We start from the raw sequence: 57,415 nt of genomic DNA, 5'->3' as shown, positions 1-57,415 counted from the left end.
TTTTATTAGAATTTTCAGGGTTTTACATACTGTTCAATCTTCTGTTTTCAAAGTGCTGTGCATCTGCCGGAAGGTTCGCTTCCTTGATGCTGACGCAGAAGGAGGGATTTGAACCCTCGCGCCGCTACTAACGGCCTACTCCCTTTCCAGGGGAGCCCCTTCAGCCGCTTGGGTACTTCTGCAATTAGCTGATTCTTCTATAGTTATTAGCGGCTAAAAACCTGCCAACGGAGAGGGTGGGATTCGAACCCACGCGCCCTTGCGGACAAACGGTTTTCAAGACCGCCTCGTTATGACCACTTCGATACCTCTCCAAATGTGCTTTTATATTTTAATAGAAGTCCATGCTTTTGTCAAGCACTTTTTTCTATTTTCCAAATCTCTTGGAGACCCATACTGCTTGTTTCGCTGCACTTATCAGCTGCAACTTGGATAGTTTATCATTGTTTGTTTGTTCTGTCAACACATTTTTACATTTTTTTCAAATTATATTTTTAAGTCTCAGAAATACTCCAAAAGCCGTTGTTTTGCTTCTTCAGCTGTCTTAAAATCTACTTCTGTGCCTGTTATATAACTGACTGCATCTTCCCATACTTTTACTGGATAATCTTCTGCCGGTATTTCGGCAATAGCAAAGCAACAGCATCTTATAGAAATACAGTTTCTTAAATCTGACAGGTACATGCAGCCCGAATTCGCCGCTATCCGGTCCAAAAGCCCAAGCCTGGCGTTTTTGTCCTTCTCTATCCTGTTATCTTCAGTTTTCATCTACCGTACCTTCTTTCATCTTTCCTGCCCATGCGTTCCGGGCAGAGCCCACCCCGCTTTATCGGGTGTAAAGGTATACCCGCAGGGTGTTTCTTCTCATGCAGCCGCCGGCAATATTCGGAAGCTGCCCACCCGCATGGCGGACTTTTCTGTATAATCATACATTAAATACTTTATATAACTAATAATATTGTAATGAATGCAACATGTCAAGTGATGGATTGCATTATTTACTACATATATTTCATATAATGCAATACTATGGAAACAGGAGGAGTTACCTATGTATATAGATTTCAATTTTTCCAAACGCCTTTCGGAGCTCAGAGCTCAAAAGGGCGTGTCTGCACGTGACATGAGTCTGTCTCTCGGGCAGAATCCCACATATATCCATAAAATAGAAAATGGACTGGCTCTTCCGTCCATGATGGGTTTTTTCTATATATGCGAATATCTGGACATTGAGCCAGCCGAATTTTTCTCTCGCGGCATCAGCAGCCCTGCAAAAGTCAAAGAACTAATGGAGGATGCACAGCATTTAAACCGGGAGCAGCTTGACCACCTTCATCTGATCGTTAAGGATCTTTTAAAATCAGGAGGGAAAAAATAAAAAGGAAGCTGCACCTACAGCATTCCTTTTATTTTTCCCGGTGTTTTCTTTTTATCAGCACTCCGGCAATTTCCATGTCTTCCGGTGTTGTAATCTTTATGTTGGTATAATCGCCCCGAATCAATTTTACCTTTTCCTGAGTCATGGTTTCTACCACCATGGCATCATCCGTTACTCCCCCCTGATACTGTTCCGATGACATAAGCTTTTCATAAGCCCGAAGCACCAGCTCATATTCAAAGGCCTGAGGAGTCTGAATCAGCCATAGACTGTTCCGGTCCGGTGTCATGGCTGCAAAATCATTTATATCGGAAATTTTGATGGTATCCTTTACAGGCATCCCTACCGCACAGGCTCTGTACATTCTGGCTGCATCGGAAGCGGCCTCTATAATCTCTCCGGTCACGCAGGGTCTGGCCCCGTCATGGATTAAGACATATTCACAGTTATTAACTGCCTTAAGCCCTTCGTATACGGAATGATACCGTTCCTTTCCACCTTCTGTAACTGCGGTAACCTTTTTAAAACCGTATTTCTCTATGATCTCCTCCTGGCAATATCCGGACTCTCCCGGACCGGTCACCAGGATGATCTCATCTACCGAACTGTTCTCGAAGGCATGAAGCGCATAATACAGCAAAGGTTTCCCAAAGAGCTCCAGGTACTGCTTATGCACCTGGCTTTCCATGCGTGTCCCTTTTCCCGCTGCCAATATGACCGCTGCCGTTCTCCCCCTGTCTTCCATCCGACTATCACCTCTCACCCAGCTTTAAATTGGGAACTGCATTTAAATCCCAACCGGCTCTCGAGCCATTAATATACTCATAATAAGCCGCTGTACCGATCATGGCTGCGTTATCCGTACAGTAAATGGGTGATGGATAGTAAAAGGTAATACCGGCTTTTTCACATGCAAGGCTCATCCCTTTCCGCAGGGCGGAATTGGAAGCCACACCACCGGCTATGGCAACCTTTTTAAATCCATATTCCTTTGCCGCATCCATCGTATGACTTACCAGCACGTCCACGACCGCACTTTGGAAGGATGCCGCTAAATCAGCAACATTGATTTCTTCTCCAATCATGCCCGCATGGTTGATGTGGTTTAATACCGCAGATTTTAAGCCGCTGAAGCTGAAATCGTAAATGTTCCCTTCCACCTTTGCCCGCGGGAATTTGATGGCATGGGGATTTCCCTCCTTGGCTGCCCTGTCAATCTTCGGGCCTCCCGGATATCCAAGACCCACTGCTCTTGCCACCTTGTCAAATGCTTCTCCTGCCGCATCATCCCTGGTACGGCCCAGGATTTCAAATTCACCGTAATCCTTTACAATGACAAGATGGGTATGGCCGCCGGATACAATCAGGCATAAAAATGGCGGCTCCAGATCCGGATGCTCAATGAAGTTGGCCGATACATGTCCTTCAATATGATGGACGCCCACCAGCGGCTTGCCCGCAGCATAGGCAATGGCCTTTGCTTCCGCAACACCTACAAGGAGCGCTCCCACAAGGCCCGGACCATAAGTAACGCCTATGGCGTCCATATCCTCCAGGCACAGCCCTGCCTCCAGAAGGGCTGCTTCTATCACTTGATTCATTTTTTCAATATGCTTTCTGGATGCGATTTCCGGCACAACGCCCCCATATAATGTATGCAGGGCGATCTGAGAGGAGATCACATTGGAAAGGATCTCTCTTCCGTTCTTTACTACGGCGGCCGCCGTCTCATCACAGGAACTTTCAATTGCAAGTATATAGACATCTTCCTCTGTATGATTCTTTTTCATTGCCGCTCCCTCACTCCTCATCAAATTCCAGCTCCAGGGTCCAGGCATCTTTTGCCGCTTTGGCGCGTGGAAAGATTTCCCGGACTTTGTCCATGTATTCCTCCGGTCTGGTAAGAGAAGGACTGTAATGAGTCAGCCACATCTGCCTGGGCTGAGCTTCCTTTGCCAGCCTGGCAGCCTCATAAAAGGTCATATGCTTATATTCTCTGGCTTTTGTTTCTTTTCCTTCCTCTCCATACATACCTTCGCAGATAAAAAGATCCGCCTCCCTTGCATATTCCGCAATTACAGGAACCGGCCTTGTATCCGTACAATAGGTAACCTTAAGCCCTCGTCTTGCGTGACCTAAGACCATATCAGGAGTCAGGGTTTTTCCGGCCTCTTCAATGGTTTCCCCTTTTTGCAGACGGCTCCAGAACTTCTGGGGTATACCGGCTGCATTGGCCCGGTCTACATCAAACCGGCCTGTCCTTGGAATGGAAATGGAATAACCATAACAAACAACATTGTGGTTCACCCGGTAAGCATCGATCACATAAGGCCCGATCTTTACCTGCTCCCTATTCTCAGAAAGCTCGATGAATTTAAGTTCAAAAGGAAGCTCCGGCGCAATGATCCGCAGAGCACCCACCACACGCTCTAAGCCCTTTGGCCCGATAAGAGTCAGGGGTTCTGTCCTTTCCGCATTGCCCATGGTCAGGAGAAGTCCCGGAAGACCGCTGATATGGTCGGCGTGATAATGGGTAAAACAAATGATGTCAATGGGTTTCGGGCTCCAGCCCTTTTCCTTTAACGCAATCTGGGTTCCTTCTCCGCAGTCAATGAGAAGATCACTGCCACCGCATCTGGCCAACATGGCTGTCAGCCACCGGTATGGCAGAGGCATCATTCCTCCGGTTCCCAGCAAACATATATCCAACATAAAATTTCCTCGCTTTGGTTTCTATCAATGAACAGCGGCAAAAAACCGCCTCATAAAATCATATCACAAAGCAGAGGGAATTAGCAACTATAAATATTCCAGCTGTTCTTCTACTTCTACAGGAATCTTGAATTCCTGAATCATGGCATCGTAGCACTCCTCACACAGATCAAAATGATGGATTTCCCCATCCTTCTCGGAGAAAAAGTCCCAGGTATGATTGACGCTTAATACCCCCTCCCTGGCTACACCTTCTGACACGATAATTTTTTTGCCACAGCAGTTACACACAACTGTTTCAAGCTGACCACCGTTTTTGTACTTTCTCATCTTCCTCTCACCTTTCCATTTTACTGCCCATGCTTTTTGGGCATATAGGTATACCCGTAGGGTGTTCCCACTTAATCGCCCTGCTTTTCGGGCATAAAGGGATACCCGTAGGGTATTTCCTTTTTCGCACTTACCAGTCAGGCCCTGTTTCCGTTTTTCCTCATCCGAAAACAGGAAAAAGGGCATCCTTACTGGATACCCCTACATTATAAACGGTGTTTCCCCTTATTTTTAGTGGTAAATGTTTCATATCCGGCGGTTCCACATAATAATGGCATTTTCGAAAGGATTAAGGTAATAATTTTTACGGATGGTCTCCTCTTCAAATCCATAGGATCTATAAAGGTTTCTGGCTCTTTTATTACTTTCCCGGACCTCCAAAGACAAGGATTTTACTCCATTTTCTCTGGAAGATTCCACCAGCCGGTCCATAAGTTTCTTCGAAAGGCCCCTCCCCCTGTACGCAGGCAAAACAGCGATCCGAAGCAGTTCTCCCTCCCCGGCGATGATACGGAAGACGCAGTACCCTAAAACCTGCCCCTCTTCTTCCAGCACAAGCCAGGTATCAAGGCTGCTTTCCAGGCCCTCTTTGACAGATTTCAAGGACCATGGATCTGAAAAACAGAGCCGCTCTATTTCAGCGACCCCAAATACATCCGACTGTCTCATTTCATGAACCATGAGCTTCTCCCCCCTCTCATGGAAGTTCGACTCACCTGATGGTTCATCGAACGGCTATTTTTCCTCCCGTTCCCGCTCTGCCTGGGGCTTTCTTAAATAAACAGGGGAATGCTCCGCCGCCGTAAGGGTCTTTCCCTCCTCATAATACCGGCCTCCTAAAGCCGCAACCGCCGCCGCCCGCTGCCGGTTCAAATGTGCCGGAGCAAATAAGAAGGGAACCGTTATCTTTTCTTCTATCTGCTTTTTGTATACAGGAACTCCGTCTCCTAAAAAAATCACCTTTTGTCCGGCTGCATTTAATTCTTCCACCAATTCTCCAATATCCATGGCGCATTGTTCCTTAATCACGGAAAACCCTTCCCTGTTGTCATAAATGCCGGTATATACCTGGTTCCTTCTGGCATCCATGATAGGGCAGACCCGGTAAGCGCTTCCGTATAAGTTATAAGCCATGGCATCCACAGTAGGCACGGAAACCAGGGGTTTCTTCAAAGCCAGGCCAAGGCCCTTGCCTGTCGCAGAGCCGATCCGCAGCCCGGTAAAGGAACCAGGTCCTCCGGATACCGCAATGGCATCCATGGTTTCTAAGTCCAGTTCTACCATTTTTACAATTTCATCCAACATGGGAAGAAGGGTCTGGGAATGGGTCCTCTTAAAATTTACCGTATATTCCGCAGTCAGTACCTCGTCCTCCACCACGGCAACGGAAGCCACCAAAGACGAGCTTTCAATTCCAAGTATCCTCATTTACATTCCCTCCACGGTTATTTTCCTGTAATCAAAACCTTTTTCCATATCCTTTTCGATGGTTATGGTCATTACATGGTCAGGAAGAAGCTCTTTAATCAGATTGGACCATTCAATAAGGCTTACTCCCTCTCCGTAAAAACAGTCTTCATATCCGATCTCATCCATCTCGCTGATATCGCCGATCCGGTACACATCGAAATGGTAGAAAGGCAGGCGCCCATCCTCATACTGGTTGACAATGGTAAAGGTGGGACTGTTTACCGGTTCCTTGATTCCAAGGCCTGATGCAAACCCCTGGGTAAATACGGTCTTTCCTACTCCCAAATCCCCATTTAAGCAGTATACCGAGGAAGGCTCGGCTTCCTCTCCCAGTTTTTTCCCAAATTCATAGGTTTCTTCTGGCTTCCAGCTTTCTATTACCATAATTTATATCCTCTTTCGCCTTTCAGGAGGCAGTTTCTCTTTGATAAGCCCGCGGATAGCCGTCTTTTTATCTCCGGTTACGGAATCAGGCAGCAGATAGGCGTGAACCCGGTCCATATACAGGATCATCATATCACTTTTACGGTCTACTTTACCTATGTTTTCCCAGGTAATCTCCAGATTTTCCTCTCCCTGGGAAACCAGAATTCCATTCTCACCAAAGGTGAGGGTCATAGCATTCTGGATCACAGGACTCTTTGCCTGCTTAAGAGCCTTTAAATAAAGAATGCCCGGCTGCCAGACCGTAAACATCAGAGCACAAATGATCAGCAGCACCCGGTATGAGGTGGAATTGGAACTCCATGTAGTAATCAGGAGAAAAACAGCGGCAGCGCTGAAAATAATATTAAAAAGCCCCTGCAGTCCCTGATAGGAATGGTACATGGAAAACTTCCACAAATCCTTTGCCGTCAATTTCACTTCTATTTCAATGGGATCTTTTTCTTCCATATTCTCCTCCTTTCTGTGCGGTTGGCACAGCATTTCCTGGCACAACTTTCTTCTCTTTGGCGAGCCGCCAGGCGAATCAAGCTTCCTATTATAATTTCATGGTCAGGGCGATTCTCTTCTTCTGTACATCCACGCTTATGACCTTAACTTCAACGATATCCCCCACACTGACCGCTTCCAGAGGATGTTTAATGAATTTATCCGACATCTGGGAAATATGGACAAGGCCATCCTGATGGACGCCGATATCTACAAAGGCACCAAAGTCAATGACATTTCTTACGGTTCCCTTTAATACCATGCCTGGCTGCAAATCCTTCATCTCCATTACATCGGTACGGAGAATAGGGGCAGGCATCTGGTCTCTTGGATCCCTTGCCGGTTTTTCCAGTTCTTTTACAATATCCCGCAAGGTAATCTCACCGATTTCCAACTGGGCCGCCAGTGCCTTATAATCCAGGATCTTTTTACCGATTCCGTTTAAGCCTCCATGAGCCAGCTCCGTCAGATCATAGCCGAGCTTTGCCAAAAGCTTTTTAGCCGCTTCATAGGTTTCAGGGTGAACGCTGGTTTTGTCTAAGGGATTCTTCCCCCCCTGGATCCTCATAAAGCCTGCACACTGTTCGTATGCCTTCGGTCCAAGCTTTGGAACCTTTAAAAGCTGGTTCCTGCTGGCAAATGCTCCGTTTTCCTCGCGGTAAACCACGATATTCTTCGCAATGGGCTTTGAAATTCCGGAGATATATTCCAGCAGGGAAGCAGAAGCCGTATTTAAATCCACTCCCACCTTATTTACGCAGTCCTCCACAACACCCTGAAGGGCCTCGCTTAAATGCTTCTGGTTCATATCATGCTGGTACTGTCCTACTCCAATGGATTTTGGGTCGATCTTAACCAGCTCTGCCAGGGGATCCTGCAGTCTTCTTGCAATAGAGGCGGAGCTTCTCTGGCCCACATCAAATTCAGGGAACTCTTCCGTGGCAAGCTTGCTGGCGGAATAAACAGAAGCACCTGCTTCATTTACGATGATATACTGAACCTGCTCCGGTATTTCCTTTAATAATTCCACAATCACTGCTTCCGATTCCCTGGAGGCGGTTCCGTTTCCAACAGAAATCAGGGAAACGTGGTATTTTTTGATCAGCTTCTTTAAAACAGCCTTTGCTTCCTCTACTTTGTTCTGGGGTGCTGTGGGATAGATGACTATGGTATCAAGGACTTTTCCTGTCTCATCCACAACTGCCAGCTTGCAGCCGGTCCTAAATGCCGGGTCCCAGCCCAGGACCACCCGTCCTGTAATGGGAGGCTGCATTAGAAGCTGTTCTAAGTTCTTTCCAAACACCCGGATCGCCCCAGTCTCTGCCTGCTCTGTCAAAGAGCCTCTTACCTCACGCTCAATAGCCGGAGCTATGAGACGGTCATAACTGTCGGAAATCACTTCTCTTAAGACGTTCGCGGTGTAGGGGTTGTCCCTTACAATTACCTGCTTTTCCAGAAACCGTAAAATCTGCTCTACAGGTGCAAGTATTTTTACCGTAAGAATCTTCTCTTTTTCCCCCCGGTTTAAAGCCAGGATCCTGTGGCCTGCAGATTTTTTTATGGTTTCCTCATAATTGTAATACATTTCATATACGGATTCCGCTTCTTCATCTTTCGCCGACCCCTGAAGGCTTCCCTGGGTTATGGTGGCATTCCTGATATAGGTACGGTATTCCGCATTGTCGGAAATCCGCTCCGCCAGGATGTCCTTTGCCCCGTTTATGGCTTCCTCCGTGGAAGAAACACCCATTTCTTCGGAAATGTACTCTGCCGCCGCCTCTGTTAAAGGAGTCTTTATCATCTGAAGCATGATAAGGTCCGCAAGAGGTTCCAGCCCCTTTTCCTTTGCAATGGTGGCTCTTGTCCTTCTCTTGGGCTTATAGGGACGATATAAATCCTCCACAGCTACCAGAGTCTGAGCTTCTAAAATCTTCTTTTCCAGCTCTGGTGTCAGCTTCTCCTGCTCCTTAATGGAGGAAAGGACCTGTTCCTTCCGTTCCTCTAAATTCCGCAGATAGCGGAGCCTTTCATCTAAGTTGCGCAGGACCTCATCGTTTAAGGAACCGGTGGCCTCTTTCCGGTATCTTGCAATAAACGGAATGGTGTTTCCTTCGTCAATGAGCTTTACTGCTGCCTCCACCTGTCCGCGGGCAATGGAAAGTTCTTCTTGTAATGCCTTAATTATATCCATGGTGATCCCCTTATTTTTTCATAATTGCATTTTTCTTACAACCTTTGTTCAATTTACTATTATAATTCATCAGCCTTCCTTATGCAAGACCCGTCTGGACACGCAGGCCTTTTCGTGCTACAATCATAAAATAGTATGGTTTATGAGAAAATATCCTTTGGACTTCCCATAAAAAGTGCAGCTTTTCGCACCATCCATCCGATTATGAAGACATCTTTTGTTTTCTCAATATGCAAACGAGGTAAATTACGAATGGAAGAAAACCATAACAGCAATAACGGAATGCTGCCCCAGATTCGTCCAACCGGCTCTTTTCTGGCCTTCTGGTCTGTTCTTCTGGGTGGCTTTGGACTGGCCAGTGACTGTCTTCCCCTGTTCAGCATCTGGAATCTGCCTGCCGGCTTGTTTCTCGGACTGATCGGCATCGCATGCGCCGTGCTTTCCAGACAGGGAAAACCCTTTACCCAGCAGGCCCAGCTTGGCCTGATCCTGTCTGTTATTTCTGCAGTCTGCGGCCTTATGATGGCATTATTTATTATTTTTGTATATGATACCATGGATACCAATACGCCCATGGGCCATTATTTCAGACAGGTCTTTGAGACTGCCTCCCAAGCCCTTTCATCCACCTCTTCTTCCGGAGAATAGGGTTTACTTAAAAGGGGGGAGCAGATCCACGCTTTTAATGACCAGCATATAATTCTTGAAAATCCAATTAGCCACAGTAATAGCAGCTCCTGCCAGGATCAGTATCCTGGCTCTTTTTTTATCCATGGGAGTTTTCCGCCCTTTGGAGAAAGCCCATAAGAACAATTCCAAAAACAGCACGAAAACAGCATAAAGGACCAGCGGATGATACTGAAAACTCATCCGCAGGTCCCCCCGCAGCAATGACCGGACGGCCCGGGTTCCCCCGCAGCCCGGGCAATAAAGCCCGGTTAAGGAATGGAACAGACAAGGAAGCCCTAGGCCAAATATTTTTTTTAACCAGTTCATTTTTTCACCTTTGTTTAATCCGCCAGATCAAAGGCATCATGGACCGTCCTCATAGAACGGTTTACATCCGCTTCATCGATCAGAACCGTTATCCGGATCTCAGAGGTGGCGATCATCTTGATATTCACATTCGCACTGGAAAGGGCCTCAAACATCTTTGCCGCCACTCCGGGATTGCCTGTCATCCCTGCACCGATAATGGAAATCTTAGCAACGCCTTCCTCACTCGTTATATCCTGGGCGGTGATGGAGTCCTTATTTTTCTTTAACAGATCCATGGTATCCTTTAAATCAGTCTTTGCCACCGTAAAGGAAATGTCCTTTCTTTCTTCCCGTCCGATGGATTGAATGATGATATCCACATTAATATTGTTTTTTGCCAGGAGATTAAAGATTTTAAAAGCAATTCCAGGCGTATTCTTGACCCCGATCACTGAAATACGGGCTACATTCTTATCCGCGGCCACACCGCTAACCAGCATTCTTTCCAATTTTGTTTCCTCCTTGACAACTGTACCTTCTGCCCTGGTCAGACTTGACAGAACAACCAACTGAACTCCATAGCGCTTTGCCATCTCCACAGACCGGTTATGGAGCACTTTTGCTCCAAGGGAAGCGAATTCCAGCATTTCATCATAAGAAACCTCAGGGAGCTTTCTCGCGTTTGGAACAATGTGTGGGTCTGCGGTGTATACACCATCCACATCTGTATAGATCTCACAGGCGTCCGCATGAAGGGCGGCTGCAAGGGCCACGGCCGTTGTATCGGAGCCTCCCCGGCCAAGTGTTGTTAAGTCATCGTACTTATTGACCCCCTGAAAGCCTGTGACGATCACGATTTTCCTGGCCTCCAGCTCATGCCGAATCCGTTCCGTATCTATCCGCTTTAATTTGGCCATTCCGTAGGCAGAGGTGGTGTGCATGGCCACCTGGGCCGCATTTAAAGAAACGGCCGGAACTCCCAAAGAATTCATCGCCATAGACATAAGGGCCACACTAATCTGTTCCCCGGTGGCTAACAGCATATCCATCTCTCTCTTTGGAGGATTGGGATTTATCTCAAGGGCTTTTGCAATGAGACCATCCGTCGTCTTTCCCATAGCGGACAGAACCACTACCACCTGATTGCCTTTTTCATATTCCTCAATGCAGCGCTTTGCCACATTAAAAATTCTTTCCTTGTCTGCGACGGAGCTACCGCCAAATTTTTTCACTACTAACATTGATGCCTCCTGGCGAAAAGTCAAGCGGATATTCTGATCCGCTTTGCTGTATGCTAATAAACCTGTTAAATGCCCGCTATTTAGTTCTTGACGAACATTAAGCGGGGGATTGCTTATTTGCGTTCAATTCTGCGCGGATGCACTGTCTGATACCCGGCAGTTTTTTCGCTTTTAGTCCATATTCTTCTTCGGTCATGGTTTCCGTAAGAACTGCAAATTCATCCATATGATCCAGTTCCACCACTTCCACCTTGCCGAATACTGCCTCCACTTCGTTCACACGCTTTTCCGCAATCCCTTTGATTCTTACAAAGTAACGGAAAGAAAAGCTGTTCATCGCTGAAATGGTAAGGCTTTCCTTATTCCAGCCCATTACCACATGGTGATCTTGATTGTTAAGGGCTTCAATAATATCCGCCACCACAGCGCTGGCTGTTGGAAGCTTTCCGGCCCCGCTTCCATAGAACATGGAAGTGCCCAACATGTTTCCTTTTACCAGAATGCCGTTATAAACATCATTTACGGAATATAACGGGTGATCTTTTCCGATCATGACCGGGGCTACAAATGCATGGACGGTTCCGTCCTGGATCCGGCTTGAGCCAAACAGCTTTACAGAGGTTCCCATTGCATCGGCATAACGGAAATCCACATCCGTTATTTTTGTAATCCCTTCTGTATAAATATGCTCATAATTGACCTCGTGTCCCGTTGCCATGGCCGTTAGAATGGCAATCTTTCGACAGGTATCGTGTCCCTCTACATCGGCTTCCGGGTTCCGCTCCGCGTAACCAAGCTCCTGAGCCTCTCTTAAAGCCGTTTCAAAGGTCTCGCCTGCTTTGTCCATTTTTGTCAATATATAGTTGGTGGTTCCATTTAAAATGCCGGTGATCTCTTCAATCTCTTCGCCTGCAAGGGAAGTATAAAGAGGACGTATGACGGGTATGCCGCCGCCTACACTTGCCTCGAAAAAGAAGTTCACATTATGTTCTCTGGCAATCTCTAAGAGCTCGGTGCCGTACGCCGCCACCAGAGCTTTATTGGAAGTAGCCACATGCTTGCCAGCCTTTAAGCTCGCCTTCACAAAAGGATAAGCGGGATTTAATCCTCCCATGGTCTCAATCACCATGGACACTTCAGAATCCTTCTCAATGATGGAAAAATCATGAACGATCTTATCTTCCACAGGGTCCCCCGGAAATTCTCTTAAATCCAGGACGTATTTCACACCGACCTCGTCGCCCACCCTTTTGGCAATTATCTCTTTGTTTCTTTCCAAAACCTCTACCACACCTGATCCAATGGTACCATAGCCCATAACTGCAATATGTCTCATATTTTCCTCCAGCAACTCGCATCGTATTATTTTTTCTAGGAAGTCCCATTCGCCATTCAGCTCATCGAACGGTTGTACCTCTACTCCCTGGCTAAAATTTTAACGTAGTGGACCCCATCTTTTTCTTCTATATCCTCTACCATCTTTGAAACATTGCCGGTGGTTTCAAGGACTTCCACGCTTAACGTCAAGGTGGCCACTCCATTGACCGGAATACTCTGGTGTATGGTGAGGATATTGGCGCGGTACACAGCTACCACATGCAGCAGGTCGGACAGTAAGCCTGGTTCATCATCCATCTGCATCACAAGGGTAATGGTTTTTCCCTTCGTATTATCATAAAAAGGAAAGATATCATCCTTATACTTATAAAAAGAGCTTCGGCTGATTCCTACCCTGTCAGTCGCCTCCTGAACGGTGATGACGCGCTCCGATTCCAACAACTTTTTTGCCTCAACAACTTTCAGCAATACTTCAGGTACAGCCTTTTGCTTTACCACAAAATATTTACTTTTTTCTTCCATAATAAAAATATCTTCCCTTCTGTGTCCGCATCGGAAATACATCTGTGCTCATAGGGAAGATATTATCATATTTAGGCATGGTATGCAACTATTTTTCTATTTATTTTCTTCGGTTTTAAAATAAATACAGGGAAAATCCTCTATTCTGCGCTGCTTTCTCCGGACTTTGCCCCGGTGCTCAGCCAGCGTAAATAGGCGTACATGAACTGATCCAAGGAGCCGTCCAGGACGCTTCCAACATTGCCTGTTTCCGCATTGGTCCTGTGATCCTTGACCATGGTATAAGGCTGAAGAACGTAGGAACGGATCTGATTTCCCCAGCCGATCTCTGTCACATCACCCCGGATGCCGGATAACTTCTCCGCATTTTCCTGCTGCTTCAGCAAATAAAGCTTTGCCTTTAACATCTGCATGGCCTTGTCCTTGTTCTGGAACTGGGAGCGCTCATTCTGGCACTGGACCACAATTCCGGAGGGAAGGTGGGTGATGCGGATGGCCGAGGAGGTTTTGTTGATATGCTGCCCGCCTGCACCGCTGGAACGGTAGGTATCAATGCGTAGTTCCTCTTCGTTGATCTCCACATCCAAGTCCTCTTCAATATCAGGCATAACATCACAGGATACAAAGGAGGTCTGGCGTTTGCCTGCGGCATTAAACGGAGAGATGCGCACCAGGCGGTGAACTCCCTTTTCCGACTTTAAATACCCATAGGCATTGGGCCCGTTGATCTGTACCGTAACGGATTTAATGCCAGCTTCTTCCCCGTCAAGGTAGTCTAAGACTTCCAAAGAAAAGCCTTTTTTCTCCGCCCACCTGCAGAACATGCGGTATAGCATGCCGCACCAGTCACAGGATTCGGTTCCTCCCGCACCTGCGTTAAGCTTTAAGATGGCGTTATCATTGTCATACTCTCCGGACAGCAGGGTGTTGATGCGCATGTCTTCCAGCTTTTCCTTAAACAGATTTAGCATCTCTTCAACTTCCGGAACCAGGGAGGGATCATTTTCCTCATTTCCCATTTCGATCATCACGCCAATGTCTTCAAACTGCTGCTCTAAGTCCTTATAAGTCTGAACCGTATCTTTTAAATTCTTTGCAAGCTGTACAATCTTTGTTGACTTTTCAGGATCATCCCAAAAGCTCGGCTCTTCCATCGACTTGTCCAGCTCATCGATTCTCTTTAACTTATTATCTAAGTCAAAGTGAATCCCTCACTTCCACTAATGGTTTTTCAAATGTTGATAATTCGTATTTGTACTGATCTAACTCTACCACTGTGTCACCCACTTTCTGAATTAAATTATTTATCTATACAAAATTGGAGTCCGGTCCTTAAAAAGGGTGCGAACTCCAAATTTATAAAAATACTATACTAATTTACGTCCGCAGCACTGTTTGTATTTCTTACCGGAACCACATGGACACGGATCATTGGGATAAACCTTGGCTTCCACCTTCTTTACCGGTGCTTTCGGGGAGCTTTCATCCTTATTGGTTCCTGTCACCTTTGCAGCCGGTTCTCTCTCCACCTTCTGCTCCACGCGGATGTGGAATAAGATTCTTACGGTATCTTCGCGTATGGCCGCAGCCATCTCATCAAACATCTGATATCCGCTCATCTTGTATTCCACCAGCGGATCCCTCTGACCATATGCCTGCAGGCCGATACCCTGGCGCAGCTGATCCATATCGTCAATATGGGACATCCATTTATTATCGATTACCTTTAAGAGAATAACCCGCTCGATTTCACGGATCTGTTCTCCCTCCGGGAATTCTGCTTCCTTGGATTCATAAAGCTTAATTGCTTCTTCCTTCAGCATATGCTTCAGTTCATTCTTCCTGATCTTCTTATCTTCCGGAAGAGTGACTGACTGCAGCGGAATGATGGGGAGAAGAAGGGTATTAAGCTCATTCAAATCCCATTCCTCCGGCGCCTGTTCGTCGCTGACGGAAAGATCTACCGCATTTTCCACAATATCCGTCACCATCTTTAAGACGAAGTCACGCATATTGTCTCCATCCAGAACTTTTCTTCTCTCTGAATAGATCACTTCACGCTGTTCGTTCATGACCTCGTCGTATTTTAAAAGGTTCTCACGGATGCCGTAGTTGTTTGTCTCAATCTTCATCTGGGCCTTTTCAATGGCGTTTGAGAGCATCTTATGTTCGATCTGCTCTCCTTCCGGAACACCAAGGGTATTGAACATGCCTACCAGACGTTCGGAACCAAACAGACGCATTAAGTCATCTTCAAGGGAGATATAAAATCTGGATTCTCCCGGGTCACCCTGACGTCCGGAACGGCCGCGCAGCTGGTTATCAATTCGGCGGGATTCATGACGTTCCGTACCAATGATCTTTAAACCGCCTGCTGCCTTTGACTCGTCGTCAAGCTTGATATCCGTACCACGGCCTGCCATGTTGGTTGCAATGGTCACAGCCTTATGCACACCTGCATCCGCTACGATCTCAGCTTCCAGTTCATGATATTTTGCATTCAGCACCTTATGGGGAATGCCCCGGCGCCGTAACATATTGCTTAGCATTTCAGAGGTTTCAATGGTAATGGTACCTACAAGGACAGGCTGTCCCTTCTCATAAGCGATCTCCACCTCATTGCATACCGCTTCAAATTTCTCTTTCTTTGTTTTATAAACGGCATCCTCCTGATCAATACGTGCGATCGGTTGGTTGGTTGGGATGGAAATGGCATCCATGCCGTAGGTATTACGGAATTCTTTTTCTTCTGTAAGGGCAGTACCGGTCATACCGGCCTTTTTATTGTACTTATTAAAGAAGTTCTGGAAGGTGATGGTGGCAAGAGTCTTGCTCTCCCTGCGCACATTTACATGCTCCTTGGCTTCAATCGCCTGATGGAGTCCGTCGGAATAGCGTCTGCCAGGCATGATACGTCCGGTAAACTCATCAACGATCAGAACCTCGTCATCCTTTACCACATAATCCTTATCACGGAACATGAGGTAATTGGCGCGAAGGGCCAGTATGATGTTATGCTGGATCTCTAAGTTCTGGGGATCAGATAAGTTCTCGATGTGGAAGAACTGCTCTACCTTTTCCACACCTTGTTCGGTTAAGTTAACAACCTTGTCCTTTTCGTCCACAACAAAGTCGCCGGTTTCCGTAATTTCTTCTCCCATAATGGCTGCCATCTTGGAAAATTCCCCGGAAACCTCACCCTTTTCCAGCTGGCGTGCCAGAATATCACAAACCTCATAGAGCTTTGTGGACTTGCCGCTCTGTCCGGAAATGATAAGAGGTGTTCTTGCCTCATCAATCAATACAGAGTCCACCTCATCAATGATACAAAAGTCTAAATTTCTCAAAACCATCTGTTCCTTATAGATGGCCATGTTATCTCTCAGATAATCAAAACCAAGCTCGTTGTTGGTTACATAGGTAATGTCACAGTTGTATGCGGCGCGTCTTTCGTCAGAATTCATGGAGTTAAGTACGACACCAACAGTCAGCCCCAGGAATTCATGAACTCTTCCCATCCACTCAGCATCTCGTTTTGCCAAGTAATCGTTGACCGTTACGATCTGGACTCCATCGCCTGCCAAAGAATTTAAATATGCAGGGCAGGTAGAAACCAGGGTCTTACCTTCACCTGTCTTCATTTCGGAAATACGTCCCTGATGAAGAACGATTCCGCCAATGAGCTGTACACGGAAATGTTCCATATTAAGAACTCTTCGTGCTGCCTCTCTCACCGTCGCATAAGCTTCCGGTAAAATATCATCAAGAGTCTCGCCTGATGAAAGCCTTTCCTTAAAGAGCCTTGTGTTGTTTCTCAGCTCCTCATCCGTAAGCGCAACCATGGTCGGACGCAAAGCCTCTATCTTATCCACAATGGGGTCTATTAATTTCAATTCTCTTTCACTATGAGTTCCAAATATTTTTTGAACGAAGTTCATATTTCATTCTCCTACTCTTCTTAACGATATACACGATACAATCTCGTATATTGTAGCACTAACTCCTTCTTAATTCAACGAATTCATAAAAAATTAACATTCTGGTAATAAACAGGGCCTATTATTACCAGGTCCTTCCTTTTTCCACAGCAATCAACGGCAAATCTGGAAAAAATTATGGGCAATCTGACACATTGCACAAAAAACCTGTTCGATTCCCCACTTTTCCACATTATCCACATCCCATTGTGTATTTTTCCCCCAGTTTTATCCCCACTATGAAATCCCATAATTAGTGGAAAAAACAGTTATACACCAAGTTATCCACATTATCCACATTTTTTCTCCACAGATTCCCATATTTCCCATCCCATAAGCAACCAGGGACATTTTTGTATATATGTCATAAAATTTCCTTTTTCGACGAAAAATACTCTTTTTCCCTTGACTTTTTTTAAAGCCCATCTATAGTTTTTCAATAAACAGATAAAATAATAAGTAGAGACATTTTACAAGAAATTACCAATAATTATCTTATAATTTTACAATGTAATTGAACTGTTCTCAAAAATGTGCTATACTATAACCATCTCAAGAAAAAGGAGCTGATGACTTATGCGTTTTACAATTACAGGGAGAAATATTGAGGTTACACCGGGATTACGCGAAGCAATCGAAGACAAGCTTGGAAAGCTGAACCGTTTCTTCGCTCCTGCTACAGAAGCAATAGTAAGACTCAGCGTGCAGAAAGAAATTCAAAAAATTGAAGTGACCATTCCAGTGAAAGGACATATAATCAGAGCGGAAGAGTCCAGTACAGACATGTATGTTTCCATTGATCTTGTGGAAGAGATCCTGGAACGCCAATTGAAAAAATATAAGAACAAATTAATCGACAAAAAGCTGAACGCCCCTTCTTTTTCCACAGCATTTCTGGAAGAAGAAACTCAGGTTGACGATTATGTGGAAATCGTTAAGTCAAAGAAATTTGCCATAAAGCCCATGGATCCGGAAGAAGCCTGTGTTCAGATGGAACTTCTTGGTCACAGCTTCTACGTATTCTTAAATGCGGATACAGAGGAAGTCAATGTGGTTTATAAAAGAAAAGGCGGCTCCTACGGCCTTATTGAACCGGAATTCTAAAACTTAAAAAAAGCAGCCAGGACAATTGTCCGGCTGCTCAGACTGTAGTCAAAACGGTGTCAGGACACAAGTCCTGACACCGTTTTTCTATGTACATATTGTTCTTCATGATTTTTAACGTCAGAAAAGAAAAGCTGTCCTTTAGCTGACCCGTTCTTTTGTTTCTTTCCGGTGACCATACAGTTCCTTCATCCACGGTATATACCTGATATCCTCACACAACTCTATGTACGGTTCCCAGATATGGCGGGTAACCAGATTATCACGGTGTTGAAGGTAATGCTTGTTTTTTCATTCAATTTTTTGCAATTGGAAAAATGACGATTGACTAACGGCAATGACATTCAGGAGCGGATTGACATGTTACTAATAAAGCTTAGCAAAATGCGTCCCAATAAATCAGCAGAAGAACATGAACGCATTTTATAAGCGGAACACTTTATTGATTCCCTTCCAGATAAAAATCGGGATTTGATACAAGAGTACATCGAGCGCTTCTCAGATTGTCTTTCTACAGAAGAACCTTATCATTATCATCAAAGATTCATGGACAGGGTTAGGGTTTTGAATCTGCTGGGAAAATTATAATTCTTTAAATTATAGAGAAAGAACAACCAACAATAGGCTGTTCTTTCTCTGCAAGACTCCATGTAAAAATTGAGGAACTATTTAAGCCAATCTCTATAATGAGAAGAGTTTCGCCACTCCTCTAAAGTATACATATCAAATTCACTGTCTTTTGCTCTTATAACATCTTCCCAAAGAACATTATCTAAATTTTCGCTTACATAAAAAGAATCCCACCTAACATTGTGACTATCCCTACTTTCCCCTACATAAATTGCATAATATTTCCCTAAATATTCGCTGCTCTCGCCATTTTTGTAAATATCTATAGGGGTTGTATCAATTCGTATTGTTAAATTAGCTTCTCCAGCACTTTGGTTGGATATATACTCTGCATAATTATCCAATTCCGGAACCTCATGGTAAAGAAATTGTTCAATTTCTTCTGTTATTGGAGATTCGATACCATCTTCTATTGCAGATGATTGATTTTCATTCTTATACTCTGGTAACGTAGTTGTCTCAGTTGTGTGATTACTATTCTTTTCAATGTTCTCGATAGGCTCTGATGCCACAATGTTTTGATTGCAAGCCGATAATGTCGTTGAGAATAATAGTGCTAAAAATGTTATCTTGAGCTTTTCCAATTATTATATTCCTCCCAGTCTGCATCTTTATCATTCCATGCAAAATAGTCATTCATTATTATTGAAGCAGTATCTCCATAATCTGGTCCAGTCGCATAAATAGGTCCGATTATGGAAACATAGATAAACGGATTATTTTTATATCCATTGGCAGATGAATATCTTTCATGTTCAAGAACATTTGTATGGTCAATAATACTATCATCATATGAAGTATAGCGTCTAAATGGTTGGATGATTTTTATTTTTAATTTGCCATTTACTGTTCCTTCATTAACAAGTGAATCATTATTTAAAGCCCATTTACTCTGTTCTTTCTTCCATTTTTCTAAATCACTAGAATTAATATACTCTGTTGTCCACGTTCTGACAAATTTACTTGTGTCGTTTACAGAGCCAGTATATTTAACTCCAAAAAGATTATAACTATAAGCCTTTGTGTATTCATCATATATTTTCTTATCTTCATCTCCCCATCCAGTTTCATAAGCAATCTGCCCTAATGTTGCTTGCCATGGGACTCCTGTCCTTAACTCTTCATCTTTAGCTAGCTGAACAAATGGCTCTAAAAACTTTATCTTTTCAGTCCTATTCGTTTTCGCCCATTCACTAAAAACATCCCCCGAACCCTTAGTTCTATTTACTGTCGGAACCTCTATAACCTCTATTATTCCTCCATAAAGGCATACCAGAAAATCTCCTGTAGTAATGGCATCAACATACTTTCCTACCGACTCATTCCATATCTTCACTTTAGAGCTCTTGGTCTTACTCCAACTTCCATTTAAAATAGGAATACATTTATGCATGATAAACGGTAATTTGGACTTTAGAGTTGGAATCACAATAGGTCTTTCGGGATATCCTTCCGGCGTAGGTCTTTTACATTCTCCAAATGTATGTATATTCTCATTCGCTTTGCAATCAGTGCATATTCCTAAGGGGGAACCAGCCTTTTCCACCCCATGATCATTCAGGATATCGAATGTAATCATTTTATTCCCTCCGCTGCACCGTAGAATCGATCCTTTTGTTACATATTCATTTTCTTCCTGGAACTGCCCATAAAATGCATAATGTTTGGCCATCAGTTCCATGACTTCTTTTTCATACTTGTGTAGTTTGCCGGCGTCTTTCATCTCAATATATTTCTCAATGAGATTTCCCTGAAAGTTAAACTTAAAATCTCCTATATACGCAGCCTCACGGGTAACTTTAACTCCAGCCTTTACCGATTCATTTGCCATGCTATTACCTCCTTAATCCATCAAATTGAATATCAACAGAAGAGATTATTGATTTTCATAAATGACATAACGTACCTGTTGCAAGAGAAATACTTTTATTATATTTTTCTTAGAATATCACACCATTTCACAATATCCAATATAATAGCTGAATTTGGTCACTAACTTTCCAAATTCGGTAGGCATAGCAGCTGTTGGTCAAAAAAAAGGCACTGCATCAGCAATGCCCTAGCCTGTCGATAAACTTTCCGGTTCGTAGAAAACCATTTTCCACGTAAGTAAAAGAGGAGAAAAAAGATAGTTTCTTCGTCTTTTTTCGGAGGACATGAAGCGGAAGAATGGTTTTCTACGAACCTCAATACACTTTGTCTGCAGTTTAAGCAGCCAGGACAATTGTCCGGCTGCTTTTCTTTTGGTTCAATTAAATCCGTGTCAGAAACCGCTCTACGCTGGTAATGGCATTTGCGCCATCCGAAACAGCTGTGGAAACCTGGCGAAGCTGTTTGGTTCGCACATCGCCGGCTGCAAAGATTCCGGGAACATTGGTTTCACAATCCTCACTGGCCTTTATATAGCCATGATCCATCTCCACCAGGTTGTTAAACGCTTCGCTTTGCGGGTTGATTCCTACCGCTATAAACACTCCGTCTACCGCAAGCTTTTTCGATTCCTCGTTTTTGGCATTCTTTATGGTTAAGGATTCCACCTGATCTCCGCCTTCGATTTCTTCTACCACGGTATCCCAGATGATTTCCACGTTTTTCTGGTTAAACAGCTGGGTCTGCAAAGTCTTTGCCCCCCTCAGCTTATTTCTCCTATGAATTAAGTATACCTTTTTACACATTCTGGCCAGGAAAATGGCATCTTCAATGGCAACGTCACCGCCGCCCACCACTGCCGCCACCTTATTGCGGAAAAATGCACCGTCACAGGTAGCACAGTAGGAAACTCCCATGCCTGTAAGCTCTTCTTCTCCGATCACGCTCAGCTTCCTGTGCTGGGCTCCGGTAGAGATGATGACCGTCTTTGTCGCATAGGTCCTCTCTTCTCCTACTACGGTAAATTTCCCGTCAGACGCTTCGATCCGAAGAACCTCGTCTGTGGAAAACTCTGCTCCCAGCTTCTCCGCATGTTCACGGAACTTCATTCCAAGATCATAACCGTTAATTCCAGGCAGCCCCGGGTAATTATCCACTTCATAGGTATTAAGGACCTGCCCGCCGCTTGCCATCTCTTTTTCGATCACAACCATCTTAAGCTCAGCCCTTTTACCATAAACCGCAGCCGTAAGCCCCGCGGGCCCGGATCCGATGATCACCACATCATAAATCTCATTCATATTTATCTACCTGCTTTCTCTATTCTATCTGATATTAGATTTTCTATCTTCATTATATCTCACCAGCCCTTAAGTATGCAATGCCTGGTCCGTAACAAAATCACAAAAAATGCAAATAGCCCTTTATCCGACCACGTTGCATTCTTCCCGACGATTTGATAGAATAAAGATATCAAAAATCGACAGAAGGGGTGATGTTATGCCTAGAAAAACAGTACTCATAACCGGAGCTTCCCGGGGAATCGGAAAAGCTGTTGCCGTTAAATTTGCAAAAAAAGGATATAACGTGGTCATCAACTGCCTCCATAGTGAGGACCGACTTGTACAAGTCAAAAAGGAGCTGGAAGCCTATCAAGTATCTTGTCTTTCCTGCATGGGGGACATGGGGGACATGGACCAGTGCCAGGCACTCTTTGAACAGGTGCGCAAGCAGTTTGGTACACTGGATGTCCTAGTTAATAACGCTGGCATCTCCTACATCGGCCTGTTACAGGATATGAGCACGGATGCCTGGGACCGGATTATCCGCACCAACTTGACATCAGTATTCAACTGCTGCAAGCTGGCCATTCCCGGAATGGTAGAAAAAAAGCAAGGAAAGATCATAAACATCTCTTCTGTATGGGGAATATCAGGTGCCTCCTGCGAAGTCGCTTATTCCGCTACAAAAGGCGGCATCAACGCTTTTACAAAGGCTCTGGCCAAGGAACTGGCTCCAAGCAATATCCAGGTCAACGCCATTGCCTGCGGAGCCATTGATACGGAAATGAACCAGTTTCTGGAGGAGGAGGAATTAATCGCTCTCATTGACGGGATCCCTACCGGACGGCTGGGAAAAGCAGAGGAGGTAGCTGATCTGGTATACCACCTGGGCTATAAAAATTCCTATCTGACCGGACAGGTCATCGGCCTTGACGGAGGATGGCTTTAATATAACACCCCTTACTAAATCATATGTTTGAAAACCCATGGTGTATACTGAAACCATGGGGCAGGCCGGAATGCACTGGCGTAACGGGCTTTTTTTGATCCATAGGTTGTATTTATGAAGAAATCCCTATTAATGCTCAAGCACTAATAAGGATTTCTTATATAAATTTACGATACTGCTAATGACCTGACTTCCCCCAGTTGTACGCTGCTGCCTGATTCTGATCTTTTCATCAGTCAGCTCCTCTCCGGCACAACGTTGATTCTCCTGTATCAATACTTATATTCAGACAAAATAACCTCTGGTTTATCCGCATCCGTTTCCTCAATCTTTTTCCAGCTTGTTAACAACTCCAACAAAGCATCAATTAATGCCGTCTCCTTCAGATGAGCATAATTTTTATAATAATCAAAGGATTCCTTTCTTCCGTTTGAAATCAATACATAATCAGCCAGCTCCGATATCGGCGATTGTCTATATCCGGTAATGGCCATCATCTTAAGGCCTTTCTCTTTGGCCAATTCCATCCCCTGTATCACCTGTCTGGAACTTCCTGATTGAGAAATTGCTATAATAATATCTTCTTTATCAGCAAGATTTACATGATTTAAAAAATATTCCGGTGAGATATCATTGGTACATTTCACGCCCAGTCTTCCTAATCTGAATCCCATATAAAGTGCCAGCGGGGTTGTATTTCCTACCGCTAAAATATGAGCCTGTTTACAGGACTTTATCAAGTTCACACAGGACTTCATATCTTCTTCGTTAATACTTTCTGCTACCGCTGTTAATGAATTCACATACTTTTGAAAAATTTTCATTACTGGATTGGGAGTGTTCTGCAGCTCTTCAATTTCTTCTCCTTCATCTCTTCCAACATCTTTTGCCAGCATCAACCGAAACTGGTAATACCCCTTATAACCCAGATGATGGCACATACGCACAACCGTTGCATCACTCACTCCGCTAGCCTTTGCCAATTCAGAAACATTAGCATCTACTGCTTCCTGCGGGTGTTCCAGAACATAATCTGCTACTTTCTTCTCCGCCGAGAAAATCTTTCCATAATTATCCTTGATCACATCTAATACAGGTTTGTCTAGCATCATGTCCCTCCCTTCCTATCTACTATATTGCCGTAAAACACACCCTTTTTCAAGCTTTTTATTCAAAACACATCTGGACACCTGCAACAAATGAATCCCCCAATCCAATGGTATACTTTGGTTTGTCAATGTATTTAGACGGTACTAAAATTACCTCGCTGGTAAAATGCTCTTTTATTATCAACTCCCTGTTTCTGATTCCTTTTTCACTCAATGGCAGCTTTATGACTTCTCCTATCTGTTCTTTTGTCCCATACCACCCATTGACCGCTTTTGCAGTCGCCAGCATGTTGCCAAGCATTAAGCCTTTTTCAATATCCGCATTCAACGTTTCTCCAAGATACATAGAGTAATTCTTGGTATGTACGATAATACCTTTTTTTACTGAAAATCTTTCCTTAATATAAGATGCTCCCCTGATACAAGAATATATATCATCGGTTTCTATGGGGAAATCATACATATTAAGGGTATATTCTAATTCTTCTTCATTTAAACTCAAAATGTCAACATATGGATAAAGCGTCTTCAGGCATAGCTGCCGGACCTCCTTATTATGGTAATGTGCATCTTCAAAATAAATAATTCCAGCCTTATTATTTGCTTTGTATTTTTTGATATGTTCTTTTACATAAGTCAGCCTTTGTTCTAAAATATCTTTATCCTGAATTGCATTAAAGCTTGATAGAACATTGCTTTTAATATCTGCGGCATGGGTTTCTACGTAGGAAAAATAGGAAGCAGAGAAAGGAAGCATCTCATTTACCGTAATTTTGGTTATGATCAGCCTATTTGATGTCGGAATTGTAAGCTTCCGGCTGCCAAGGCAAATCACATCACCCTTTTTAAATTGAATGATATAGTGTATTTCCTGCTCCGCCGTCTGCATGATCTGATCTGTATGAACCAGCTCTCCTTCTCTGGAAACCGTATAAATATATGGGGAATTTAAAATATCACATACTTCTTTCGAATCATCCGTCAAATGAACAATGGAAGGACATGCTACTGCTGCCAAAGCCATAGCTCCCTGGGTCGCAGTTCCGCCCATGCCCTTTTTTATTGCAAAAGTATCCTTTATAATATGGAAATCCGAAATATCTACTTCTCCGCCGATTCCATGCATGCAATAATATACAATGGTTTCTAAGAATTCCTCCATGCCTGTAATCTCTTTTGCCGCTTTCATTTTGACCAAATCTGCATTCGGAAGATATTTGTTTAAAAGTTGATTGAATGTTTCTATTTGAAAATCACACAATACATCCAGATTACTCGTATAGCCCAGTGCTGTAAAAGCATTGTTTTTAATTCTGGATCCAATCAGTTGCTCCATTTTTTCGTATGTTTCAATATATTTTTCTTCGGCCTTCATTCTATCCTCTCCACCTTCTCATGCGATTATTTTTCTTAAATCAGCTCTGCCCCATAAAATAAAAACTGTATTTTTCTATTTTACAGGGCTATGATATGATGTCTGATTAATAAAGTGCGGCCTTTCCATCCGCCTTGAATAGCCGGATCTTGTGATACGCCACTTCCTTCATGGCTTTCATGCAAGGTGGTTCGATCATATTTGGCTCTCTTAGGCTGTTATCTGTCAGAACTTCCCGCATTTTATTATAATATGCCACTTTTATATCGCTGGAGATATTGATTTTATTTACACCCAATGTTACGGATTCTCCAATTTCTTTATCCGGATTATTAGATCCTCCATGAAGTACGAGTGGAATCGATACTTTTGACTTGATCTCTTTTAATAAATCCAATTTTAATTCCGGCTTCATACCAGCAGGATATAATCCGTGACATGTTCCTATTGCAATTGCCAGTGTATCAACACCTGTTTCCTCTACAAACGTTACAGCGTCATCCGGCTTTGTATAAATAATTACTTGATTTTCTGTTTCTGTGGAATCGGTTGTTCCAATTGTGCCTAGTTCGCCCTCTACAGATACATTGGCTGCATGTGCTGCTTCACATATCTTTTTACAAAGAGCAATATTCTCTTCAAACGGAAGACTTGAACCGTCAATCATAACAGATGTATATCCTGTCTGAATCGCTACCATGACCTGCTCAAAAGAGGCGCCATGATCCAGATGAATACAAACCGGTATATTTGATTTATAAGCCCTCTGTCTGATCGCAGAAATGACATCTACTCCAATATGGCTGAGCTCATCCGGATGAATCGAAATAATAACAGGCGCATTTTCTTCTTCTGAGGCCTCCATAATTCCATTTAACATCGCATAGGAGCTGATGTTAAATGCAGGCACCGCAAAATTGTTTTCGTTTGCAACCGCTAATAATTCTTTCATGTTTAACAGCATAATTTTTTCCTCCAACTTTTTATTAGATTTCCGTCTCCGGATAATCATACGTATTAATTTTTTACAGCACCCGCTGTCATACCGGCAATAAAGTATCTCTGGAAAAATAAAAACAGGATCAATACAGGTAAGGAACCCAATACACTCATTGACATCATTTGATTCCACTCATATGCATGCTGCCCCATCAGCAGGCTAATGCCCACCGGTACCGTCCGCATATCATTTGTTTTAGTCAATGCCAATGCAAACAAATATTCATTCCAGGCCTGCATGAATGTATACATTCCCACCGAAACCAGGCCGGGAATTGATACAGGAACCAGTACTGTCCAAAGAGCCATGAACCTTGAACCTCCGTCAATCATTACCGCTTCATCCAAATCTTTCGGCAGAGTATTCATATATCCGGTAATCATCAAGATCGCATAGGGCAATGTAAACAGCATATACGTCAGTATCAATGCGCCAAATGTATTGTATAATTTCAGGCTGACAATCAGGCTTAAATACGGAATCAAAAGGGTGATCGGGGGGACTGCCTGCACACTGACTATGACGGTATTGATAACACCTTTTCCCGGAAAATCGAAACGGCTGAAACTGTAAGATGCAAGTATCCCAATGATCAATGTGAAAATTACTACAATCATTGCAATGCAATAGCTATTGATAAAAAATCTGACTTTTTCAGGATTATGAAAGATTGAAATATAGGCTTTCAAGCTAAAACTCTCTGATATCCATGTTGGCGGCCATGCAAAGATTTCCGCATTAGGCTTAAATGAACTCAGCAGCATCCACAATATAGGGAATCCTGAAAATAATGCTCCGGTTATCAGAAGGATCATAATTAAAATTTTCATGTACCACTTTTTCTTTCCTACCATAATCAGTCCCTCTCTCTCTGATGCCGCACATAAAAAACAGCTATGACAGAACATACGACCAGTAAGATCACTGCTGATGCGGAAGCCTGGGAATATTGATATTTACTGAATCCCCTTTTATAAATAAAAGTACTTATCATTTCTGTTGCATTAATTGGTCCCCCGCCTGTGGTCATCCAAATCAAAGCAAATTGCTGTATCGTCCATACAAAATCCAACATCAGCAAACTAATAATTATTGGTTTTAATTGAGGGATTGTAATGCGGAAAAATTGTTGTACTGCATTTGCACCGTCAATTGCCGATGCTTCATAAAGATCTGTGGGTATCCCTTGAAGTCCTGCCAGGATACTAACCATGTAAAATGGATATCCTGCCCATATGTTTATCAAGGTTACTGAGAATAGGGCAAAATTCCTGGAACCCAGCCATTCTATTTGTGACGACGTAAGATTTGCGATTTGTAACAGGTAGTTGATAATTCCATTGGGATTCATCATCATTTTCCATAATATTGCGATAACCGATGCTGTAAACATCCAGGGCAGCACATAAATCACTCTGAAAAATGCTTTCAAATTTATTCCTATATAACTTGTATTGAGAAGGATGGCAAACAGCATTCCTAAAAGCATGTGCATAACTACACTGGCACCAACAAAAAACAATGTGTTTTTGACTGCAACAAAAAAAGTTTTGTCAGATAATATCATGCCATAATTCTTTAATCCAACGAATACAGGATCTTTTTTGATAATAACATTGTCAAAAAAAGAATACCGGATCATCATACAGATCGGGATAATCAACAATAGAAGCATAAGCACAATTGTTGGCAGGAGATATAAGTAAGGTTCACACTTCTTTTTCATGATCTGTGACATCTTACCGCTGCTTTCCTTTTTTATCGTTTCTCTTTCCTTAGCCAACTCACCCATTCCCTCCTTCTTAATATCAGGCTGCACGATTCTATCATGCAGCCTGCCTCGACTTTATTGGAATGCTTCCTCCCAAATCTCTTGTGCTGCAGACAGCATATCTGCAGCCCCGGCCGTATCGCCGTCAATATACAGCTGTAATTGCTCATCAAACTGTCGCATTAATTCTTCAGATGTTGGAAGTCCGGTAAATTCATTGATTGCATAACACTGTTGATATAAATCATATGCTTTTACAAATAACTCATCAGTTTTCGAATAATCCGGATTGGCATTTACATTTCCAGGAAAGGCATTTGCATATACTGCAAGTTTGGCATTTACTTCGGGACTCATTAAATATTCCACAAACTTCATAGCTTCTGCTTTATGTTCGCAGTTTTCTGCAACACCGATTCCCCAGTTAGCCACATCCATGCCACTCTTTCCCGTATAACCTTCTTTTACCGGAACAGGCATAAATTCAAAGTTCAAGCCAGGTGCTTCTTTCTTAATTGTTGTTAAGTGTGCCAGTGAATCTGTCATAAATGCGACACGGCCATTTGTAAACTCTTCTACCATATCTGCTTCTTTCATGGAATAAGCACCTGGTGCTACGACTCCTGCATCAAATAAACCTTTTACAAAATCTACTGTGTCTGTCATTAATGGATTATTTATCAAAGCCGGTTTTCCGTCTTTCAGCATCGTTCCGCCCGAAGCCCATAACCAGCTCATGAAATTGTTCTGAATACCACTGGGCGATTCTGTTGATAAGGGGATTGCCCATCCGGCAACTCCTTTATTTGCCGCTGCAACCTTTTTACAGGCTTCCGCAAATTCCCCCCATGTCTTAGGAACTTCCGAAATACCTGCTGATGCTATTAAATCTTTATTCACGTACATGGGATATGCAAAGTTAACAACCGGAATCATATATGTATTCCCATCTACTTTTATCTGATCAGATAATTGTCCATCATCATAACCGTCTGATGACATCAGCTCAGTCATATTTGCAATGGAACCCTGCTTTGCGAAATCATACACCCAGGCTCCATCAAGACCTACTACATCTGCCATTGTTCCTGCCGCTGCCCCTGCCGCTATCTGTGTCTTGGTATCTGCATAAGGATTGCTTAATAATTCGATTTTAACTCCTGATTGTTCTGTAAATCCATCACAGATCTCCTTAAGGACACCGTCCGGCAGTTCTACGCCCCACCATTGCTGAAATTCCAATGTAACGTTTTCCCCGCTTGCTGCGCTTTCTGCTGACGTCTCTTGTGCAGCAGCAGCCGGCTGTGCTGTTTCTGACTGTGTGGTCTTTGTTGGCTGGCTGTTGCAACCGATCAGGCTAACTGCCATACCTGCTGCCATCATGGCAGCCAGACTTTTTTCCATAAACTTGCTCACTTTCATTTATGTAGCCCTCCAAATACATGATTCGTATTCATTGCTGAATACATTTTATGTTTACATTTTGAATTGTAAATGAATTTTTATTTCACGTCAATATATTTGTGTAATAATATTTCTTTTCGGAATTATTGCTATTTATTACTCTAATTGGCGGTATTATCGCTTGTGTTTTTGTGCTAATTTTATATCGGTTTCTATTCTCGCTTACAAAATATGCCTTCGTGAAATTTGTTTTCACGAAGGCAAGAAAGAATGAAGGATATCGCCGGAAAAAGCCTGCCTCCGGCAATGGAGAGCAGGCTCTTGCTGGACATACCCTATGAATCAATCAAAAAAACACCCGGAAAGAGAAAATCTCTTTCCGGGTGTCTTGATTTTTTAAGCCTGTGCTTTTTCTACCTGAACGATAGCAGTCTTCTGCATAGGAATCCTGCAGTTCTTATTGTTGCCGAACTCTACAATAACCGTATCATCTGTCATATCAATGATGACACCATAAAAACCACTGGAGGTCAAAACGCTGTCTCCGATTGCAATGTTTGCAAACATCTCCTGCTGTTTCTTTTTCTCCCTCTTCTGGGGTCTGATTGCGATAAAATACATGAAGCCAAAGATCACTGCAATATAAATGACCCAGAAGCCCACGCCCATGGTACCGCCTGCTGCTGAAAACATAACCATTTCCTCCTTATATAACGATCCGCCGCTTGCTTGTCCCTGATATTAGGAAGTCTGTCCTGCCATCATACGTCCAAGCTTCTGCTCCTTGTATTCCCCATAACTTTGGTTCTCGATTGCGTCGCGGATCTCTTCCATCATTGTATTATAAAAATACAAATTATGCAATACACATAATCTCATGCCAAGCATTTCTTTTGCCTTTAAAAGGTGCCTGATATAGGCCCTGCTGTAAGATCGGCAGGCCGGACACCCACAGCCCTCTTCAATCGGCCTGTGGTCCAGCTCAAATTTGGTATTAAATAAATTCATTTTTCCATGATTGGTATACACATGGCCATGGCGGCCGTTTCTTGACGGATATACGCAGTCAAAAAAATCTACGCCCCTGTCTACGGACTCTAAAATATTGGCGGGAGTTCCCACTCCCATCAGATAGGTCGGCTTGTTCTCCGGCAGATAAGGAACCGTCTCATCTAAGATCCTGTACATCTCCTCATGGCTTTCGCCCACTGCCAGTCCGCCTAAGGCATAGCCGTCTAAGTCCATGGCGGATATGGTTTTTGCATGGGCGATGCGGATATCTTCAAAGGTTCCGCCCTGGTTGATGCCGAATAACAGCTGGTCCTTGTTTAAGGTATCTGGCAGGGAATTAAGCCTTGCCATCTCAGCACGGCACCTTTCCAGCCATCTTGTAGTACGGTCTACGCTGTTTTGCATATATTCCCTGGTGGCCGGATGAGGCGGGCATTCGTCAAAGGCCATGGCGATGGTTGACGCTAAGTTAGACTGGATCTGCATGCTTTCCTCCGGACCCATGAAAATCTTACGTCCGTCTATATGGGACTGGAAGTATACGCCTTCCTCCTTTATTTTCCGTAAGCCGGTCAGGGAAAATACCTGAAAGCCGCCTGAATCCGTGAGAATGGGACGGTCCCAGTTCATAAACCGGTGTAGGCCGCCAAACTCTTTGATTAATTTATCGCCGGTGCGCACATGAAGATGGTAGGTATTAGACAGCTCTACCTGGGTTCTGATCTCAAGGAGATCATCTGTTGAAACAGCCCCTTTAATAGCTCCTACCGTACCCACGTTCATGAATACCGGAGTTTGGATGGTGCCGTGGACGGTGGTCGCCGTCCCCCGCTTTGCACGTCCATCCTTTGCAATGATCTTATAATTCATCTGCTTTTCCCTTTTCCTGCCCATGCCTTTGGGCCGATTATCAGTTACTTTTGTATTCTCATTCTTCCGCCAAAGCTGCCTTGATCATGATGGCGGATTCGATCCGCTTCTTCTGCATTTCGCAGCCGATATCATAAGCATCCGTGATACTTCCGTGGAAGTTGTGGGAGTTAGCCGCACAGCCTCCGCTGCAGTAAAATCTTGCAAAGCAGTCCCGGCACTTGTCCTTTGCATAAACATTGCAAAGCTTGAACTCATCGCGGATCTCTAAATTAGTCACGCCTGTGTCCACATTGCCAAGAAGGAATTTTTCCTCACCGACAAACTGGTGGCACGGATAAAAATCTCCCCATGGAGTCACCGCCAGATACTCGGTCCCAGAACCGCAGCCGGACAGGCGCTTAGCCACACAAGGGCCTTGGTTTAAGTCAATATTAAAATGGAAGAAATTGAACCCTTTTCCTTCCTTCTGCCTTTTAATGTATTCCACAGCAAGATCGTCATACTCTTTTAAGATCTGGGGAAGATCTTCCTCTCTGATGGCATATTCCTCTTCTGGCTGTGCCACCACAGGCTCTATGGACATACTTGAAAAGCCAAGATCTGCAAATTCCAGGACATCCTTTGCAAAATCCATATTGTGACGGGTAAAGGTTCCTCTGATGTAATAATCTTTGGTTCCCCGAAGCTGTGCAAATTTCTGGAATTTGGGAACGATCAGCTCGTAGCTGCCCTTTCCATTGCGGAAGGGACGCATATTGTCATTGACTTCCTTACGCCCGTCAAGGCTTAAGACCACATTGCTCATTTCCCGGTTGCAGAATTCCATGATCTCATCGTTTAACAGTACTCCGTTTGTAGTCATAGTAAAACGGAAGTTCTTATTATATTCTTTCTCTTTTTTCCGGCCGTATACAACAAGTTGCTTTACTACGTCCCAATTCATGAGCGGTTCTCCGCCAAAAAAGTCCACTTCTAAGTTCTTTCGGTTCCCGGAATTGGCAATGAGAAAGTCCAGGGCCTTTTTTCCCACTTCAAAGGACATCAGCGCCCGTCTGCCATGATACTCCCCTTCTTCCGCAAAGCAATATTTGCAGGCCAGGTTGCAGTCATGGGCGATATGTAAGCAAAGAGCCTTTACCACTGTCTGCCGCTTTTTAAAATCCAGCACATAATCGTGATACATATCCTTTGTAAAAAGCTCTCCCTTATCAATCAGATACTGGATTTCTTCCAGCGCTTCTTCTACTTCTGTTACTCCGTATTTTTCAAAAAGGCGGGTTCTTACTTCTTCTCCAACCTCCTTAGGAAGGGGCTGGGCCTCTTCCATCTCCGGCACCATTCCTGCGGCGATCTCTACGGCATCATACATAACCGGATCCACAGAATGAACAGAACCGCTGTTGACATCCATAATAATATGGAAGCCATTGCTGATATATTGATGAATCACTTGTATTCTCCTTAATTGAAAAGATTAACCTATTATTGGTTTTTGGCAGACAAGCGAAGGAACCCCTACCGTCATCGCGACCGTAGGGGCATCTGCTCATCTGCCTTATGGCTATTCTATACAGTTTAAAATTATTAACGATTGCTGTTCTCGCAGCTCTGGTTTCCTACTGTACAGGATGTCTTGCAGGCTGACTGGCAGGAAGTCTGGCATTCGCCGCAGCCGCCTTTTTTCATGGACTCTTTTAATGTACTGGAATTTAAAGTCTTCACGTGTTTCATATACTTACACCTCCTGTATTTACCTAATTCTTTGAGATTATACCACATGTTTTAAGCGAGCGCAAGATGAATTGCCCCAGGGAACAAGGTAAACGCACACGGAATTTATACTCATAAAGAATATGGTTTGCAGATTCTGCCGCCATATGTACCGCTTTTCATCTGTACTTTTTCACGCCGCATGGTGCCAACCGAAGCCATTTATCGAAATTAGAATGGAACAATTCTATCTATTAAAAAGAACCCGCAAAATACGGGTCCTTACATTACTTTTACTTTAATTAAATGAGCCTAATAAATACATACCTCCAAAAATAAAGACTGTAGTCATTATTGCAGCTAATACCAGACGTCCCGGGCTTACCTTCCTGACCTCATTATCTTCATTAACTTCTTGGCTGTATCAATTTTATTATTAGGACATCCAAGAATATCCTCCATACCCATAGAATATACTGAACCAGAAGACAAGATATAAGGAGTAGTTAAATGGAAAAATCAAAGCTTCAGGTCACACTAAGAAACCTTCTTATCACCTACATACTGACCGGAATCCTGCTGGTGGTCCTGGCCTTAGCACTCTATAGATTCCGGCTGAAGGAAGGGCAGATACGCCTGGGTGTCAATGCGGTTTATATTATCGCCTGTCTCTTTGGCGGAGTCTTAATGGGAAAGAGCGTACGGCATCGAAGATTCTTCTGGGGTCTTTTACTGGGGCTTCTATATTTCCTGGTGCTCTTAGCCGTATCCTTTTTCTTAAACAAAGGCTTAAACGGCTCCATGAATCAGCTCCTCACCACCATGGCCATCTGCGCAGTCAGCGGAACCGCGGGGGGAATGCTAAGCTGACGGAGGATTTCCGGGAAACGCAGGAGGGAGAGCTGAAGCAATCAGCTTCCCTCTCCCTCCTTTCCCGGCCCTCCGGCAAAAGCCTGCAAAAACACCGGCTAGCGGAACACTTAGTGGGGCAAATACATCCGAACCTTATCGATTCTGTTTTTGTCCAGCTCGTCCACAACAAGGCGGATTCCGCCGCAGACAACCTCCTCCCCCTGATCCGGGAGCCGGTCAAGCTGTCCGATAATCAGGCCGCCGATGGAATCATAATCCTCAGACTCCAGTCCAAGGTCCAGCCTGTCATTTAAATCATCAAGCTTCATGGAGCCTTCCACCAGATACTCAAAGGGCTCCACCTCAACCAATTCATTCTCTTCATCCTCGTCATACTCATCCCGGATCTCGCCGACGATTTCTTCCAGTAAATCTTCCAGGGTTATCATCCCTGCCGTTGCTCCGTATTCATCCAAAACAATGACAACGTTATTGCAGGTCTGGCGCATCTCCAACATAAGTTCGGCAGTTTTTTTATACTCGTATGTATAGAGTGGCTCTCTTAAAAAATTCCTGACATTAAAATCATCTGTCCTGTCGACGAGAAGCAGATCCTTCATATTGATGATTCCGATCACATTGTCACTGGTTTCCTCGTAAACAGGAATCCTGGTGTACATCTCCTGCCGGAAAATATCAATCAGTTCCTCATAGGCAGCATTTACCTCTACCAGGGTCATGTCAATACGTGGAATCATAATATCCCGTGCCACGGAATCCCCAAAATCAAACACGTTGTTGATGATCTTTCTTTCTTCTGATTCTATCACGCCCTCCTCATGGCTCACATCTACGATGGTCCTCAGCTCATCCTCTGTAATCGGCTCCTGCTTCCGGTTAGGGTTCACATGGATAAAGCGCAAAAAGCCTGATGAAAGTATATGAATCACATAAATGACCGGAGTCATGACAATCATAAAAGCATAGATCACTTTTGCATATTTCAAAGATATCATCTCGGAATACAAGGTAGAAATGGTTTTCGGGGAAATCTCACCGAATACCAGAATGACAAGCGTAAGAATACCGGTCCCAATGCCTATAGCCTTATTGCCCCAAACGCTCATAACCAGTGTGGTGGACATGGAAGAGGCAGTTAAGTTCACTACATTGTTACCGACCAGAATCGCACTGAGCATCTTACCCTGGTTTTCTAAAATCTTCGTCAGCGTGATGGCATTCTTATTGCCTGCCTCCGCTAAATTCCTTACTCTGATTTTATTCACCGTAGTAAGCGCAGTCTCAGCCGATGAGAAAAATGCTGATAATCCAACTAATAAAAATAATGTAAGTAACTGTATATAGTCACTCGAATCCAAAAAAATCAACTCCTGCTTTGTAATATTTTATCATTGATTCTACAATAGAAAAGCGGCCATGTCAAGAAGACAGCCGCTTTTTTACATCTTACCGCTCTTTAATTGCCTTTATGAGTTCCACCACAAGTATAATTCCGGCTCCCAGAAAAATGAACAGGTCACCCAGATTGAATACTACTTTTTTAAGCTTTCCATACTGAATGCTGAAATAATCCACTACATAATGACGGACCAGCCTGTCGTACAGATTGCTGACCGCGCCTCCCAGGGCGACGGACAAAGCCAGTTTTTCCAAAATGTTCCCTTTTCTTTGAAGAAGGCTTGCCAGCATTCCTCCGATAAAGGATGCCACTGCCAGGGGAATCATCTGCACCATGGACTGATGATCCTTAAAATAGCCGAAGGAAAAACCGGCATTATGATTCTTATGCAGCAGAATTTTTCCGCCGCTTCCCTCCAGTTCCTTGGGAAAGCCGGCTTCTTCCTGATCCTCAATGGCGCTTTTTATTAAAAGGTCCAGGGCAGCCAGCAATGCAATGATACCGATAAATACCATGACCCACACTCCTTCCGTCCTTATTATCTCCACTCTTTTGTATATTTTATCCCTTGCCCAGCAATTCCCGCTTTATTAACATCTCATCTGAATGAGAGGTCCGCCGTTCTTATCTAAGTAAGCTCTCGTTATGACCACTGATCCGATGTTAGGATCCTTGGGAACCTCATACATGATATCAAGCATGAAATTTTCTATAATGGCTCTTAAGGCTCTTGCTCCAGTCTTTTTCTTAAGAGCTTCTTCTGCGATCCATTCCAATGCCTCATCCTCAAATACCAGATTCACCTCATCAAGCTCCAAAAGCTTTTGATACTGTTTTAGAATGGCGTTTTTCGGTTCCTTTAAAACGCGGACCATCAGCTCCTTATCCAAAGATTCCAGGGTTACGGCAATAGGCAGGCGGCCTAAAAATTCCGGAATCATGCCGAACTTGCGTAAATCTTCATTGGTCACATGAGAAAGGATATTGGGATCCTTCTCGTACCGGTCTTTTAATTCTGCGGAAAAACCAATGGATGACTTTTCCTTTAACCGTTCCCTGATAATATCCTCTAAATCCGGAAACGCTCCTCCGCAGATGAACAGGATGTTCTCCGTGCTCACCGAAGTCATTGGGGTGAGGGCATTTTTCTGGTTGGAGCCCACCGGGACCTCCACGCTGCTCCCCTCTAAAAGCTTTAATAGCTCCTGCTGGACAGACTCTCCGCTTACATCCCTGCTGCTGGTGTTCTTCTTTTTTGCAATCTTATCAATCTCGTCAATAAAAATAATGCCCCGTTCCGCCTTTTCCACATCATTGTCAGCCGCCGACAGCAGCTTGGAAACCACACTCTCTATGTCGTCGCCTATGTATCCGGCCTCTGTAAGAGAAGTGGCATCTGCAATTGCCAGGGGAACATCAAGAAGCTTTGCCAGGGTCTTAACCAGGTAGGTTTTCCCGCTTCCCGTTGGGCCTATCATTAAAATGTTGGATTTTTCAATCTGAACATTTCCTTCCTCATCCCTCTTTTTGGAATCCGCCAAATAAACCCTTTTGTAATGATTATAAACCGCTACAGAAATCACCTTTTTGGCCTGGTCCTGACCGATGACATAATCATCTAGCTTCCGTCTGATCACATGAGGCGCAGGAATATCTTTTAAATTCAGCTCCTGCCCCGGCTCCTTTTCGGTTTTTTTCTTAACCCTCTGTTTATTAGGTATCTCAAGGTCTTTTTTGTTTAAACTGCCCAGATCACTGAAATTCAAATTCATATAAGGCATATTCTGAATCTTTGTTATATCAAATCCGCCCTGGGTTACGGAATCAAATGCCTTCTGCATACAATCATGGCACAGATTCATGCCGCCTGGCATGGAAACCATAGGCCCTGTCACATTCTCCGGCCTGCGGCAGACATAGCAGACTTTTTCATACTCATCTTCGTCTTTTTTATTTTTGCCGCCTTCAGAGCCGCCGACAGCTGTATCTTCTATTTTCTCTTCCGGAAAATCCTTATCGTCCAAATTGTACTCTCCTTCTATCTGTAATTATGCACCGTGTACCAGATTATTATAAAGCATTTGAAAGTCTCTTACAAGTACAGGCCAGGAATTTAGATTTTTTTAATGAGTTGAGTTTCCTGTGATTCCTATGGATAAGCAACCTGTTTATACGAAATAACAGCACAGAAAATGCTGTGCTGTTTGATAACAAATCAATATGCAAAAAATATAGCGCTGAGCACTCAAAGAATAAGTATTCAGCGCAATTTGATGTTTTTTTTCCTGTCTGCCTCTTATGTACCTGCCCGACCGGCGGAATATGTCTCCTTATTCTGCCAGGGCTGCACCAAGCGCTTTGCAGGCCGCCACAGCCTCCCCGTCAGGTGCTTCATTGCAGATCACGCTGTCACAAGCAAGCTCAATGCCTGCTTCTTCGCAGGTCTTTTCCCAGGAACGCATCCATTCGCCGTCTCCCCAGCCATAAGAACCGAACAGCGCAACCCTTTTTCCTCCAAGCCCGGACTGGCAGGAAGTAAACATAGGTTCAAATTCACTCTCTTCCAGGACCTCTGCCCCCATGGCAGGGCAGCCAAAAGCAATGGCATCCAGGGAATCGATCATGGAAGCATCAAATTCGGAAGAGGTGAGCAGCAGCCCGTCTGCACCCTTTTCTTTTATCCCCTCCAGGACGGCGGCTGCCATTGCCTCGGTATTTCCAGTTCCACTCCAATAAACTACTGCAATTTTACTCATGATGTATAACCAACCTTTCTATATCAATCTTTCTATATCAAACGGCTACGGTGAGCCGTTCAACAGCGGTGCCTTTTGACCATTGTGCATAATAGGTTTCCGTGCATTTCTTATAGCGGTTAAAGGTTTGTCTGGCCTTTTCCTCATCACCGTAAACCTTCCAGCAGCCGATGCATTTGCAGTGACAGGCCTTATTGTCGATGAAGCCTTGAACATCCTCCGGTGGATAGCCAAGAAACAAACCAATTTCGTGAGGAAACCCGGAGCAGGTGCGCAGCCTGTTCACAAGCTGGACCACACAGCGCTGGGAGTTTTCAAAGGAATATCCATATTGCTTCAACAAAGCGGAAGCATACCCATCTTCCAGATCCCGTTTTAAGTGGCTCGGACGATAAAGATAGATCAATGCCCTCTGTTTAAAATATCGCAGCGGCAAAACCCGGATCCCTTTTGGAGCGAGCACACGGTTCAGCCGTCTCACTTCATTTTGTATTTCCTCTTTGGAGCGGCAAGGGCATGAAAACAAACTTCCGGTTTTTATCCCGGCCAGCGTTGGCGCACAGTGCCGGATCAGCATTTCCTCTGACATGTTGTTCCCTCCTATCCAACGTGTTCTTTCAAAATGTTTTTCAGCGCCGACATGGAGCTGGAATGAGAACGGGCGATTATGGTATCCAGCCCCTTTGTCTCACTTAAGGCACACCGTACCATTTTATGCGACATGGTACTGGTAAAAAGCACCATCAGATCGGGCTTGCCGATTTTATTTTTCAGCCCGCCCTTTAACTCTGTAAAGACTTTTGCGCAGCAGCTGTATTCCTGACATAGTTCTTTATACTGGCGCACCATGCACTCATTTCCTCCAACGATCACTACGCTCATGCAATTACCTCCAATTCTTTAGTTAGTCAAAGCTAACTATGTATTAAACGATATGCGCCCTAAGGCGCTGTAAATTAATAGAAAGAAAACAAAAACCATATCCCTCCGATTGAGAGGGCAAACAGCCTCCCTCACTTTATAGATCCGGTATGAAGAAGTTCAAGTGGCTAATTATATAGTTAGTACCAACTAACTATATATTACAATACTGGAAACACCTGCATTTGTCAAGCATTATTGAAAAAATAACCGTCTTTTTCATAAGGCGGCTTAAGAATCTGTATTTTCTATTGGCGTAGCGCTTCCTGTAATTGGAGACTTACCGGCACAGCAGGCCTATTTTTATGTAAAAAGTTCTCCCCGGCCCAATCAATGAGCCTGGGGAGAACTTTTTACCTTAACCCTGCTGCGGGACCTCTGCCGGCCTGTTTCCAAGGGTAATATCTACATTTCTTTCCACATACTGTCCATTTTCAAGAGACTGGACTGTAAGGTTCACAGTGGTTCCTCCTTCGTAGTATTTAAGCATGTTGGTCAGATCATCATAAGTCTTAATACCCTGACCGTCAAATTGGGTTATAATATCTTTTTCCCTCAGATCAGACTTGGAGGCTGCTCCGCCTTCCACGATCTTATAGATAAATACGCCTTGTGGCATACCAAGCTGTTGGCTTGTGACAGAATCAATGTTCTTGCACTGGATTCCTAAATATCCCTGGTTTTCATCGGTAACCTGAGTTCTGGTTTTTCTGGTCATCAGGGTATCAATGATATCCTGAGCTTTGGAAATGGGGATCGCATAACCCATACCCTCTACTTCTGTAGAAGAATATTTGGCTGAGTTGATTCCGACCACCTCGCCCCGCATATTTAACAGAGCGCCGCCGCTGTTGCCGGGATTAATGGCTGCATCGGTCTGAAGCAGATCACGGCTTGTGCCATCCTCGGTCTGTACGGAACGGTCAAGTGCACTGACATAACCAACGGTAACGGACTGTCCATAGCCAAGAGCATTACCGATGGCAACAACTCCCTGGCCCACCTTTAAGTTATCGGAAGTTCCAAGGGAAGCAATGGCAATCTTTGATAATGTGTCAGAAGAGATATTTTTTAACGGAACTGCGATCACTGCTAAGTCACTGTCCGCATCCGTTCCCTTAATGGAAGCATCTACGGCTACCTCGTCAATAAAAGTAACCTTTAATTCCTCCGCTCCCTGTACTACATGGTTATTGGTTACGATTAAAAGCTCATCATCGTTCTTTCCAACGACGATACCTGAACCGCTGCCCACCCCTTCTCTCTGCATGGGGCCGAACCATGTCTGGCTTTCATAAACCATCTTGCTGGTAATGGCAACTACGGACGGCATGGCTTTGTCTACGATGGCTGAAACATCGTTGGCAGCGGTAACGCTTGAAGTGTTTGCTGCCTGGACTCCGGATTCGTTAGTGGAAGAAGGTATGGTTTCCGCCTGGCTGATCTCCACAGAGCTTTTACTTCCATACGCTCCTGCTGCCCAGTTGATCCCAACCATGGTGCTTCCGGCAACCACTCCAAAGACCAGAGCTCCTCCCACAAGGCCGGCTGCTTTCTTCGCAAAACCGCCTTTCTTCTTATGTTTTATCTCCTCCTGGAACATATTTTGTTCTGGTGCCCTGTGATACTGGTATTCCTGGTAATGAGGAATATTCTGCTGCGCCTCATAAGAGCTGTCAGCCTGGGTCTGACTGCTGTTTTCAAAATCCTGGGTCCCGGATTTTTCCGGATCCGGATCACTCATAATAAAATTAGTGCTATCAGCTTCATCTTTATGCTCTTCAGGATTCATACGGCCTGTGTCTTTGTTTTCATTTTCGTCATACATAAGATCTATCTCCTTTCATGTATACCTCTTATTTCTTTTGATAATCTGAGTCTATCAATGAATTGTGACCATTTTGTGATAAAATTATATTGAATATGTGAAAAGAAAAAAATCCCCGCATCAGCGGCCCTTTCCATCGTCTAGGCCCTGTCTGCGGGGTATTTATCTTTCATTTACCTGATCAGTTATTGGTTGGCGGTGCGGATACGACCGGAACTTCAGAATTTCCGCCGGTCGTTGGATTGGAAGGATGGGTTGCCGTTGTCTCTGCCGGTCCGCCCGGTCCTGCCGCAGTGGTCTGCGGAGCCGTTGTCTCGTTCGCTTCCGTTGTCTGACCTGGTCCTGGTCCATTAGGAGCAGTCGTCTCCTGTGAACTGGTTGAAGGCAAAGGCTTTGTTTCCCCTGGCTTCGTTGGCCCATTCGTTGATTCTGAAGGCTTTGTCTCCCCTGGCCTGGTTTCCTTCGTCTCACCCGTACTTCCTTCTGAGGAATCCGAAGGTTTTACCGGCTTTCCGTTTTCATCGGTCGCGCCTGTTGCACCTCCCTGGGCGGAAGATTCTTCTGCCTCTGTGCTTTTCTCCGGTTTTGTAGCTTCCGTTGTCTTCTTAGTATTGTCGTCATCGTCCTTGGAAGTATTACCAGGCTTGGACCCCTGCTTATACATGCCGGAATCAGCAGCAATTTTGGCGCTTATTTTCTTAACCACATCTGATGGTTGATAGTCTTCCTTATCAAAAAGAAGCTTATGAAGTTCGGAAACATTTGATTCCAGAGTCTGGGGTATTACACAGTCTCCTCTTTTTCCTATTGTCATATCACCGCGGGTAAAAGGAAAGCCTCCTGATTCACCGATATGATATTTACCTATATCCAAAAGCAGCTCTGTAAAATCACTAAAGGTAAGGTTTGATCCTATCTGATCCACTTCCATCAATAAGATTCTGTTAAGCAGTCCGAGATCAGCCTTCTTTGCTTTCTCAAAGGTCTTTTGAATGACAAGACGCTGACGCTCTGTTCTTTGAAAGTCGGTATCCATTTTTCTCAGTCTGGCATAGGCAACTGCCTGCACTCCATCTAAGTGATTCATGCCCGCTGATTTTAAATGAACGGAAGGCACTCCTGTCTTCTCCACGGTTTCTGTGATAAAGGAATTGATGTAACGGAATTCTGCTTTGCTGATATCAATATCCACACCGTTCAGCATATTGATTCCGTCGGCAACTGATTTCCAGTTAAAAGTAACGTATTCGCTGATATCCAGGTCCAGATTCTTATTAAGGGCGGCTAATGCCTGAGCGGCTCCCCCAGTGGCATAGGCGGAGTTTATCTTGTTATAAGAATTTCCATTCCCAGTGTTTAAGTATGTATCACGGAACACAGATACCAGTCTGATTTCTCCTGTATCTCTGTTTATATTACAGATCATGATAACATCAGCATTGGTTCCCTTATTTACATTGCCATCCCGGCTGTCAACGCCAAATATTGCAATGGTACGGTAACCTGTCATATGCTTTTTCTGTTCCGGAGACATGATTTCATTTCGTACCTGGTTTTCATTAAAATCATCCGGCCTTTGGATGGCTCCCATCAATCTGGCTACGTAGGCATAAGCAAAAATGCCTGCCAGTGTGACGATTTCCAGAACCGCTAAAATAATGATACGCCTTACTTTTCTCTTTTTTTCAGCCTGCGCCGCCGACCGGCTTGCAGCCACATTCCTATCCTGCCCAGGCACTCTCTGCTTCTGCTTTACGCCTCCGTCACCGATAACAATCTGACCCCTTGATGCGCCCTGGTTATTTCCTGAGGCAGTACGGCTTCCTGCCGCTCCCTGGCTGTTTCCTGAAGCAGTACGGCTTCCCGCTGTTCCCTGGCTGTTTCCTGAAGCAGTACGGCTTCCTGCCGCTCCCTGGCTGTTTCCTGAAGCAGTCCGGCTTCCTGCTGTTCCCTGGCTGCTTCCTGAAGCAGTACGGCTTCCTGCCGCTCCCTGGCTGTTTCCTGAAGCAGTTCGGCTTCCTGCTGCTCCCTGGCTTCTACTTGGACCTGCGACCGATGAGGACTGCCCTCGAAAGGCTGCCTGGACGTTTCCAGATGAAGACTGGGACCGGTCAGCGCTCCTGGTTTTTTCTCCAGCTCCGCTCTTCCTTACGGACGCATCATCAGCCTTTTTTGTAAAATCGCGGCCGCCTGCCGCCGCCTGGTTTGATCTGCTATATTTCTGTTCCTGATAATCTTCATAATCATCATCCAGGTAGTAATCTTCATCAGACGGATCTGGTTTTGAATCGAAACCGCGCTTTCTATTTCTGATATTCTCACGGCCTACTTCATCATCATCAAATTCATTTCTCATTTATTTAACCTCATCCTAATCGTGTCGTATCCAGTATCAGTACGCATTTTTATTAATAAACCCTTTAAAAACAGTAAGAAATAAAATCTTAAAATCAAATCCCAGGGTCCAGTTTTCGATATAATACAAATCGTGTTCAATTCTTCTTGTAATGGAGGTATCGCCCCGGTATCCGTTTACCTGGGCCCAGCCGGTGATTCCGGGACGGACCTGGTGTTTGATCATATAACGGGGGATCTCCTCTTTAAACTTCTCAACAAAGAGGGGCCTTTCCGGCCTTGGCCCCACCAAGCTCATGTCTCCACGAAGGACATTGATAAACTGGGGCATTTCATCAATGCTTGTCTTCCTGATAAAACGTCCCACTGGCGTCACCCGGGAATCGTGGGGGGTCGTCCATTTTGATTTTTCCTCAGTGGCAGTCTGCACTACCATGGAACGGAATTTATACATATCAAACGGCCTGTTATGAAGGCCTACTCTCTCCTGTTTGTAAATCAGCGGTCCCGGAGCGGTCAGCTTGATAAGAGCCGCTGTTGTGAGCATGACAGGGGAAAATAAAATCAGAGCAACAGAAGCTCCAAAAATGTCCACCATCCGTTTTACCAGGGCGTTTACCGTATCGGTAAGGGGCACCCTGCGGATGTTGATTACCGGCAAGCCCTGCAAATCCTCAATAAAAGGCCTTGTGGGTATCATATTATTGTAGTCCGGTATAAACTTGGTATGAACGCCTGATTTTTCACAGGATGATACAATATCTTCTAAATTTGCATACTCGCTAATGCTTAAGGTAATGGCGATTTCATCAAGAGAATTTAATGCCAGGATCTCATTTAAATCGTGAACCTTGCCAATGACATTGATGCCCTTGTATCCGGTTCCCCATTCCTTCGTGTCGTCAAGGATTCCCTTGACCTGATAACCCCATTCGGGATTGACCCGGACCCTGTCTATGAAGCCTTCCGTCGCACGGCTGTAACCGATCAGAAGGATATGCTTCTGATTGTACCCCTTGGAACGCATGGAACGGAGCACAGAGCGGAGCAAATTCCGGACAATCGTCTCCAGGACAATGTTAATGACACAAAAATAAAATACCATCCTGGTAGAAAACTCGCGAAAATAAGGATTCTTCTTAACCAGGAACAAAATCAGGGTAAAGAGAAGAACTCCCAAAAGATTGGCCTTGCAGATATTGGCGAACTCATACCGTCTCTCCTGAACTCTCTTCGGCGCATACAAATGGAAGATGCCGTAAAGCAGCAGATAGGTCGGCAGTATGATAAGAAGCGCCGCAAAATAGTACTGTGGTCCTAAAACCTGTTTAAAAGGGCTGAACAGCCGGTTCCCCAGCAAAAGAAGCAGCCAGGCAAATACATAGGATATTACAAGGACCAGTCCATCCAGTACTACATGAAACCCATTTAATTTTTTCTGATTATCCTTAATCATAGCAGCAAAACCTTCCATTCGTGCATTGCACCATACTTCTCCACCATAATTCCCGTATATTATACATGATATGTCAGTATGATGCCATTAAAATATTCTTAAAATGACCTGAAAATTTTTAACTTTCTTCGTAAAAATTCCCATATATAGAGGAACGTGCCAAGAATCAGTTCTCCTTCAATCCGAAAATAGTTACCAAGATGAGACATCCGGAACGGTACCTTTCTGGTATTCTTTGCCGTCCCTAACCCCTCTTTTAACCCCTCCCCATAGTCAGAAGCAAAACCGATTTTCTTGAAAAACAGGTACTTCACAAAGGTTCCGGCTAAAAGGGGAAGCAGATTTACAAGAAGCTGTAAAACCGGCATATTCTTATAATTTAAATAAACATTATTCCTTGCAGCCAGACGGACCTTAAAGGAATTATACTTGGATCCGCTGGTTCCGCTGCCCACATGGTAAACCACGGCCGCGGGGCAGTACACGTTTTCATATCCATAGATCTTTGCCCGGTATCCCACATCAATATCTTCCAGATAAGCGAAATGGGCCTCGTCAAAGCCTCCGATCTCTTTAAACACTTCCCGCCTGTAAATGGCGGCTCCTGCACAGGCCGCAAAAACGCTGCGGGCCTTTTGATAGCCCTTGCTGCTTTGTCCCACGCCCCGCTGATAGGCCCATCCTAAAATGCTGTACATATCCCCCGCATCATCCATAAGCTCCTTATGGTATAGCTGGATCATCTTACTGCTGACGGAAAATATCTTTGGAGATCGGTCCATGGCACGCACCAGTTCCTTTACATAATCCGGTTCCGGCTCTGTGTCATTGTTTAGCAGAATGACATAAGGCGTTTTTGCATGGCGTATTCCCACATTCACGGCACCGGAAAAGCCTGTGTTTTCTCCCAGGAAAACAGAAGGAATGTTCCTATCCTTCAGCCATTCCACGCTTCCATCCGTAGAACCGTTATCCACCACAAGAAGCTCAAAGTTCTTATCACTCTGAGCTTCCAGGGCCTTAAAACAAGGTTCCATAAATTTTAGTCCGTTATAATTGGGAATAATAACCGTTACTTTTCTCTCCATCTCACACCTCAAGTTTATAGGGTTCCCCGATTTTTTCTTTTCGAAGGTCCCGCAAGGCAAAATTGGATTTACGCAGGGTTAAATTGGGATTGTAATAAGGATCCCCATCTTTTAAGATATCCGGCCACTTTTGGGAAAACTTTTTAATTTCCTGATTAAAACGTGCTACTTTTTCCGGAGTATCCTCAAGCCCTCTTGATTTTGACTCATAATGATAGAACAGGGCATACGGGGCGTAAACCACCAGCTTATTTAAGGAACGGATCTTCATGCAGAAATCGATATCGTTAAATGCTACGGCCAGGTCCTCTGAAAAGCCTCCTGCTTCCTCAAACAGGGATCTTTTGGCCATCATACAGGCAGCAGTTACAGCACTGTAATTCCGGGCGCACATGGCCTGATTGAAATAGCTGCTTTCCGCCTTGTGAAGTCCGATAAAGTTATGTCCGGCAATGCCGCCGAAGCCAACCACCACACCGGCATGCTGGATGGTATCATCGGAATAAAGAAGCCTGACCCCGACAATACCCACATCCTCTCTCTGGCAGAAGCCTAACATTTCATGAATGCTTTCCGGACTGATCATTTCCGTATCATTATTTAAGAACAGGAGATATTCGCCTTTTGCATGGGCAACACCAAAGTTATTGATGGCGGAGTAGTTAAATTCCCGCTCCCATGTGACCACGTGGACGAAATCAAATTCCTTTTGGATCCTGTCATAATACTCAAAGGTTTCCGTGGCAGCGCTGTTATTTTCCACAACAATGAATTCCAGGTTTTGATAAGTGGATTTATCCATGATAGAGCGAATGCATAGATCCAGATCCGCGCTGTGATCCTTGTTGGGGATGATGACAGAAACCAGGGGAGCTCCTGTTATTTTAAACGTAGTATGATAGATTCCGTAGTCAATGCCTTTTTCCACGGATTGCACCTCTATGCCGACCCGGTCATAGTGGGCCTTGATGGCTCTGGCCCCAGCCTCAAAGGCATATAGTTTACTCTCCGGATTGCTTGAGGTAGAATTCTGATGGCAGCGCCAGTGATAAAGGGCCTTTGGAATATGGTATATTTTTCTGGCTTTTTCCGTGCACCGGAAAATAAAATCGTAATCCTGGGCTCCGTCATATTCTTCCCGGAAGCCCCCTACCTCCATAAGCAGCTCATGGTTCACTACAAACAAATGGCAGATATAATTGACGCTTGTCAAAAGATCGGGGTTAAAGTCCGGCTTAAAATGAGGTTCAAATAATTCTCCTCCGTCAATGTCAAGCTTATCTTCATCGGTATAAACCACATCAACTTCCGGATGGTCATTAATGGCCTTCACACACTCAAACAAAGCATCCGGTGCAAGGGTATCGTCATGGTCCGCCAGAACAATAAAATCTCCTGTTGCCATTTCAATGGCAGCATTGGTATTTCCCGCGATTCCTTTATTTTCTCCAAGGATCACATAACGGATCCGTTCATCCTTTATGGCATAGCGCTTTAATACCCGTTCCACGCCCTCTCCCTTTGGGCTTCCGTCTGCAATGCACACTTCCCAGTTCCCATAGGTCTGGGCCAGCAGGGAATCCAGCATGGCCGCCAGATAACGCTCCGGCGTTTTATAAGCAGGTATTACCACAGACATCTTAGGTCTATAGTCAAAAGCCGTCTTTCTCTGGGCATCCAGTTCCTCATCCGTGGTCTTCGTAAGTGCATACCATTCCGGATAATCATAATCACTGTCAATTCCCTGAAGCTTGTGTCTGGATTTCAGCACAAAAGCCTTAAAGCCGTTTTCCTTCCAGAAATCCACGGCGGACCGGAAGGTCTGCACATTCATCATGCTTTTCAGCTTTGTGCTTTTTTTATGGGCAGAGCTGTTCTGTCGTTCGATGATCTCGGCGTTTAACTTTACTCTGGCAGTTTTCCCGTCGCACCGGATCACCAGGAACCTGTCCTCGTTTTTATCTCGGATATAGGGAATGCGGATGTCAAACCCTAAATCCCTGTCGGCCGCCTTTTTAAAGTAAATCTGGCACACATCGTCTCTGCGCACCGGAACATACTTAAATTCCACGCTTTTTTCCTGCCCGTCCAAAACCTCAAACGCCGCCTCTGAGTCAAGGCTCTTTCCAATGACCCAGCCGTTTAATACGATTGAATTTTCACGGATTCTTGCTACATCTATCTTATATTTCATCTCTGTTCCCCATTCTCCATGGATGCCGTCATTAAAAGTATCCCTTCATCTATAATGTTTTCCGCTTTTTCAGTAAAATTGATCCTCTCCTCTTCAATCACAAGAGGCCGCTTCATAACACGGGCATTGATGGACAGAACATATTCTCCCACAAGTCCTATAAAAAAGATCTGTACGGAGCCAAGAAAACACATGCCGATTAAAAGAGGAGCCATGCCGGCGGGAAAACGGTCCCAGTAAACCAGTTTCATGACCAGATAAATAAGGGCCACCATCATGCTGGCAAAGGAGCATATGCTCCCGAATATGGTTGCAAGGCGAAGCCCTACCTTGGTGTAAGAAGTAACACTTAACATGGCTGCGTCATACAGGCGGTAAAAATTATTGCTGGTCTTTCCTGCCCGTCTTTTAGGCTGCTCGTATGGAATCTCCTTACGCCGGAAACCGAGCTCCGCCACAATTCCGCGGAGGAAGGGCGTAGGGTCATCCAGTTCCCTAAGAACCTTTATAAATCTCTGATCGTATAAGCCGAAGCCGGTAAAATGTTCGATCTGTTCTACATCGGAAAGCTTCTTAAGGGTCTTATAGTAGCAGCTTCTCAGCCAGTACATGATCTTATTCTCTTTGCTGGACTTCTTGATCCCGATGACGATCTTATAGCCTTTTTCCCATTCCTTCACATACTTTGGGATCATTTCCACCGGGTCCTGGAAATCTGCGGCCATAAGAATGGTACAGTCTCCCGTTGACTGAAGCATGGCGTAATAAGGGGAATTGAACTGCCCAAAATTCTTGGCGTTTAAAATCCCCTTTACCCTTTTTTCCCGAGAGCACAGATCCCGGATAATTTCTCTGGTATGGTCCTTAGAATCATTATCAATAAAAATCAGCTCATAGGAGTAGCATGGCAAATCAGTTTTAAATATACGGTCAATCGCCTGATACATGGCATTTACATTTTCTTCCTCATTGTAACAGGGAATTACGATGCTTATTGTTTTCATATGTTCACTTCCAATCTATCCGAACCATTACTTTAATCAAATCTTCCGGCTTTTCTTTCATAAGCTGCAGAGCTGTCTCTATCTGCTCCAGGCCATAAAGGTGGTGAGTCACCAGCTTTTCGGGATTGATCCTTCCATACCGGACCATTTTTAAGAGGCGTTCCATTCTCACTCTGCCGCCCTTTGCAAGCTCTGTGCGGATCGTCTTTCCCGCCATGCCCCGTCCGCCTGAAAACTTGGGAAAGGGCAAATTTCCGGTTCCGCCATAGTAATTCACATTGGATATGGTTCCGATCCCGTACCTGGCCATATCTACCGCCTGGGCAAAGACCTCATCCCCGCCTCCGCAGATGATGACACTGTCAGCCCCCAGACCGTCCGTCCGTTCCATGACCTGTTCCGTCACATTCCCAGCCTTATAGCTTAAGACCTCTGTGGCACCGTACTCCTTGGCGAGCTTCACACAAATGGGCCTGCTGCCGACTGCCAGGATCCTTGCAGCGCCCAGATGGCGTGCTCCTTCAATCGCCATAAGTCCAATGGGACCGATCCCCAGAACCACTACGGTATCGCCGATCTTAATATCTGCAAATTCCGCTCCTGTAAAGCCTGTGGTAACTACATCCACGCACATGAGTGCCTGTTCCAGGCTGATTCCCTCCGGGATTTTCGCCAAAGTGGTATCTGCATCAGGAATTAAAAATTTCTCCGCAAACACTCCCGGTGCCGTCCTTCCAAGCTGATGGCCGGAAAAAGGGGCGGTCGCATGCTTAAAATTCCCTTCCTGGATTCCGCAGGCTCTCCAGTCCGGTGTGATGGCAGGAACCACCACTAAATCTCCGGCCTTAAAGTCGCAGACCAGTTCTCCGGTTTCCAGGACTTCCGCCACACATTCATGTCCCAAAACCAGGTTGGGAGCCTTCCGGGAGCCTCCGCCATATACCGTATGGACATCGGAGGAGCAGGGAGTCACCGCGATCGGGCGGAGAATGGCTCCATAGGGAGTTACAGTCGGTTCCGGCGCATCATACCAGCCGACCTTGCCAGGTTCGATTAAAACAAAAGCTTTCATAGGTTTTTCTTATATCCTTTCCAAATGATTGGATTTTAACGCCAGAATCTCAATATTCCGGCCAAATTTTTCCTGTATGATTCCCGCGATCTCATCCGTATAACCAGGGGCCACAATCAAAATGGCATCTACCGGGTCCTTATGGTAATGATCCGGTGGTACGATGGGAAGATGGGAGGCAGGGGCGTACTTGCCCTGCTTAAAGGGTGCGGAATCTATCATGTATCTTGCAAACCGGCCAATGACCGTTGTAGAAGCCAGGGTAAAGCCCTGGTGGCTGGCTCCCCATATTGCCAGGCTCTTTTCCTGGTCCTTAAGCCTGCCTGTCAGCTCTTCCAGTTCCCTGCCAATGGTGTCCAGGCTTTCTTTAAGACCTGATATATCCACGGACTTCTGCTTCCGGTCATTTTCCGGCTGCCCGGCCTTCTGCTTCCGGTTATTTTCCGTGGCTTCCTGCTTCCTTTTCCTCACGATGACAGAAAGAGTATCCCGGTTTACCATTTCCTCCTCCATCACCTGAAACCCGGCCATTTCTGCCGCATAGCGCAGGGTATCAAAGGTATAATAGGCAAGATGGTCCCGGATCAGTTCATAATACCCGTCATACTGCAGGATATATTCCAGGCTTGGAACCGTAATTAAGCCTACGCCCTCTTCTGACAAGTTGTCTGCGATGCAGCGGAGCATTCCCACCGGATCCGGCTGGTGTTCCAGAAAATTGAAGGACAAAAACCCGTCAAAGGGGCCGCTGACGCTGCCGTCATCGGCTGCAAAGACTTCCCCTTCTTCTGCAAACTGCTTCCAGACTGTAAGGCCCTTTTCCTTGGCAAGGCAGACAAGACTTTCCCTGTTTTCGATTCCATAAGCCTTTACAGGGAACTCCGACAGCACAGAAAGAAATTCTCCCTGGCCACATCCGGCCTCAATCAGCTTCTTTCCTTCCAGATGATACCCATCAATAAAATGCCGGTACTGGCTCTTTCTTAGGTTTACCATGGTGGTGGTAAATCCGCCGGAACGGATCACGTCCTTGTAGTATGCCACAGGTTCACAATCAAACTGCACCAGACCGCATGACTCGCACTGATGGAGAGAAAGGGTGATTCCCTGCTCCTCTTCCAGTTCTTCCCCGGCCGGGATATCCTGGGCCGAAGCGGGCATATCCGTAAGGGTCATTAGTGGCGCTTCCCCAAGAGGCCTGCCGCACACAATACAAATCCTATCTCTCATACCACAAAAATTCCTCCATGTCAATATTTTTGTATGCTAATAAATCAATCGTATATGGCTGAATATCCAAGGTTGAAGAAGTTTTTCTCCCAACCTTAAGCTTTATAAGTCTTCCGGATTCCTTCCTGAAAATTCACAAGAGGCTGCCACCCGGTTGCTTTTTCCAGTTTTTTTATATCAGGAATGAGATTTGCCGGTCCCTCTGCATTAGAGGCCCTTCTTCCGTAGCTGTAGCTTCCGTGAAACCCAAGGACCTCATACATTGTCCGGATGTATTCTCTTAACGACCGGTTTTCCCCTTCCGGCCCTGCTACATTATAAATTCCGGAAACTGATTCTTTCTCCTGTTCCATCAAAAGTATCAGCGCCCGGATGCAGTCATCAAGATATAAAAAATTCCATATTTGCGTACACTCCCCCAGGGAAATATACTCTCCCCTGCCAAATGCCTTAAGGCAGCTTTCCACCAGGGACCAGGGATGATCTCCAGGTCCGTACACGCTGAATATCCTGGAATGGATGTATTCCATCTCTGATACACCTGTTTTTCTCCAGTTCTCTGTCAGTAAACCAGCCTTTTCAAAAAATTCCAGCTTTGCCCTGCCATATTCGGAGACAGGCTTACATGAACTCTCTTCTGTCATCGCTTCTCTATGGATTCCATATTCCGCCTGGGAACCGCTGAAAAGAAAGCGTTTGCAGCCAAGACGTCTGGCTCCTTCCAAAGCCTTTAAGGAATCCTCCACGTTCTTCTGCTGAACCTCTCTTTTCATCCGGTTTTCACTCCCAGAGCCATCCCAGCCAAAGTGGTAAAATGCCTGGCATGGCTCATGGATTACCTGGGAAAGCTCATGAAGCTCTTCTAAGTTCCGCTCGATCCGTATGAGGCCCTCCCGCTCGGCCGCAAGGCTCCCCATATTCTTTGAACCGGGACGAACCACCGCAAATACCTGGTTTTTCTCTAATAAAAGCCGGTCTACCAATGCTCTCCCAAGAAAACTGGTGGCCCCTGTTACAACAACGTTCAACGTTTTTCCTCCACTTACTTGTTGGTTTTTAATTCTACAGGCACTGAACCAGGCGCAGGAATGCCCTCATTCCTGCATCTGGCGAGTGCTACAAGGATTAAATACCCCGTGGCTTTCTACGGGGTATTGGACTACCTGATCCTCGGTATGATCATATTTTTATCCATCTCTTCATCAGAAAGAAATGGAGACATATCCTCTAACGGCGGGGAAATAAGGGTTCCATCCGGCAGTCGCTTGGCTGAGGACTTTGGCTCAAAATTCTGATCCTGGCTTACAAATACCTCACAGATAACCGGTCCCTCCGTAGACAGCGCCGTTTCAATAGCATTTTTCAGCTGGCTGTTATGGCAAGCGCGAACATAGGGATAGCCATAGGCTGCTGAAAGCTTTTCCATGTCAGGAAAGCTTAAGTCCCGGCTGTCCACCCCGATTCCCACCAGCGGCTCCCCAAAGAAGTTCTTCTGGGTCTGGCGGATGGAATGGTATCCTCCGTTATTAATAAGGAATATCTTAACAGGCATACGGTGATGTATGATGGTCTGCAGCTCCTGTAAGTTCATCTGAATGCTTCCGTCACCGGTAACCAGAATTATGTCCTCTCCCTGCTCCGCCACACAAGCTCCAATGGCGGCCGGAAGATCATATCCCATGGAGGCGACCGCTGAGTTGGATATGAACCGCTGCCCCTTCTTAATGATATAGGCATGTCCTCCCACAACACAGGCGGAACCATTTCCTACCACAGTGACCCTGTCTTTAGGTACCCTGCTGCTCAGTTCCTTAATAAATGCGTAAACATTGACTTCCTCATCCTCCCCATTGCTGTAATGCTTTGGAAGCACAACCGGATACGCTTCCTTCCACATCCGGCAGGTCTCATTCCAGGTCATGTCGTCAAGACCCTTTCCGCCGGAGAACAGGGGCCGCTTTAAGGAAGCCTTATATTCTGAATCCAGAAGCTCCTCCAAAGCTGTCAGCAAATCCTTTACATTGGCATGGACACTCATATCAGCATGAACGGAAGGCTTCTTCAGCTCCTCAGGGTCAATATCATTGACGATCACATAGGCCTCCCTGGCCCATGTCGTATAATTGTACCCTACCTGCCGGATACTTAATCGGCTGCCAAGAGAAAGAACCAGATCACTGTTTTGAATAGCAAAGTTTCCTGCACGGTCTCCCATTCCGCCGCCCCGCCCTGTATACAGAGGGTGCTCATCCTCTATGCAGTCCTGGCTGTTCCAGCCTGTCACTACGGGAATTCCCAGCTTGTCCACTACCCGCATGAATATCTCATGGGCCTGTCCAATGCGGATTCCGTTGCCTGCATTGATTACCGGTCTGGAAGAGGATTTTATTTTTTCTAAAATGGCCCGGGCAACATCTACCGTCACCTTTTCCGGAAGGATCTGACGTTTTTCCCCGCATCCGGCCTCATCCTCTTTTATCTTCGATTCGTTCGCACATACCCAGCCGTCTCCGCCACGCTCATAATCTTCCGAGGAAAAGCCGATCAAGTCATCCGTTTCAATATAGGCGCCCTGGACATTTAAAGGAATGTCCAGCCATGTGGGGCCGGGGCGGCCGGATAAAGCAAGGTAAATGGCTTTTTCCAGGGTGTAACGGATTCTCATGGGGTCAATCACCATTTCGCTGTATTTTGTCATACATTCAATAGATTTTGTTATATCAAACTCCTGGTCTCCCATGGCTCTGATCCCAACTCCCGACCATCTTGCCGTTGTGTCATAGCGCACCTGGCCGGATAAAATCAGCATGGGAATAGAATCCAGAAAACCTCCAAGAACTCCTGTAATGGCATTGGTCCCGCCAGGGCCTGTGGTCACGCAGACAGCTGCTATGCGGCCCTCTATTCTGGCATAGGATTCCGCCGCAATGGCACATGCCTGCTCATGATGGTTATATAAGCAATGCATTCCCTCCTGATGCCCTAAGGCATCGTTTAAATGCATGGCTCCTCCGCCCGTAACCGTAAACACCTGTGTGATCCCGGAATCCACCAGCTTCTGGGAGATATAATTGGATACTTTCATTCTCATGGATTTTCTCTCCTTTCCTCTTCCCCGCCCGCGCTCTTTGGGCATAAAGGTATACCTGTAGGGTATTTTGGAGGAATGTTAATTATTGTCGCAATGTAGCTGGCGAATCCTGCGGCTGAATCTTATGGCTTCTGGTTCACTGGGTTGCCTGGGAATCTTACGGCTTCTAGTCCGCAGTGCAGCCTGCGAATCCTGCGGCTTCGCAGGCTCACAGGCATTCGCCTTATGAATTAGGACACAAAATAATTTTCTTACGTGCGAGCACGACAAAAATTTTTTTGTGTCCTAATTCGCACTGCTCATTGCTTTTGTGAAGATTATACCACACCGCCCCCTATTTTCATATTAAAGTTTTCTTACTTTCTAAAAGCTTCCATTTTTTGTCAAAAATACCTTGTTATGGAATATTTCCTTTGGGCTTATGGGGGAACCCCTGACTTTTCTCATCTTTTTTCTTGTTATGTTATCTCCTTCCATATCTGCCAGCAAACCACACTATCAAAGTGCCTTCCAGGTACGTTATAATCGCAGAGTAATGCAACTATGGATTTTCGGCCACGATAAAACTTATTGCAAAAAAGGAGAGAACATATTTATGAAAAAGCATTTAAAATTGATGGCTGTATTATCCGCTGCCGGTGTTTTAACCGTAGCAGCTCCAGAGCTGGGCTTCATCAGCACAGCAGCCACCGCCTATGCTAAGGTAATTGGCTGGGTTGATGAAAACGGAGGCTGGAAATTTTATGAAGATAATGACAGTTACGTAACCGATGCCTGGAAAAAGCGCGGCGAAGACTGGTATTACTTAAACGAGGATGGCAATGTTGCCGCTAATACACAAATCGATGAATATTATGTAGACGAAAGTGGGAAAAGGGTTTCTGACAAATGGATTTCTATGTCCAATGAAAACTTCTGGGATTCTGCTGATGCCCCTGAGTTTTTATGGCATTACTATGGAAAAAACGGTAAGGAAGTTATTTCCAAGTGGCAGAAAATCAATGATAATACGTACTACTTCAACGACCAGGGTGAAATGCAGACCGGAAAAATTGAAATTGAAGGAAGTATTTATTATTTAGGAGATGAGAATGACGGCGTAATGAAGACAGGCTGGATTAATCTTGAGAATGACTCCGACGATCTTGACGAAACCCACTCCTGGTACTATTTTGATAAGAGCGGCCGTATGATAGAAAATCAGGTCGACAGAAAGATCGATGGTAACTATTATACCTTTGTAAACGGAATCATGCAGACCGGTTGGTACAAACTTCCGGCCACAGCAACCGCATCCGAAGCAACCGCTGAAGCAAATACAGCAGCTGCATATCAGTACTATGATCCAGATAACGGTGCACGGGTTAACGGTTGGAAGAATATCGAAGGTATTGCAGGACTCAGCGAAGAAGGAGAGACCTATACTTTCTACTTCAAGAATGGCGCTCCTACCTCCGCAGCAAATGGTCTTGAATTATTCACCATTGATTCTAAAAAATACGCATTCAATACAAATGGAGAAATGCAGACTGGACTGAAAGTCGTAAACCTGGAAGAAGGCGGCATTGCCAATTTCTACTTCGGAACAGACGGCGCTATGGCTACCGGAAAGCAGACAATCTACAATGAGGATCTTGATGAGGACCAGGTATGGTTCTTCCAGACAGATGGTACGAACAAAGGACAGGGAGTTCACGGTATCCGTGATAACGTCCTGTATGAATATGGCTTAAGAAAAGAAGCTGATGCCGACTTAAAGGTTGCTCCTATTTCCTTTGAAGGCAAGCAGTATCTGGTAAATGCCAGCGGTTCCCTCCAGAAAGCAACTTCCTCTTCCAAGTCAGCTACAAAGCCAGAGCTTGGTGCAGGATATAAGGATTATAAGGATTCTAATGACAAAGTATGGGTTGTCGATGTAAACGGCAATATCCAGTAAAATTAAAGCATATTACAAAAGATTCATCCGTTCAATCATAAAGAGGTCCGCACGTTTACAGCGTGCGGATCTCTTTTATGCATTCTGCACCAATAATCCGGATGTTTTTGTATACCTTCTATAAACTTACATTTTTTTATATAATTTGCACTTTTTTGCGTTATAATTTGAATTATTTTACGTTATATATTATAGAGGTAGATTGTCTTTATGGTAAAAAAAAGGAGGAGACCGATGAGAGAACTGTCTGTGTACTATTGTCCTAAATGCGGTTACTATGGATATTATCAGCTTCAGCGGAACGCAGTTTGCCCCAAGTGCAGGGAGGATATGGTAACATTATCCATCAGTTATCAGGATTTTATGGATCTCTCCTGTGAAGCAAGGGACGAATTGCTTTCCGCCCATATTATTGCAGCATCTTCTCCCTATGTCCGGCGCCTGCTGGCGCCACACAAAGTCAATAACAACAGGGAGATTATCGCCCGTATGGGGGAACGCATTACCGAATTAGAAATAGAAAATGAAAAGCTGAATAAAACTATTGAATGGATGCACCAAACTATCTGGGAACTGATGCGCAAGACCAAAGGGTTTGATCCCGGTAACGAGGAAAGTTCCAAAACCGGGATCGATCCCTGACTGGGATATTCCCGGGAGTGCCCCCGCACTCCCCGGCTATCCCTTGTCAGGCAACTTCGTCAGCGCTTATGTAACGACCTATCAATCTGTTAAGCGTCTGATTTAACCTTTTAATCACTTTATGGAGTTTTTCATTCTCTTCCATAAGCCTCTCATTCTCAATCTCTATAATCCTTAGCTTCTCAGCATCTGTCATATAGAAAACCCTCCTTTTTTCGCTTTTCTTGTAATCACTATAAGCCGTTTTCTATTGTTTGAAAAGCGAAACAAATCGCAATATTCGACATTTTTTTGTCATTCTTCAATAATTTGACCATATTCTTTCCTAAAAAGAAACGAAAATACTACATCTATTTATTCTATTAAAACAAGGTACAATATGTGCTGTATGGGATTGTCGATAAAATTCGTG

Annotated in this window: 53 protein-coding genes and 2 tRNA genes; 7 read left to right on the top strand and 48 right to left on the bottom strand. The window is 44.7% G+C overall.

All coding sequences use genetic code 11. The annotated features are described in order from the left end of the window. Positions 1-93: 93 nt before the first annotated feature. The 3 genes from AC27IJ_RS25120 to AC27IJ_RS25110 all read right to left on the bottom strand — a co-directional run bounded on the left by AC27IJ_RS25120 (position 94) and on the right by AC27IJ_RS25110 (position 768). Positions 94-182 (bottom strand) — tRNA-Ser (locus AC27IJ_RS25120). Positions 183-228: 46 nt separating this feature from the next. Next, a tRNA-Ser gene (locus AC27IJ_RS25115) sits at positions 229-314 on the bottom strand. 187 nt (positions 315-501) lie between these two features. Beyond that, positions 502-768, bottom strand: a complete 267-nt coding sequence (locus AC27IJ_RS25110) for a hypothetical protein (protein WP_312447276.1) — start codon at positions 766-768, stop codon at positions 502-504. A 283-nt stretch (positions 769-1,051) separates the two neighbouring features. Between AC27IJ_RS25110 and AC27IJ_RS25105 the strand changes: the two genes are divergently transcribed. Further along, positions 1,052-1,378 carry a helix-turn-helix domain-containing protein gene (locus tag AC27IJ_RS25105; protein WP_312447273.1) on the top strand — a complete coding sequence of 109 codons (327 nt, stop codon included), beginning with the start codon at positions 1,052-1,054 and terminating at the stop codon, positions 1,376-1,378. 28 nt (positions 1,379-1,406) lie between these two features. On the opposite strand, the gene ispD is transcribed toward AC27IJ_RS25105, so the two are convergent. The 9 genes from ispD to AC27IJ_RS25060 all read right to left on the bottom strand — a co-directional run bounded on the left by ispD (position 1,407) and on the right by AC27IJ_RS25060 (position 9,014). Continuing rightward, the gene (gene ispD, locus AC27IJ_RS25100; protein ID WP_312502916.1) at positions 1,407-2,123 is read right to left on the bottom strand and encodes a 2-C-methyl-D-erythritol 4-phosphate cytidylyltransferase; all 717 of its coding nucleotides are present in this window, start codon (positions 2,121-2,123) and stop codon (positions 1,407-1,409) included. Positions 2,124-2,130: 7 nt separating this feature from the next. Continuing rightward, entirely contained in the window at positions 2,131-3,168 is a 1,038-nt protein-coding gene (gene tsaD / locus AC27IJ_RS25095) for a tRNA (adenosine(37)-N6)-threonylcarbamoyltransferase complex transferase subunit TsaD (protein WP_312447267.1), read from the bottom strand. Between the two features lie 10 nt (positions 3,169-3,178). Then, on the bottom strand, positions 3,179-4,090 hold the full coding sequence (locus AC27IJ_RS25090; protein WP_487151284.1) for a ribonuclease Z: 912 nt from the start codon (positions 4,088-4,090) through the stop codon (positions 3,179-3,181). Between the two features lie 87 nt (positions 4,091-4,177). After that, the gene (locus AC27IJ_RS25085) at positions 4,178-4,420 is read right to left on the bottom strand and encodes a hypothetical protein (RefSeq protein WP_312447263.1); all 243 of its coding nucleotides are present in this window, start codon (positions 4,418-4,420) and stop codon (positions 4,178-4,180) included. A gap of 246 nt (positions 4,421-4,666) precedes the next feature. After that, the gene (rimI, locus tag AC27IJ_RS25080) at positions 4,667-5,101 is read right to left on the bottom strand and encodes a ribosomal protein S18-alanine N-acetyltransferase (RefSeq protein WP_312447260.1); all 435 of its coding nucleotides are present in this window, start codon (positions 5,099-5,101) and stop codon (positions 4,667-4,669) included. A gap of 54 nt (positions 5,102-5,155) precedes the next feature. Then, on the bottom strand, positions 5,156-5,848 hold the full coding sequence (tsaB, locus tag AC27IJ_RS25075) for a tRNA (adenosine(37)-N6)-threonylcarbamoyltransferase complex dimerization subunit type 1 TsaB (RefSeq protein ID WP_312447258.1): 693 nt from the start codon (positions 5,846-5,848) through the stop codon (positions 5,156-5,158). Beyond that, on the bottom strand, positions 5,849-6,274 hold the full coding sequence (gene tsaE / locus AC27IJ_RS25070; protein ID WP_312502912.1) for a tRNA (adenosine(37)-N6)-threonylcarbamoyltransferase complex ATPase subunit type 1 TsaE: 426 nt from the start codon (positions 6,272-6,274) through the stop codon (positions 5,849-5,851). A gap of 3 nt (positions 6,275-6,277) precedes the next feature. Then, positions 6,278-6,784: a YcxB family protein gene (locus AC27IJ_RS25065; protein WP_312447252.1), complete on the bottom strand. Its 507-nt coding sequence runs from the start codon at positions 6,782-6,784 to the stop codon at positions 6,278-6,280. A gap of 88 nt (positions 6,785-6,872) precedes the next feature. Continuing rightward, positions 6,873-9,014, bottom strand: a complete 2,142-nt coding sequence (locus tag AC27IJ_RS25060) for a Tex family protein (RefSeq protein WP_312447249.1) — start codon at positions 9,012-9,014, stop codon at positions 6,873-6,875. 252 nt (positions 9,015-9,266) lie between these two features. On the opposite strand from AC27IJ_RS25060, the gene AC27IJ_RS25055 reads away from it, so the two are divergent. Beyond that, positions 9,267-9,662, top strand: a complete 396-nt coding sequence (locus AC27IJ_RS25055) for a sodium:solute symporter (RefSeq protein ID WP_312502907.1) — start codon at positions 9,267-9,269, stop codon at positions 9,660-9,662. A 3-nt stretch (positions 9,663-9,665) separates the two neighbouring features. Here the strand turns inward: AC27IJ_RS25055 and AC27IJ_RS25050 are convergent, their stop codons facing one another. The 6 genes from AC27IJ_RS25050 to secA all read right to left on the bottom strand — a co-directional run bounded on the left by AC27IJ_RS25050 (position 9,666) and on the right by secA (position 17,031). Further along, positions 9,666-10,010, bottom strand: coding sequence for a DUF2752 domain-containing protein (locus AC27IJ_RS25050; protein ID WP_312447246.1), 345 nt, complete (start codon positions 10,008-10,010; stop codon positions 9,666-9,668). Positions 10,011-10,024: 14 nt separating this feature from the next. Then, positions 10,025-11,233 carry an aspartate kinase gene (locus AC27IJ_RS25045; RefSeq protein WP_312447243.1) on the bottom strand — a complete coding sequence of 403 codons (1,209 nt, stop codon included), beginning with the start codon at positions 11,231-11,233 and terminating at the stop codon, positions 10,025-10,027. Positions 11,234-11,330: 97 nt separating this feature from the next. Beyond that, positions 11,331-12,569, bottom strand: a complete 1,239-nt coding sequence (locus AC27IJ_RS25040; RefSeq protein ID WP_312447241.1) for a homoserine dehydrogenase — start codon at positions 12,567-12,569, stop codon at positions 11,331-11,333. Positions 12,570-12,649: 80 nt separating this feature from the next. Then, positions 12,650-13,093 carry an ACT domain-containing protein gene (locus AC27IJ_RS25035; RefSeq protein ID WP_312447239.1) on the bottom strand — a complete coding sequence of 148 codons (444 nt, stop codon included), beginning with the start codon at positions 13,091-13,093 and terminating at the stop codon, positions 12,650-12,652. A 140-nt stretch (positions 13,094-13,233) separates the two neighbouring features. Further along, a protein-coding gene (gene prfB / locus AC27IJ_RS25030; RefSeq protein ID WP_312447237.1) for a peptide chain release factor 2 occupies positions 13,234-14,368 on the bottom strand; the annotation gives its coding sequence in 2 pieces (ribosomal slippage) (positions 13,234-14,292 and positions 14,294-14,368; 1,134 coding nt in all). Between the two features lie 92 nt (positions 14,369-14,460). Continuing rightward, positions 14,461-17,031 carry a preprotein translocase subunit SecA gene (secA, locus tag AC27IJ_RS25025; RefSeq protein ID WP_312447235.1) on the bottom strand — a complete coding sequence of 857 codons (2,571 nt, stop codon included), beginning with the start codon at positions 17,029-17,031 and terminating at the stop codon, positions 14,461-14,463. 615 nt (positions 17,032-17,646) lie between these two features. On the opposite strand from secA, the gene hpf reads away from it, so the two are divergent. Beyond that, a complete protein-coding gene (hpf, locus tag AC27IJ_RS25020) occupies positions 17,647-18,174 on the top strand; it encodes a ribosome hibernation-promoting factor, HPF/YfiA family (protein WP_312447233.1) in 528 nt (175 codons plus the stop codon). 665 nt (positions 18,175-18,839) lie between these two features. On the opposite strand, the gene AC27IJ_RS25015 is transcribed toward hpf, so the two are convergent. The 3 genes from AC27IJ_RS25015 to trxB all read right to left on the bottom strand — a co-directional run bounded on the left by AC27IJ_RS25015 (position 18,840) and on the right by trxB (position 21,974). Further along, positions 18,840-19,388 carry a hypothetical protein gene (locus AC27IJ_RS25015; RefSeq protein ID WP_312502904.1) on the bottom strand — a complete coding sequence of 183 codons (549 nt, stop codon included), beginning with the start codon at positions 19,386-19,388 and terminating at the stop codon, positions 18,840-18,842. Beyond that, entirely contained in the window at positions 19,370-20,635 is a 1,266-nt protein-coding gene (locus tag AC27IJ_RS25010; RefSeq protein WP_487151277.1) for a glucosaminidase domain-containing protein, read from the bottom strand. The genes AC27IJ_RS25015 and AC27IJ_RS25010 overlap by 19 nt, the downstream gene beginning before the upstream one ends. 421 nt (positions 20,636-21,056) lie before the next feature. Beyond that, positions 21,057-21,974, bottom strand: a complete 918-nt coding sequence (gene trxB, locus AC27IJ_RS25005; protein ID WP_312447215.1) for a thioredoxin-disulfide reductase — start codon at positions 21,972-21,974, stop codon at positions 21,057-21,059. Positions 21,975-22,173: 199 nt separating this feature from the next. Between trxB and ymfI the strand changes: the two genes are divergently transcribed. After that, complete coding sequence (gene ymfI, locus AC27IJ_RS25000) at positions 22,174-22,905, top strand: elongation factor P 5-aminopentanone reductase (RefSeq protein WP_312447212.1); 732 nt, start codon at positions 22,174-22,176, stop codon at positions 22,903-22,905. A gap of 272 nt (positions 22,906-23,177) precedes the next feature. Here the strand turns inward: ymfI and AC27IJ_RS24995 are convergent, their stop codons facing one another. The 10 genes from AC27IJ_RS24995 to scfA form a co-directional block, all read right to left on the bottom strand. Further along, complete coding sequence (locus AC27IJ_RS24995; protein WP_487151274.1) at positions 23,178-24,017, bottom strand: MurR/RpiR family transcriptional regulator; 840 nt, start codon at positions 24,015-24,017, stop codon at positions 23,178-23,180. 55 nt (positions 24,018-24,072) lie between these two features. Then, complete coding sequence (locus tag AC27IJ_RS24990) at positions 24,073-25,389, bottom strand: ADP-dependent glucokinase/phosphofructokinase (protein ID WP_487151272.1); 1,317 nt, start codon at positions 25,387-25,389, stop codon at positions 24,073-24,075. A 106-nt stretch (positions 25,390-25,495) separates the two neighbouring features. Then, entirely contained in the window at positions 25,496-26,353 is an 858-nt protein-coding gene (locus AC27IJ_RS24985; RefSeq protein ID WP_312447202.1) for a ketose-bisphosphate aldolase, read from the bottom strand. Positions 26,354-26,406: 53 nt separating this feature from the next. Next, positions 26,407-27,243: a carbohydrate ABC transporter permease gene (locus AC27IJ_RS24980; RefSeq protein WP_312447200.1), complete on the bottom strand. Its 837-nt coding sequence runs from the start codon at positions 27,241-27,243 to the stop codon at positions 26,407-26,409. 2 nt (positions 27,244-27,245) lie between these two features. Beyond that, positions 27,246-28,181 carry a carbohydrate ABC transporter permease gene (locus AC27IJ_RS24975; RefSeq protein ID WP_487151269.1) on the bottom strand — a complete coding sequence of 312 codons (936 nt, stop codon included), beginning with the start codon at positions 28,179-28,181 and terminating at the stop codon, positions 27,246-27,248. A 54-nt stretch (positions 28,182-28,235) separates the two neighbouring features. Continuing rightward, positions 28,236-29,582 (bottom strand): ABC transporter substrate-binding protein, encoded by a 1,347-nt coding sequence (locus AC27IJ_RS24970; protein ID WP_487151267.1) that lies wholly within the window; start codon positions 29,580-29,582, stop codon positions 28,236-28,238. 378 nt (positions 29,583-29,960) lie between these two features. Continuing rightward, the gene (gene yajC, locus AC27IJ_RS24965) at positions 29,961-30,233 is read right to left on the bottom strand and encodes a preprotein translocase subunit YajC (RefSeq protein ID WP_312447280.1); all 273 of its coding nucleotides are present in this window, start codon (positions 30,231-30,233) and stop codon (positions 29,961-29,963) included. 72 nt (positions 30,234-30,305) lie between these two features. Next, a complete protein-coding gene (gene tgt, locus AC27IJ_RS24960) occupies positions 30,306-31,445 on the bottom strand; it encodes a tRNA guanosine(34) transglycosylase Tgt (RefSeq protein ID WP_312502895.1) in 1,140 nt (379 codons plus the stop codon). A gap of 58 nt (positions 31,446-31,503) precedes the next feature. Beyond that, positions 31,504-32,898 carry a thioether cross-link-forming SCIFF peptide maturase gene (gene scfB, locus AC27IJ_RS24955; protein WP_487151265.1) on the bottom strand — a complete coding sequence of 465 codons (1,395 nt, stop codon included), beginning with the start codon at positions 32,896-32,898 and terminating at the stop codon, positions 31,504-31,506. 134 nt (positions 32,899-33,032) lie between these two features. Further along, positions 33,033-33,179 (bottom strand): six-cysteine ranthipeptide SCIFF, encoded by a 147-nt coding sequence (gene scfA, locus AC27IJ_RS24950; RefSeq protein ID WP_002601553.1) that lies wholly within the window; start codon positions 33,177-33,179, stop codon positions 33,033-33,035. 489 nt (positions 33,180-33,668) lie between these two features. Here scfA and AC27IJ_RS24945 point away from each other — a divergent pair, with 489 nt between their 5' ends. Then, positions 33,669-34,028: a TIGR04086 family membrane protein gene (locus AC27IJ_RS24945; protein WP_025229983.1), complete on the top strand. Its 360-nt coding sequence runs from the start codon at positions 33,669-33,671 to the stop codon at positions 34,026-34,028. Between the two features lie 110 nt (positions 34,029-34,138). On the opposite strand, the gene AC27IJ_RS24940 is transcribed toward AC27IJ_RS24945, so the two are convergent. The 16 genes from AC27IJ_RS24940 to AC27IJ_RS24865 all read right to left on the bottom strand — a co-directional run bounded on the left by AC27IJ_RS24940 (position 34,139) and on the right by AC27IJ_RS24865 (position 54,425). After that, a complete protein-coding gene (locus AC27IJ_RS24940; RefSeq protein WP_312447187.1) occupies positions 34,139-35,389 on the bottom strand; it encodes an HlyC/CorC family transporter in 1,251 nt (416 codons plus the stop codon). 88 nt (positions 35,390-35,477) lie between these two features. Further along, complete coding sequence (locus tag AC27IJ_RS24935) at positions 35,478-35,945, bottom strand: signal peptidase II (protein WP_312447185.1); 468 nt, start codon at positions 35,943-35,945, stop codon at positions 35,478-35,480. Between the two features lie 75 nt (positions 35,946-36,020). After that, on the bottom strand, positions 36,021-37,424 hold the full coding sequence (clpX, locus tag AC27IJ_RS24930) for an ATP-dependent Clp protease ATP-binding subunit ClpX (protein ID WP_487151297.1): 1,404 nt from the start codon (positions 37,422-37,424) through the stop codon (positions 36,021-36,023). Positions 37,425-37,760: 336 nt separating this feature from the next. After that, positions 37,761-38,186, bottom strand: coding sequence for a flavodoxin (locus tag AC27IJ_RS24925; protein ID WP_312447180.1), 426 nt, complete (start codon positions 38,184-38,186; stop codon positions 37,761-37,763). Between the two features lie 37 nt (positions 38,187-38,223). After that, positions 38,224-38,775, bottom strand: a complete 552-nt coding sequence (locus tag AC27IJ_RS24920; protein ID WP_312447178.1) for a DUF3793 family protein — start codon at positions 38,773-38,775, stop codon at positions 38,224-38,226. Between the two features lie 11 nt (positions 38,776-38,786). Beyond that, a complete protein-coding gene (locus AC27IJ_RS24915; RefSeq protein ID WP_312447176.1) occupies positions 38,787-39,068 on the bottom strand; it encodes a DUF2325 domain-containing protein in 282 nt (93 codons plus the stop codon). A gap of 397 nt (positions 39,069-39,465) precedes the next feature. Then, positions 39,466-40,935, bottom strand: coding sequence for a S1C family serine protease (locus AC27IJ_RS24910; protein ID WP_487151259.1), 1,470 nt, complete (start codon positions 40,933-40,935; stop codon positions 39,466-39,468). A gap of 181 nt (positions 40,936-41,116) precedes the next feature. Then, on the bottom strand, positions 41,117-43,291 hold the full coding sequence (locus tag AC27IJ_RS24905; protein ID WP_487151257.1) for an LCP family protein: 2,175 nt from the start codon (positions 43,289-43,291) through the stop codon (positions 41,117-41,119). Positions 43,292-43,327: 36 nt separating this feature from the next. Next, positions 43,328-44,746 carry an undecaprenyl-phosphate glucose phosphotransferase gene (locus AC27IJ_RS24900; RefSeq protein WP_312447167.1) on the bottom strand — a complete coding sequence of 473 codons (1,419 nt, stop codon included), beginning with the start codon at positions 44,744-44,746 and terminating at the stop codon, positions 43,328-43,330. A 98-nt stretch (positions 44,747-44,844) separates the two neighbouring features. Then, positions 44,845-45,834: a glycosyltransferase family 2 protein gene (locus tag AC27IJ_RS24895; RefSeq protein WP_487151255.1), complete on the bottom strand. Its 990-nt coding sequence runs from the start codon at positions 45,832-45,834 to the stop codon at positions 44,845-44,847. A 1-nt stretch (position 45,835) separates the two neighbouring features. Then, positions 45,836-48,028, bottom strand: a complete 2,193-nt coding sequence (locus AC27IJ_RS24890; RefSeq protein ID WP_312447163.1) for a glycosyltransferase family 2 protein — start codon at positions 48,026-48,028, stop codon at positions 45,836-45,838. Further along, entirely contained in the window at positions 48,025-49,032 is a 1,008-nt protein-coding gene (locus tag AC27IJ_RS24885; protein ID WP_312447161.1) for a glycosyltransferase family 2 protein, read from the bottom strand. The genes AC27IJ_RS24890 and AC27IJ_RS24885 overlap by 4 nt, the downstream gene beginning before the upstream one ends. Before the next feature lie 4 nt (positions 49,033-49,036). Beyond that, complete coding sequence (locus AC27IJ_RS24880) at positions 49,037-50,104, bottom strand: zinc-binding dehydrogenase (protein WP_487151252.1); 1,068 nt, start codon at positions 50,102-50,104, stop codon at positions 49,037-49,039. Positions 50,105-50,113: 9 nt separating this feature from the next. Next, positions 50,114-51,334, bottom strand: a complete 1,221-nt coding sequence (locus tag AC27IJ_RS24875) for a class I SAM-dependent methyltransferase (protein ID WP_487151250.1) — start codon at positions 51,332-51,334, stop codon at positions 50,114-50,116. Between the two features lie 95 nt (positions 51,335-51,429). Further along, positions 51,430-52,362 carry an NAD-dependent epimerase/dehydratase family protein gene (locus tag AC27IJ_RS24870; RefSeq protein ID WP_312447155.1) on the bottom strand — a complete coding sequence of 311 codons (933 nt, stop codon included), beginning with the start codon at positions 52,360-52,362 and terminating at the stop codon, positions 51,430-51,432. 131 nt (positions 52,363-52,493) lie between these two features. Further along, a complete protein-coding gene (locus AC27IJ_RS24865; protein ID WP_487151248.1) occupies positions 52,494-54,425 on the bottom strand; it encodes a thiamine pyrophosphate-binding protein in 1,932 nt (643 codons plus the stop codon). 595 nt (positions 54,426-55,020) lie between these two features. Between AC27IJ_RS24865 and AC27IJ_RS24860 the strand changes: the two genes are divergently transcribed. Both AC27IJ_RS24860 and AC27IJ_RS24855 read left to right on the top strand, forming a co-directional pair. Next, entirely contained in the window at positions 55,021-56,361 is a 1,341-nt protein-coding gene (locus AC27IJ_RS24860; RefSeq protein ID WP_312447149.1) for a PspC-like choline-binding domain-containing protein, read from the top strand. Positions 56,362-56,595: 234 nt separating this feature from the next. After that, positions 56,596-57,003, top strand: a complete 408-nt coding sequence (locus AC27IJ_RS24855) for a hypothetical protein (protein WP_312447147.1) — start codon at positions 56,596-56,598, stop codon at positions 57,001-57,003. Between the two features lie 46 nt (positions 57,004-57,049). Here the strand turns inward: AC27IJ_RS24855 and AC27IJ_RS24850 are convergent, their stop codons facing one another. Further along, the gene (locus tag AC27IJ_RS24850; RefSeq protein WP_312447145.1) at positions 57,050-57,199 is read right to left on the bottom strand and encodes a hypothetical protein; all 150 of its coding nucleotides are present in this window, start codon (positions 57,197-57,199) and stop codon (positions 57,050-57,052) included. Positions 57,200-57,415: the final 216 nt, after the last annotated feature.

It is taken from the genome of Lacrimispora sp. YZC11 (assembly GCF_057543815.1).
The sequence above is the reverse complement of the archived record's forward strand: the minus strand, read 5'-3'. Positions and strand labels throughout refer to the sequence as shown.

Bases quoted from the DNA above. Each gene is read 5' to 3' on its own strand.
- AC27IJ_RS25110 (WP_312447276.1), bottom strand. From the start codon at position 768: ATGAAAACTGAAGATAACAGGATAGAGAAGGACAAAAACGCCAGGCTT.
- AC27IJ_RS25105 (WP_312447273.1), top strand. From the start codon at position 1,052: ATGTATATAGATTTCAATTTTTCCAAACGCCTTTCGGAGCTCAGAGCT.
- ispD (WP_312502916.1), bottom strand. From the start codon at position 2,123: ATGGAAGACAGGGGGAGAACGGCAGCGGTCATATTGGCAGCGGGAAAA.
- tsaD (WP_312447267.1), bottom strand. From the start codon at position 3,168: ATGAAAAAGAATCATACAGAGGAAGATGTCTATATACTTGCAATTGAA.
- AC27IJ_RS25090 (WP_487151284.1), bottom strand. From the start codon at position 4,090: ATGTTGGATATATGTTTGCTGGGAACCGGAGGAATGATGCCTCTGCCA.
- AC27IJ_RS25085 (WP_312447263.1), bottom strand. From the start codon at position 4,420: ATGAGAAAGTACAAAAACGGTGGTCAGCTTGAAACAGTTGTGTGTAAC.
- rimI (WP_312447260.1), bottom strand. From the start codon at position 5,101: ATGGTTCATGAAATGAGACAGTCGGATGTATTTGGGGTCGCTGAAATA.
- tsaB (WP_312447258.1), bottom strand. From the start codon at position 5,848: ATGAGGATACTTGGAATTGAAAGCTCGTCTTTGGTGGCTTCCGTTGCC.
- tsaE (WP_312502912.1), bottom strand. From the start codon at position 6,274: ATGGTAATAGAAAGCTGGAAGCCAGAAGAAACCTATGAATTTGGGAAA.
- AC27IJ_RS25065 (WP_312447252.1), bottom strand. From the start codon at position 6,784: ATGGAAGAAAAAGATCCCATTGAAATAGAAGTGAAATTGACGGCAAAG.
- AC27IJ_RS25060 (WP_312447249.1), bottom strand. From the start codon at position 9,014: ATGGATATAATTAAGGCATTACAAGAAGAACTTTCCATTGCCCGCGGA.
- AC27IJ_RS25055 (WP_312502907.1), top strand. From the start codon at position 9,267: ATGGAAGAAAACCATAACAGCAATAACGGAATGCTGCCCCAGATTCGT.
- AC27IJ_RS25050 (WP_312447246.1), bottom strand. From the start codon at position 10,010: ATGAACTGGTTAAAAAAAATATTTGGCCTAGGGCTTCCTTGTCTGTTC.
- AC27IJ_RS25045 (WP_312447243.1), bottom strand. From the start codon at position 11,233: ATGTTAGTAGTGAAAAAATTTGGCGGTAGCTCCGTCGCAGACAAGGAA.
- AC27IJ_RS25040 (WP_312447241.1), bottom strand. From the start codon at position 12,569: ATGAGACATATTGCAGTTATGGGCTATGGTACCATTGGATCAGGTGTG.
- AC27IJ_RS25035 (WP_312447239.1), bottom strand. From the start codon at position 13,093: ATGGAAGAAAAAAGTAAATATTTTGTGGTAAAGCAAAAGGCTGTACCT.
- secA (WP_312447235.1), bottom strand. From the start codon at position 17,031: ATGAACTTCGTTCAAAAAATATTTGGAACTCATAGTGAAAGAGAATTG.
- hpf (WP_312447233.1), top strand. From the start codon at position 17,647: ATGCGTTTTACAATTACAGGGAGAAATATTGAGGTTACACCGGGATTA.
- AC27IJ_RS25010 (WP_487151277.1), bottom strand. From the start codon at position 20,635: ATGGCAAATGAATCGGTAAAGGCTGGAGTTAAAGTTACCCGTGAGGCT.
- trxB (WP_312447215.1), bottom strand. From the start codon at position 21,974: ATGAATGAGATTTATGATGTGGTGATCATCGGATCCGGGCCCGCGGGG.
- ymfI (WP_312447212.1), top strand. From the start codon at position 22,174: ATGCCTAGAAAAACAGTACTCATAACCGGAGCTTCCCGGGGAATCGGA.
- AC27IJ_RS24995 (WP_487151274.1), bottom strand. From the start codon at position 24,017: ATGATGCTAGACAAACCTGTATTAGATGTGATCAAGGATAATTATGGA.
- AC27IJ_RS24990 (WP_487151272.1), bottom strand. From the start codon at position 25,389: ATGAAGGCCGAAGAAAAATATATTGAAACATACGAAAAAATGGAGCAA.
- AC27IJ_RS24985 (WP_312447202.1), bottom strand. From the start codon at position 26,353: ATGCTGTTAAACATGAAAGAATTATTAGCGGTTGCAAACGAAAACAAT.
- AC27IJ_RS24980 (WP_312447200.1), bottom strand. From the start codon at position 27,243: ATGGTAGGAAAGAAAAAGTGGTACATGAAAATTTTAATTATGATCCTT.
- AC27IJ_RS24975 (WP_487151269.1), bottom strand. From the start codon at position 28,181: ATGGGTGAGTTGGCTAAGGAAAGAGAAACGATAAAAAAGGAAAGCAGC.
- AC27IJ_RS24970 (WP_487151267.1), bottom strand. From the start codon at position 29,582: ATGAAAGTGAGCAAGTTTATGGAAAAAAGTCTGGCTGCCATGATGGCA.
- yajC (WP_312447280.1), bottom strand. From the start codon at position 30,233: ATGGGCGTGGGCTTCTGGGTCATTTATATTGCAGTGATCTTTGGCTTC.
- tgt (WP_312502895.1), bottom strand. From the start codon at position 31,445: ATGAATTATAAGATCATTGCAAAGGATGGACGTGCAAAGCGGGGGACG.
- scfA (WP_002601553.1), bottom strand. From the start codon at position 33,179: ATGAAACACGTGAAGACTTTAAATTCCAGTACATTAAAAGAGTCCATG.
- AC27IJ_RS24945 (WP_025229983.1), top strand. From the start codon at position 33,669: ATGGAAAAATCAAAGCTTCAGGTCACACTAAGAAACCTTCTTATCACC.
- AC27IJ_RS24935 (WP_312447185.1), bottom strand. From the start codon at position 35,945: ATGGTATTTATCGGTATCATTGCATTGCTGGCTGCCCTGGACCTTTTA.
- AC27IJ_RS24925 (WP_312447180.1), bottom strand. From the start codon at position 38,186: ATGAGTAAAATTGCAGTAGTTTATTGGAGTGGAACTGGAAATACCGAG.
- AC27IJ_RS24920 (WP_312447178.1), bottom strand. From the start codon at position 38,775: ATGTCAGAGGAAATGCTGATCCGGCACTGTGCGCCAACGCTGGCCGGG.
- AC27IJ_RS24915 (WP_312447176.1), bottom strand. From the start codon at position 39,068: ATGAGCGTAGTGATCGTTGGAGGAAATGAGTGCATGGTGCGCCAGTAT.
- AC27IJ_RS24910 (WP_487151259.1), bottom strand. From the start codon at position 40,935: ATGTATGACGAAAATGAAAACAAAGACACAGGCCGTATGAATCCTGAA.
- AC27IJ_RS24905 (WP_487151257.1), bottom strand. From the start codon at position 43,291: ATGAGAAATGAATTTGATGATGATGAAGTAGGCCGTGAGAATATCAGA.
- AC27IJ_RS24900 (WP_312447167.1), bottom strand. From the start codon at position 44,746: ATGATTAAGGATAATCAGAAAAAATTAAATGGGTTTCATGTAGTACTG.
- AC27IJ_RS24895 (WP_487151255.1), bottom strand. From the start codon at position 45,834: ATGGAGAGAAAAGTAACGGTTATTATTCCCAATTATAACGGACTAAAA.
- AC27IJ_RS24890 (WP_312447163.1), bottom strand. From the start codon at position 48,028: ATGAAATATAAGATAGATGTAGCAAGAATCCGTGAAAATTCAATCGTA.
- AC27IJ_RS24885 (WP_312447161.1), bottom strand. From the start codon at position 49,032: ATGAAAACAATAAGCATCGTAATTCCCTGTTACAATGAGGAAGAAAAT.
- AC27IJ_RS24880 (WP_487151252.1), bottom strand. From the start codon at position 50,104: ATGAAAGCTTTTGTTTTAATCGAACCTGGCAAGGTCGGCTGGTATGAT.
- AC27IJ_RS24875 (WP_487151250.1), bottom strand. From the start codon at position 51,334: ATGAGAGATAGGATTTGTATTGTGTGCGGCAGGCCTCTTGGGGAAGCG.
- AC27IJ_RS24865 (WP_487151248.1), bottom strand. From the start codon at position 54,425: ATGAGAATGAAAGTATCCAATTATATCTCCCAGAAGCTGGTGGATTCC.
- AC27IJ_RS24860 (WP_312447149.1), top strand. From the start codon at position 55,021: ATGAAAAAGCATTTAAAATTGATGGCTGTATTATCCGCTGCCGGTGTT.
- AC27IJ_RS24855 (WP_312447147.1), top strand. From the start codon at position 56,596: ATGAGAGAACTGTCTGTGTACTATTGTCCTAAATGCGGTTACTATGGA.
- AC27IJ_RS24850 (WP_312447145.1), bottom strand. From the start codon at position 57,199: ATGACAGATGCTGAGAAGCTAAGGATTATAGAGATTGAGAATGAGAGG.